At 62.2% G+C, this 57261-nt stretch carries 55 protein-coding genes, 1 tRNA gene and 2 pseudogenes (2 of these 58 cut by a window edge); 23 read left to right on the top strand and 35 right to left on the bottom strand.

The features are described from left to right. The 4 genes in view from MLB1_RS17835 to MLB1_RS17850 are tightly spaced (at most 1 nt apart) and all read right to left on the bottom strand, a layout consistent with a single transcriptional unit that may run on beyond the window. Positions 1-100, bottom strand: partial view of an MlaD family protein gene (locus tag MLB1_RS17835; protein ID WP_180751164.1) — the 5' end (the start) only. It extends 959 nt beyond the left edge of the window; 100 of the gene's 1059 nt are visible here — the first part of the coding sequence; it begins with the start codon at positions 98-100; its stop codon lies off the left edge, out of view. After that, a complete protein-coding gene (locus MLB1_RS17840; protein WP_180751165.1) occupies positions 97-1662 on the bottom strand; it encodes an MCE family protein in 1566 nt (521 codons plus the stop codon). The genes MLB1_RS17835 and MLB1_RS17840 overlap by 4 nt, the downstream gene beginning before the upstream one ends. Beyond that, positions 1662-2519, bottom strand: coding sequence for an ABC transporter permease (locus MLB1_RS17845; protein ID WP_180751166.1), 858 nt, complete (start codon positions 2517-2519; stop codon positions 1662-1664). Before MLB1_RS17845 ends, MLB1_RS17840 begins: the two co-directional genes overlap by 1 nt. Before the next feature lies 1 nt (position 2520). Then, positions 2521-3378: an ABC transporter permease gene (locus MLB1_RS17850; RefSeq protein ID WP_180751167.1), complete on the bottom strand. Its 858-nt coding sequence runs from the start codon at positions 3376-3378 to the stop codon at positions 2521-2523. A gap of 432 nt (positions 3379-3810) precedes the next feature. On the opposite strand from MLB1_RS17850, the gene MLB1_RS17855 reads away from it, so the two are divergent. Next, positions 3811-6192: a hypothetical protein gene (locus tag MLB1_RS17855; protein ID WP_180751280.1), complete on the top strand. Its 2382-nt coding sequence runs from the start codon at positions 3811-3813 to the stop codon at positions 6190-6192. Positions 6193-6219: 27 nt separating this feature from the next. Here the strand turns inward: MLB1_RS17855 and MLB1_RS17860 are convergent, their stop codons facing one another. From MLB1_RS17860 to MLB1_RS17885, 6 genes are read right to left on the bottom strand one after another with little or no spacing between them, the layout of a single operon-like run. After that, positions 6220-7371 carry a glycosyltransferase gene (locus MLB1_RS17860; RefSeq protein WP_180751168.1) on the bottom strand — a complete coding sequence of 384 codons (1152 nt, stop codon included), beginning with the start codon at positions 7369-7371 and terminating at the stop codon, positions 6220-6222. 10 nt (positions 7372-7381) lie between these two features. Then, entirely contained in the window at positions 7382-7993 is a 612-nt protein-coding gene (locus MLB1_RS17865; RefSeq protein ID WP_180751169.1) for a YdcF family protein, read from the bottom strand. Then, positions 7980-8984, bottom strand: a complete 1005-nt coding sequence (locus MLB1_RS17870; RefSeq protein ID WP_180751170.1) for a glycosyltransferase — start codon at positions 8982-8984, stop codon at positions 7980-7982. Before MLB1_RS17870 ends, MLB1_RS17865 begins: the two co-directional genes overlap by 14 nt. Beyond that, positions 8981-10279 (bottom strand): oligosaccharide flippase family protein, encoded by a 1299-nt coding sequence (locus MLB1_RS17875; RefSeq protein WP_180751171.1) that lies wholly within the window; start codon positions 10277-10279, stop codon positions 8981-8983. The genes MLB1_RS17870 and MLB1_RS17875 overlap by 4 nt, the downstream gene beginning before the upstream one ends. Then, positions 10272-11456 carry a glycosyltransferase family 4 protein gene (locus MLB1_RS17880; RefSeq protein WP_180751172.1) on the bottom strand — a complete coding sequence of 395 codons (1185 nt, stop codon included), beginning with the start codon at positions 11454-11456 and terminating at the stop codon, positions 10272-10274. Before MLB1_RS17880 ends, MLB1_RS17875 begins: the two co-directional genes overlap by 8 nt. Then, complete coding sequence (locus tag MLB1_RS17885; protein ID WP_180751281.1) at positions 11453-12523, bottom strand: glycosyltransferase family 4 protein; 1071 nt, start codon at positions 12521-12523, stop codon at positions 11453-11455. The genes MLB1_RS17880 and MLB1_RS17885 overlap by 4 nt, the downstream gene beginning before the upstream one ends. 794 nt (positions 12524-13317) lie before the next feature. Between MLB1_RS17885 and MLB1_RS17890 the strand changes: the two genes are divergently transcribed. After that, positions 13318-14784, top strand: a complete 1467-nt coding sequence (locus MLB1_RS17890) for a sugar transferase (protein ID WP_180751173.1) — start codon at positions 13318-13320, stop codon at positions 14782-14784. A 12-nt stretch (positions 14785-14796) separates the two neighbouring features. On the opposite strand, the gene MLB1_RS17895 is transcribed toward MLB1_RS17890, so the two are convergent. The 3 genes from MLB1_RS17895 to MLB1_RS24135 all read right to left on the bottom strand — a co-directional run bounded on the left by MLB1_RS17895 (position 14797) and on the right by MLB1_RS24135 (position 16608). After that, on the bottom strand, positions 14797-15879 hold the full coding sequence (locus tag MLB1_RS17895) for a GGDEF domain-containing protein (protein ID WP_180751174.1): 1083 nt from the start codon (positions 15877-15879) through the stop codon (positions 14797-14799). 99 nt (positions 15880-15978) lie between these two features. Next, positions 15979-16051: transfer RNA gene (locus MLB1_RS17900), tRNA-Arg, on the bottom strand. Between the two features lie 188 nt (positions 16052-16239). Continuing rightward, a complete protein-coding gene (locus MLB1_RS24135) occupies positions 16240-16608 on the bottom strand; it encodes a hypothetical protein (RefSeq protein WP_255485996.1) in 369 nt (122 codons plus the stop codon). A 300-nt stretch (positions 16609-16908) separates the two neighbouring features. On the opposite strand from MLB1_RS24135, the gene MLB1_RS17910 reads away from it, so the two are divergent. The 6 genes and pseudogenes from MLB1_RS17910 (at position 16909) to MLB1_RS17930 (ending at position 20714) form a co-directional block, all read left to right on the top strand. After that, positions 16909-17082: a hypothetical protein gene (locus tag MLB1_RS17910; RefSeq protein ID WP_180751175.1), complete on the top strand. Its 174-nt coding sequence runs from the start codon at positions 16909-16911 to the stop codon at positions 17080-17082. Then, positions 17079-17282 (top strand): annotated as a pseudogene (locus MLB1_RS24300) (helix-turn-helix domain-containing protein); the annotation flags it as partial. The gene MLB1_RS17910 and the pseudogene MLB1_RS24300, both read left to right, overlap by 4 nt. Positions 17283-17396: 114 nt before the next feature. Further along, entirely contained in the window at positions 17397-17681 is a 285-nt protein-coding gene (locus tag MLB1_RS24140; RefSeq protein WP_255485997.1) for a hypothetical protein, read from the top strand. Positions 17682-17726: 45 nt separating this feature from the next. Next, on the top strand, positions 17727-18092 hold the full coding sequence (locus tag MLB1_RS17920) for a hypothetical protein (protein WP_219603244.1): 366 nt from the start codon (positions 17727-17729) through the stop codon (positions 18090-18092). A gap of 61 nt (positions 18093-18153) precedes the next feature. Continuing rightward, on the top strand, positions 18154-19101 hold the full coding sequence (locus MLB1_RS17925) for an FRG domain-containing protein (RefSeq protein WP_180751178.1): 948 nt from the start codon (positions 18154-18156) through the stop codon (positions 19099-19101). Positions 19102-19373: 272 nt separating this feature from the next. Then, positions 19374-20714 (top strand): hypothetical protein, encoded by a 1341-nt coding sequence (locus MLB1_RS17930; protein ID WP_180751179.1) that lies wholly within the window; start codon positions 19374-19376, stop codon positions 20712-20714. Between the two features lie 99 nt (positions 20715-20813). Here MLB1_RS17930 and MLB1_RS17935 read toward each other — a convergent pair whose 3' ends face one another. Then, the gene (locus MLB1_RS17935) at positions 20814-22493 is read right to left on the bottom strand and encodes a hypothetical protein (RefSeq protein WP_180751180.1); all 1680 of its coding nucleotides are present in this window, start codon (positions 22491-22493) and stop codon (positions 20814-20816) included. A gap of 376 nt (positions 22494-22869) precedes the next feature. On the opposite strand from MLB1_RS17935, the gene MLB1_RS17940 reads away from it, so the two are divergent. Beyond that, positions 22870-24675 (top strand): ATP-dependent endonuclease, encoded by a 1806-nt coding sequence (locus tag MLB1_RS17940; RefSeq protein ID WP_371750648.1) that lies wholly within the window; start codon positions 22870-22872, stop codon positions 24673-24675. 287 nt (positions 24676-24962) lie between these two features. On the opposite strand, the gene MLB1_RS17945 is transcribed toward MLB1_RS17940, so the two are convergent. Next, the gene (locus tag MLB1_RS17945; protein WP_180751182.1) at positions 24963-27197 is read right to left on the bottom strand and encodes a tetratricopeptide repeat protein; all 2235 of its coding nucleotides are present in this window, start codon (positions 27195-27197) and stop codon (positions 24963-24965) included. Positions 27198-28102: 905 nt separating this feature from the next. Here MLB1_RS17945 and MLB1_RS17950 point away from each other — a divergent pair. Next, entirely contained in the window at positions 28103-29383 is a 1281-nt protein-coding gene (locus MLB1_RS17950) for a hypothetical protein (RefSeq protein ID WP_180751183.1), read from the top strand. A gap of 111 nt (positions 29384-29494) precedes the next feature. Here the strand turns inward: MLB1_RS17950 and MLB1_RS17955 are convergent, their stop codons facing one another. Further along, positions 29495-30766: an MFS transporter gene (locus tag MLB1_RS17955; protein WP_180751184.1), complete on the bottom strand. Its 1272-nt coding sequence runs from the start codon at positions 30764-30766 to the stop codon at positions 29495-29497. A gap of 490 nt (positions 30767-31256) precedes the next feature. On the opposite strand from MLB1_RS17955, the gene MLB1_RS17960 reads away from it, so the two are divergent. Continuing rightward, positions 31257-31649 (top strand): hypothetical protein, encoded by a 393-nt coding sequence (locus MLB1_RS17960; RefSeq protein WP_180751185.1) that lies wholly within the window; start codon positions 31257-31259, stop codon positions 31647-31649. Between the two features lie 109 nt (positions 31650-31758). Here MLB1_RS17960 and MLB1_RS17965 read toward each other — a convergent pair whose 3' ends face one another. Next, positions 31759-32859 (bottom strand): oxygenase MpaB family protein, encoded by a 1101-nt coding sequence (locus MLB1_RS17965; protein ID WP_180751186.1) that lies wholly within the window; start codon positions 32857-32859, stop codon positions 31759-31761. Positions 32860-32946: 87 nt separating this feature from the next. Here MLB1_RS17965 and MLB1_RS17970 point away from each other — a divergent pair, with 87 nt between their 5' ends. Both MLB1_RS17970 and MLB1_RS17975 read left to right on the top strand, forming a co-directional pair. Further along, entirely contained in the window at positions 32947-33549 is a 603-nt protein-coding gene (locus MLB1_RS17970; RefSeq protein WP_180751187.1) for a TetR/AcrR family transcriptional regulator, read from the top strand. Positions 33550-33767: 218 nt separating this feature from the next. Beyond that, complete coding sequence (locus tag MLB1_RS17975) at positions 33768-34679, top strand: hypothetical protein (RefSeq protein ID WP_180751188.1); 912 nt, start codon at positions 33768-33770, stop codon at positions 34677-34679. 52 nt (positions 34680-34731) lie between these two features. Here MLB1_RS17975 and MLB1_RS17980 read toward each other — a convergent pair whose 3' ends face one another. From MLB1_RS17980 to MLB1_RS17995, 5 genes and pseudogenes are all read right to left on the bottom strand, one after another. After that, entirely contained in the window at positions 34732-35685 is a 954-nt protein-coding gene (locus MLB1_RS17980; protein ID WP_180751189.1) for an MPT63 family protein, read from the bottom strand. Positions 35686-36614: 929 nt separating this feature from the next. Continuing rightward, positions 36615-36854: pseudogene (locus MLB1_RS24305) on the bottom strand (hypothetical protein); the annotation flags it as partial. Further along, on the bottom strand, positions 36809-37249 hold the full coding sequence (gene cynS, locus MLB1_RS17990; protein WP_180751191.1) for a cyanase: 441 nt from the start codon (positions 37247-37249) through the stop codon (positions 36809-36811). The gene cynS and the pseudogene MLB1_RS24305, both read right to left, overlap by 46 nt. Positions 37250-37285: 36 nt before the next feature. Beyond that, positions 37286-37414: a hypothetical protein gene (locus MLB1_RS24145; protein WP_255485999.1), complete on the bottom strand. Its 129-nt coding sequence runs from the start codon at positions 37412-37414 to the stop codon at positions 37286-37288. 112 nt (positions 37415-37526) lie between these two features. After that, positions 37527-38021: a MarR family transcriptional regulator gene (locus MLB1_RS17995; protein WP_180751192.1), complete on the bottom strand. Its 495-nt coding sequence runs from the start codon at positions 38019-38021 to the stop codon at positions 37527-37529. Between the two features lie 54 nt (positions 38022-38075). On the opposite strand from MLB1_RS17995, the gene MLB1_RS18000 reads away from it, so the two are divergent. Next, positions 38076-38486, top strand: a complete 411-nt coding sequence (locus tag MLB1_RS18000; protein WP_180751193.1) for a DUF5313 domain-containing protein — start codon at positions 38076-38078, stop codon at positions 38484-38486. A gap of 70 nt (positions 38487-38556) precedes the next feature. Here MLB1_RS18000 and MLB1_RS18005 read toward each other — a convergent pair whose 3' ends face one another. The 3 genes from MLB1_RS18005 to MLB1_RS18015 form a co-directional block, all read right to left on the bottom strand. After that, the gene (locus MLB1_RS18005) at positions 38557-38748 is read right to left on the bottom strand and encodes a hypothetical protein (protein WP_255486019.1); all 192 of its coding nucleotides are present in this window, start codon (positions 38746-38748) and stop codon (positions 38557-38559) included. Positions 38749-38825: 77 nt separating this feature from the next. Beyond that, positions 38826-40055, bottom strand: a complete 1230-nt coding sequence (locus MLB1_RS18010) for an Nramp family divalent metal transporter (protein ID WP_180751195.1) — start codon at positions 40053-40055, stop codon at positions 38826-38828. A 123-nt stretch (positions 40056-40178) separates the two neighbouring features. After that, positions 40179-40988 (bottom strand): Ku protein, encoded by an 810-nt coding sequence (locus tag MLB1_RS18015; protein WP_180751196.1) that lies wholly within the window; start codon positions 40986-40988, stop codon positions 40179-40181. Between MLB1_RS18015 and MLB1_RS18020 the strand changes: the two genes are divergently transcribed. After that, positions 40978-43338 carry an ATP-dependent DNA ligase gene (locus MLB1_RS18020; protein ID WP_180751197.1) on the top strand — a complete coding sequence of 787 codons (2361 nt, stop codon included), beginning with the start codon at positions 40978-40980 and terminating at the stop codon, positions 43336-43338. The genes MLB1_RS18015 and MLB1_RS18020 overlap by 11 nt on opposite strands. Here MLB1_RS18020 and MLB1_RS18025 read toward each other — a convergent pair. Next, positions 43306-43611 carry a DUF4873 domain-containing protein gene (locus MLB1_RS18025; RefSeq protein WP_180751198.1) on the bottom strand — a complete coding sequence of 102 codons (306 nt, stop codon included), beginning with the start codon at positions 43609-43611 and terminating at the stop codon, positions 43306-43308. The two genes, MLB1_RS18020 and MLB1_RS18025, sit on opposite strands and share 33 nt — an antisense overlap. Continuing rightward, on the bottom strand, positions 43611-44525 hold the full coding sequence (locus MLB1_RS18030; RefSeq protein ID WP_180751199.1) for a diiron oxygenase: 915 nt from the start codon (positions 44523-44525) through the stop codon (positions 43611-43613). Before MLB1_RS18030 ends, MLB1_RS18025 begins: the two co-directional genes overlap by 1 nt. 109 nt (positions 44526-44634) lie before the next feature. Between MLB1_RS18030 and MLB1_RS18035 the strand changes: the two genes are divergently transcribed. The 6 genes from MLB1_RS18035 (at position 44635) to MLB1_RS18060 (ending at position 49198) form a co-directional block, all read left to right on the top strand. Further along, positions 44635-45288, top strand: coding sequence for a TetR/AcrR family transcriptional regulator (locus MLB1_RS18035; RefSeq protein WP_180751200.1), 654 nt, complete (start codon positions 44635-44637; stop codon positions 45286-45288). Positions 45289-45294: 6 nt separating this feature from the next. After that, positions 45295-46044: a precorrin-6A synthase (deacetylating) gene (cobF, locus tag MLB1_RS18040; protein ID WP_180751201.1), complete on the top strand. Its 750-nt coding sequence runs from the start codon at positions 45295-45297 to the stop codon at positions 46042-46044. A 15-nt stretch (positions 46045-46059) separates the two neighbouring features. Next, complete coding sequence (locus MLB1_RS18045; RefSeq protein WP_180751202.1) at positions 46060-46923, top strand: Fpg/Nei family DNA glycosylase; 864 nt, start codon at positions 46060-46062, stop codon at positions 46921-46923. A 9-nt stretch (positions 46924-46932) separates the two neighbouring features. Beyond that, the gene (locus MLB1_RS18050) at positions 46933-47682 is read left to right on the top strand and encodes an SDR family oxidoreductase (RefSeq protein WP_180751203.1); all 750 of its coding nucleotides are present in this window, start codon (positions 46933-46935) and stop codon (positions 47680-47682) included. 54 nt (positions 47683-47736) lie between these two features. After that, on the top strand, positions 47737-48645 hold the full coding sequence (ppk2, locus tag MLB1_RS18055; RefSeq protein WP_180751204.1) for a polyphosphate kinase 2: 909 nt from the start codon (positions 47737-47739) through the stop codon (positions 48643-48645). 118 nt (positions 48646-48763) lie between these two features. After that, a complete protein-coding gene (locus tag MLB1_RS18060; protein ID WP_180751205.1) occupies positions 48764-49198 on the top strand; it encodes a pyridoxamine 5'-phosphate oxidase family protein in 435 nt (144 codons plus the stop codon). Here MLB1_RS18060 and ctaD read toward each other — a convergent pair. From ctaD to MLB1_RS18075, 3 genes are all read right to left on the bottom strand, one after another. Beyond that, positions 49195-50877 carry a cytochrome c oxidase subunit I gene (gene ctaD / locus MLB1_RS18065; protein WP_180751206.1) on the bottom strand — a complete coding sequence of 561 codons (1683 nt, stop codon included), beginning with the start codon at positions 50875-50877 and terminating at the stop codon, positions 49195-49197. The two genes, MLB1_RS18060 and ctaD, sit on opposite strands and share 4 nt — an antisense overlap. Before the next feature lie 72 nt (positions 50878-50949). Next, positions 50950-51822, bottom strand: coding sequence for an NAD(P)-dependent oxidoreductase (locus MLB1_RS18070; protein WP_180751207.1), 873 nt, complete (start codon positions 51820-51822; stop codon positions 50950-50952). After that, positions 51819-52313, bottom strand: a complete 495-nt coding sequence (locus MLB1_RS18075) for a VOC family protein (RefSeq protein WP_180751208.1) — start codon at positions 52311-52313, stop codon at positions 51819-51821. The genes MLB1_RS18070 and MLB1_RS18075 overlap by 4 nt, the downstream gene beginning before the upstream one ends. A gap of 81 nt (positions 52314-52394) precedes the next feature. On the opposite strand from MLB1_RS18075, the gene MLB1_RS18080 reads away from it, so the two are divergent. Beyond that, complete coding sequence (locus tag MLB1_RS18080) at positions 52395-52952, top strand: ABATE domain-containing protein (protein ID WP_180751209.1); 558 nt, start codon at positions 52395-52397, stop codon at positions 52950-52952. Here the strand turns inward: MLB1_RS18080 and MLB1_RS18085 are convergent. Genes MLB1_RS18085 through MLB1_RS18095 form a run of 3 tightly spaced genes read right to left on the bottom strand, consistent with a single transcriptional unit; the run spans position 52949 to position 55789 of the window. Further along, a complete protein-coding gene (locus MLB1_RS18085) occupies positions 52949-54055 on the bottom strand; it encodes a GTP-binding protein (protein WP_371750649.1) in 1107 nt (368 codons plus the stop codon). The two genes, MLB1_RS18080 and MLB1_RS18085, sit on opposite strands and share 4 nt — an antisense overlap. A gap of 58 nt (positions 54056-54113) precedes the next feature. Continuing rightward, a complete protein-coding gene (locus MLB1_RS18090) occupies positions 54114-55001 on the bottom strand; it encodes a dihydrodipicolinate synthase family protein (protein WP_180751211.1) in 888 nt (295 codons plus the stop codon). Continuing rightward, positions 54998-55789, bottom strand: a complete 792-nt coding sequence (locus tag MLB1_RS18095) for an aldolase (RefSeq protein ID WP_180751212.1) — start codon at positions 55787-55789, stop codon at positions 54998-55000. Before MLB1_RS18095 ends, MLB1_RS18090 begins: the two co-directional genes overlap by 4 nt. A gap of 126 nt (positions 55790-55915) precedes the next feature. On the opposite strand from MLB1_RS18095, the gene MLB1_RS18100 reads away from it, so the two are divergent. Continuing rightward, entirely contained in the window at positions 55916-56425 is a 510-nt protein-coding gene (locus MLB1_RS18100; protein WP_180751213.1) for an XRE family transcriptional regulator, read from the top strand. Positions 56426-56428: 3 nt separating this feature from the next. Here the strand turns inward: MLB1_RS18100 and msrB are convergent, their stop codons facing one another. Both msrB and pgi read right to left on the bottom strand, forming a co-directional pair. Continuing rightward, positions 56429-56959: a peptide-methionine (R)-S-oxide reductase MsrB gene (gene msrB, locus MLB1_RS18105; protein ID WP_180751214.1), complete on the bottom strand. Its 531-nt coding sequence runs from the start codon at positions 56957-56959 to the stop codon at positions 56429-56431. Positions 56960-57004: 45 nt separating this feature from the next. Then, positions 57005-57261: the 3' portion of a glucose-6-phosphate isomerase gene (gene pgi / locus MLB1_RS18110; RefSeq protein WP_180751215.1), read on the bottom strand. 1381 nt of this gene lie beyond the right edge of the window; only the last 257 of its 1638 coding nucleotides appear in the window; its start codon lies beyond the right edge, outside the window — the gene reads right to left on this strand; the stop codon is at positions 57005-57007.

The raw sequence follows: 57261 nt of genomic DNA on the forward strand, positions 1-57261 counted from the left end.
CCGCGACATCGCGACGCAACGTGGCATACACCAGCCACGTCAACGCCAACGCAACCGCCATAAAGACGGTCAACGCGATCAACGGACCACGGAACTTCATTGGGAACCTTCCTTCGCAAGCGACACCGTGGTGCCGCGTACGACCGGGCCGAGCAGCAGTTGTGTGGAGGACGTGGCCGGTTTGGTCGTGATCATGCTGAGCTGACCACGCTCGACGTTGCTGCCGATGGGGCCGACATTCCCGCCGAACGACGCGGGCGCGATTGGTGCACCTCCGCCGTCACGTGCGCCGGGTGCGACCGGTGCGGCCGGGATCGGAGGCGAGTGCGGTGGCGGTCCTTCGTCCTCGGGGTCGGCGGTGCCGGGAACGCGGGGTGATGGGTAGGGCTGCCACGGCGGCAGCGGCGGGTTCGGGTCGGTCAGGTTGGGGCCTCCCGGCGGCACGACCAACGGCGGGCCCACCGCGACCAGATTTCCGTTGGGGCCCACCACGGTTCCGCGCGGCGGCGCCACGTCCGCCGGCACCTTGTAGTTCTGTGGCAGCAGCTCGTCGGGCATATCGGGCCGCACCACGAGCTCGGGTGCGGTGTAGCAGCTCGGTCCCTTGAGCTCGCCGTACCGGGGGCAGTCCGCCCGCGTGTAGCTGTATCCGGGGGTCAAGGACAGGTTCACCCGCATGTTGCCGGTGTCCACATCGGACAGCCAAGGATTCTCAAACCACTTCTGGCTCATCTGAGTCAGCTTCTGGAAGATCATCTGGAACTTGGGCGCGTTGTTGGCGAAGGTGCCGAGGACGGGCGTCAGGTCGGTTGTCACACCGATCAGCTGATCGGTGTGATTGTCGAATGCCTGCCGGGTGGTGGTCACTGTATTAAGACCACCGTGCACCAGGGCCGTCAGCTGCTCGCGCTTCTCGACGAAGGTCTGCATCGGTTTCACGGCGTTGTGTAGCGAGTCGAGCAGCTCTGGTGCGGTCTGCTTGAGGCCTTCGGTCGCGTTCAGCAGGGCGTTGACGGTGGATGGGCCGGTGTCGGTGGCGACGATTTCGTTGAGCTGGGCGATGAGCCGGTTGAGCTGGGCACCGCCGGTGAGCAGTTTGACGCGGCGGTTGTCGGTGGCGGCTCCGAGGGCCGCCAGGATGCCGGTGGAGTTGTCGTCGCGACCGCGGCCGGTGGCGGCGAGGACGTCGCGCAGCTTGCTCACCGTGGTCTGGAACAGAACTGTGGGCAGCTGGGTGTCCTCGGCGATGTGCGCGCCTTCGCGAATGGGGGCGCCGGGCCCGCGATCGACCAGCTGCACGGAGGACACCGCGAACACGTTGCTGGGAACCACCCGAGCAGTGGTGGTGTTGGGGATGGACTTGGCGTATTCGGGCCTGAGGTTGATGTGCACGAGGTTGGGCTGGCCGTTGGCGGCCGGTGTGACGTTGTCGACCTCGCCGACTAGCACGCCGTGGTACTTCACATCAGATTTCTGCGGCAGGCCGTCACCGACGTTGACGAGGTCGGCAACCACGCGGATGTAATCGTTGAGACGTCCCGTGGACTTCAACAGCATGAGACCGGTGACCAGGGCGGCCACCAGGATCATGGCGAGGCCGGTCCCCAGCAGGAGCTTCTCGGAGGGCCCACGGCCGTCCGTTTCAAAGGAATTCCCGGCCATTAGCCACCCAACCTCGCACCGGCGTCGACGCTCCAGAGCGCCATGGTGAGCAGCATGTTGATGATGATCACCAGGGTGATGGCGGCGCGCATGGCGTGTCCGGCGGCTACGCCCACACCCTCGGGACCGCCGCTGGCGTAGAAGCCGTAATAGCACTGGACGGTCGAGGCGACCCACACGAAGATGACGGCCTTGATGATGGAGTAGACGATGTCGATACCGCTCACGCCGATACCGAAGTAGTGCAGGTACGAGCCGATGGAGCCGCCGCTCATGATGCCCACCATGATCTGGCAGGAAAGGTAGCTGACGGCGAGACAGGCGACATACAGCGGAATGGTGACGACCGTGGCTGCCATCAGCCGGGCGGTCACCAGGTAGGGGATGGGCCGGATCGCGATGGAGTCCATGGCGTCGATCTCTTCGGAGATGCGCATGGCACCGAGCTGTGCGGTGAAACGGCAGCCGGCCTGTACGGCGAACGCGATGGCAGCCATGATCGGGGCGAGCTCGCGGGTGTTCACCAGTGACGAGATGATGCCGGTCGCCGGCCCCAGCCCGAGCAGGTCCAGGAAGTTATAGCCCTCGATGGCCACCAGCCCGCCGGCAATGATGCCCAGGACAATCATGACGCCGGCGGTACCACCACCGACCACGAGAGAGCCGTTGCCCCAGGCGACATCGGACAGGTGTCGCAGGAACTCTTTGCGGTAGTGGCGCAGCACGATCGGGACGCCGGCAATCGCGCGGAAGAAGAAGGCCACCATGTGACCCAGCCGAGTGATCGGCTTCTGGGCCTTGTTGTAGATACCGACGAAGGGCCGTGCAATCGGGGGTACATAAGTTGATGCGGTCATGTCACAGCCCCGTCCGCGGGAACATCATGATGTAGAGCTGGCTGATGGCGAGGTTGACGGTCATCAGCAGCAGGATCGACTCGACGACGGCGGCATTCACCGAGTTGGCCACACCGATCGGGCCGCCCTTGGTGGACAGACCCTTCTGGCAGGCCACCACCGCCACAATGGCGCCGTAGATGATCGCCTTCAAGACGGCCAGGATCATGTCGCCGGGGGTGGCGAAGGCCGAGAACGTCGAGACGAAGCTGCCGGGTGCGCCGTTTTGCCAGTAGACGTTGAATAGGTAGGCGCCCAGGAACCCCACAAAGCAGACGACACCCGTCAGCGCGACACCGATCATGATGGCGGCGGCGAACCGCGGGACGACAAGCCTGCGGATGACGGAGACGCCCATGACTTCCATCGCGTCGGTCTCCTCGCGCATGGTGCGGGAGCCCAGGTCGGCGGTGATGGCCGAGCCAACGGCCGCGGACATCAGGAGTGCGGCGACGAGCGAGGCGGCCTGCCGGATGATGGCGATGCCACTGGCGGCGCCGGCGAGCGAGGTCGCACCCACCTGGCCCGCCAGCAGGGCGAACTGGATCGACAGTGTGACACCGATGGGCAGGGTCACCAGGATGACGGGCACCACGGCGGTGCCGGCTTGGAAGGCGCCTTGCCTGACGAACTCCTGCCACTGGAACTGGCCGGTGAACAAGTCGACGAAGAACCACTGGATGGTGCGCACGCCCAGCATGAACTGCTCGCCGACCGTCTTGAGTGATTCAAGAGGGTGACGCTTGACGTATCCGGTCGTCCAATCCTGGATCGCCGCGACGCCATCAGTGGTGGCGCGGTGCTCGTCCTGTGTGGTCATCGCAGGTGGCCCGCACAAACGCAGCTCAGAGCGGTGGCGGATACGGCGATCAATACGGCTCCCTGTGTGACCTGAGACACAAATCCCAGCAATCTACGAGTACGTCTCGGACATCATGGGCTATTCAGTTCCTGGATGCACACGAAACGGCAAAATAGATTCAGTGTTGAACGTAAATTGACGGTCGTCTACTGGGGTTGTAGTACCCCGGCGTCGCCGCGGTTTCCGTGTTTGCCACCAGCGTCTAATTGCTCGCCGTAAACGCTTGTTGACGCTTCTAGCTAACTTTCGTCAACCACTTTGCGTGAGTTGGACCGCCTGCACACGCGATCCGCAGCGACCGGGGAGAGTCTGGGGCATTGCTGTAATCAGAACAATCTCGGGTCGACACGTTCCTGGAATCGCGGCTATGAGGTGGATCACACGCTTACAGTGCTGCTCACGTTCTGGGTTTCCTCAAAGGAGAGGGTTGCGGTCTTGTCTAAGCGACATCGGAAGTCATCAAAAAAGGTCGTTGTCCAACGCACCGTGACCGCGGCGGGGGCAGTCGCCGCGACCGCGAGCTTGGCTTTCGTCGGGCCCACCGCGCAGGCTGCTGCTGCCGCGCCGGACTATAAGGGCGCGGTCACAGACTCTAGGGACGCGCTCAATAACTACTTAGCGGGAACCAATGCGATCGGATCGGCGGCCGGAGGCGTCTGGAATCCCATCGCCGGCCAGACCGGCGGGTTGCTCCCGACGTTCGGGACGACGCTCACGCACTCGAATCTGACCAGGATCGCCGATCTTCCCAATGTTCTGCGCAATCTCGCGAGCACGCCGCTGCCGACGGGGGTGCCCGGAGTCATTCCGAGTATCAAGATCCCCGGCCAAGGGTTTGTCGACCTTCCGCTTCCGACGACCATTCCGGGCGCGAATCTGATCAACGGTCTGGCCGACGTCCTCGATGGCTTGAACCACGCGCCGATCATCGGGCCGATCGTCAACGAGCTTCCACCGTTGAGTGACATCGTCGACGGACTGATCGCAGAACAGGACAAGTTCACGGCCGGTTATAACTGGCCGCTGCTTCAGGTCAGTGGTCTGACCACCCTTACCAATACGTTCATCCAGACACCCAGCGGGCTCAACATCAAGATTCCGGCCGCTCTTGATCCTTTGGGCGTGCTCCCGGATTCGGTCCGGGTCCTTCCGGACGGCTCACTTCCGAACGTCACGGCCTGGGTTCCGATGGGTGCGGGGAACTATAAGTTCCCTCTCGGGATGGAGACCGGCTGGTGGGCCACTGCGCCCACGCTGGTCGTCGACGGTGGCCCGCTGAACTTTCAGCAGGTCCTTTCCGTACCCATGTGGGCCAATGGCATCACGGCTCCCCTCGGTCTGGGGCAGGCCGGTCAGTTCAATGCGCACGTGCTTATCCCGACGGAAAACGGCATCTATTCGCCGATCGGTACGACGTTGTCGAACTTCTCGATTCCGATGCTGGGCCTCGGCATGACGAATCTGAATGTGACGACCGGTAATTACATCGGCACCAATGGATTCAATATCAACAACGGACAGAACGTCATGGTGTTGCAGATGCCGTTCACCGGGGCGCTGCCGATACCGATCGTCTACTCACTCGGCGGATTCAACATGGGTACCGAGGGCATGGGATTCACCCTGCCGTCGCTCTTCGGCGTGGGCCTCATGCCGACCTTCCAGCTGGGCACGGCGCCCGGAGCCAATACGCCTCTCGGAATCATCCCGCCGAACCTGATTCCGACGGGCGCTATCGTGCCGACCCAGCTCATCACGGTCACCGGCCTGCTGAGCACGGCGCTGGGAATTCCGGATCCGACGGTCGAACTCGCGAAGGCCCTTACTCCTCTATATAAGGGGTTGGTCACACCGTTGATGACGCCGATCTCGGATCTGCTCACGCAGCAGTACGGGAATCTCTTCAACGGGGCGGCGTCGAACACCCTGCAGGCGTCGAAGTTCTACAAGGACGTGATGACGCAGCTCGGCAGCCTGATCGGTGCCGCCCCGACGACTCTCTCGTCCCCGGCGCCCAACGCCTTGGCGGCCGCGGCGACGTCCGCACCGGCGGCGAAACAAGCTGAGACCCCTGCTGCTGCGTCGAAAGAGCTGGGCACTCCGGCGCCCGAGGTCAAGCAGCTTGAGGCTCCGAAGTTGGATCTCGGATCGAGCCTTGTCGCGGTCAAGGACAAGGTCGCCGAGAAGGTCACGTCCGCACCGGCTTCATCATCGGTGCCCACGGCTTCGGAGTTGAGTGCCGCACCGGTCGGCGAGCCCGCGGTCCGACCGGCTGCCGAACCGTCGAAAGAAGAAGCCAAGGACGTCGCCAAAGACGATGCCAAAGTCGACGCGAAGGACAGCGCGAAGGACAAGGCCAAACCTGCCAAGCCGGTGGTGAAGGAGAAGCTGCAGGACAAGGTCGACAAGGCCAATCAGTCGCTGAAGAAGCAGGTTACCGACACCATCAAGAACACCGGAGGTGTCGTCACCGCCACCGTCACCAACACCGTTGAGTCCGTCAACGGTATCGACGGTGAAGGTGCGAAGTCCTCGACGACCAACGACTCAAGCGCCGCCAAGGAATCCAAGGCCAAGCAGGACAACGACTCCGGTAAACACCACGATGACGGTGCGACCGGGAACTCCAACAAGGTCAAGGTCAAGACGCCCAGCGAGTCGGGCGGCAAGCACCGCGCATCCGACGCATCGGGCGGCGGTTCCAACGGATCGAATGCCGGCGGCGGCTCAGACGGCTCCGGCTCCCACGGCGGATCGGGCTCCAAGAGCTAGCGTCCTCGACACGACGCTCTCGGGACACTAGGCGCGCGCGGCGGCGAGCACGGTGTCGGCGATCCGGGTGCGGAACGCCTCGGGAGAAAATTCGCACGCTCGCGCCCGGATGGCGTCGGTGTCGTAGTCGGCGGGGTTGAAGTCACGCATCAGCGCGGCCAGCTGCTCCACCACGACATCATCCGGGCCTGCCTGCACGTGCTCTCCCGTCACACCAGGAGTCACCGTATCCAAGGCTCCGCCCTCACCCAACGCCAGAACCGGTGTCCCGCACGCCATTGCCTCGACGGGGACGATTCCGAAGTCTTCCAGGCCTGGCATCAGCAGGGCGCGACACCGTCGATACGTATCGAGGAGAACCTCGTCGGATGCGGCACCCAGAAAGGTGGTTTCGGGTCCGGCGATGGCCTCAAGGCGATCGCGGAATCGTCCGTCTCCCAACACCACCAGCCGGCAATTGGCACGTTGGGCGGCCCGGATGGCCAGGTCCGCGCGCTTGTACGGGACCAACCTTCCGGCGCACAGGTAGAAGTCCTCGCGGGGAATCGACCGATCGGGTGAGAACCGGTCGATGCGCACCGGCGGGCTGATCACGGTTGACGGTAACCCCCACCAATCGCGGATCCTGTCGGCGACGGCGTGCGAATTGGCGATGACGTGCGATAAGCGAGGTGCCGCTCGTAGTTCCCCTCGCCGTGCGAGCTTCCCCAACGCGGACAGGGCCATTCGTCCCGATCGACTGGCGATCTCGTGATCGCGAAATGTGCGGTCCCACGCCCAGCGGGCCGGGCTGTGCACGTACGCGACGATGGGGGCTTCGGTGGCGAACGCCGCGGAAGTCGCGAACGAGTGATGGCTGATCAGCACCGCATCGACATCATCGCCGAGCGACAGTTTCCTCAGGGTGCCGGGCACCAAGGGAAGCAGTGGAGCATGCGACCTGCGCCCGGTAAAGGCATATGCGCCGTCCAACCAGGTTCCGGAAATGGACCCGTGCGATGCACCGTCGGTACGGCCCGCCGCCTGCATCACCTGTTGGCGGCATTGAGGTTCGGTGATGGGCGCGAAGACCTTGGCGTCCGGCCAGGTCTTCATGAACTCGGCGACCACCAGTTCCGAACCGCCGAATTCGGTGAAGCGTTCGTGGACAATCGCGATACGCGGCCCGGTTCCATTCATGAGTTACTCCTCAACATCCGGGGGTTAAAAAGGCCTTCACGTAACTGCCTGACTGCCGGATGAACATCCATGACCAGAAGGCAGCCCCCGAGGGTGCGGGGCTGGCGACCATGGTGAGCTCCCCGTCGAAGCACTTTCCGATGATGTAGCGGGCGCGCGAAACATGCGGCGTGAAGGTTATGACGATGATGTGATGCCAGCCGAGTTCTTTTGCCTTGGCACGTATTTCCTGGGCTTCGCCTTCTGTGGTCCAGGGATCGGGGATAAAGCAGCTGACCGTAAACGTGAAGTGGCCATCGCAGTATTTGTCCATCTTGCGGTCGTTCTCGCCGGTCGACCGGGAGATCAGCAAGTAGGGTGCGTAGCCCCGCTTCGCCAGGTCCAGCCCGACGTCGAAACGCTCGTAGGGGGTCCCACCCAGTACGACGATGGCATCGGCCTGCCGTAGCGGGTCGGTCTGCGGGTTCATGTACACGCGCCACCCGATTGTTATCAGGCCCGCGATGAGCGCGGTGATCGTGATACAGGCCAGGGGGATTCGCCTGCGCCACCACGGTCTGCGGACCGGGGGCGGGGCTGGAGTGTTGTCGATGGGTAGTTCCTTCGCGTCACTGAAGTTCATCGATGATCTCCCTGGCACGGTCGACGTATCGGTGCGGTTCCTGCGTCACGCGAAGATGGCCTGCCTCGGCGATTTTGGCGGCGTGTGCGGGATGACAGGCGCACCAATGCAGTATTTCGCGCAGCTCGGCCTCGTTGGAGAAGAGTAGGCATTGGGTGCCCTCGTTGAGCAGCTCGGCGTGCTCGTCGGTGCGTTCACCGACGAATAGCCCTCCGCACGCTGGTATTTCGAAGGTCCGGCAGGTGTGGGTGTCGCGGTTTTCGGAGTTCAGCAGGACCAGGTTCGCGGTGACCGATGCGACGGTAGTCGCGAAATGATCGCCGTAGACGGCGCCACCAATCGTGGCTCCGGTGGCCTGCAGCGAGGGCATACGCCGCCAGCCCGGCCCTCGAACAAGCAGATTCTTGCCGTGCTCGGTGCCGAGTCGGGCGATCAGATCGGATCGGTCCGGACGCCTGGCGCCGATGAATCCCACGAGGTACTGCTGTGCAACGCGTTTGGCGCAGGGGCGATGCCACGCGGGATCGTAGGCACTGCGTACGAAGGTCACCTGACGTGCGCCGCGGGCCTGCAACTCGGGCACATTGTGGCGTTTGGTGGTGACCACGAGATCCCACCCGCTTTCGTGCGCCAGGTAATCAGCCGTTGTGTTGTAAGGATTCCCGACGTCGTCCGGGCTGTAGTGCACGCGCACTGCAGCCGGGACCTGGAGTAGGCGCGCCTGGTCCAGATGGATCGACTTGAACCCGAACAGCATGTCGGGGGTGAAATCTCTTGCAATGCGCTCGATCTGATCGTGCGCGGCGTTCTGCAGCCACGGTGCGCGTTGGCGCATCCCCTTCGAGTACAACCACGCCGGTGACAACCTGGCGGGCAAGGTGACCGATGTGGTGTCGACGACCACTACCTCGTGCCCGGCCTGCTGGAATCCGTCTGCCATCGACCGCGCGTTGCTGCCCACCCAGTCATCGCCGACAAAGAGGATCTTCATCGCGGAGCACCTTCCTTCGCCCTGTCGGACTCGGCGACCGCACTCTGCTCCCGTCCTGCCAGATGCCGTACCCGGGCCAGATACCACAGAGCCACACAGAATTCGGCGCCGATGACACCGCCTATCAGGGCCCACACGGAGTGGCTCCAGGAGGCGGCGATCAGCCCTGCCGCCGATGCCGTTGTCCCCACCACCGACGCGATGAGCACGCCGCGGGTGTCCTGGCGTACGGGCAGAAGCGCGGTACTGATGTACGAACTGATGGTGCTGGCCGGAAGAATGAGAAGTTCGGCGCGCAACAAGCCGACAGCTCCGAGGAACTCGCTTCCGAAGATGAGGTGAACAATCGGCGCGGCCAGTATCCACAAGAGGGTGGCGGCGATGACGGCGACCGCGACCGCGCCGCGTAATCCCAGAAGACCGCTGCGCCAGAAGTGCTGGTGTCCACTGCGCTTGGCCATCCGGGGCAGCAGGACCAACCCGATCATGTCCAGAAGCGACTGCACTGCCCTGACCAGGCGGTCGCTCGCCGAGAACAGGCCCAGCGACGCGGCGTCGAGCATGGCGGAGTAGATGGCTGGTGCCCCTTGCCCATACCCAGTGGTGAGAAGTCGTGAGGTCGCGATCGGCCAGCTCGCGCGGAGGATGTGGCCGGGTGTGTACGGACGACATAGGCCACCGAAGGTCCGCAAGCTGTCCCACCAGGTGCCCGCGACCGTCAAGACCGACGAGCCCAGCAGACACAGGATGGCAGTGGACGCGTGGGGGGAGTGCGGCAGCAGCACGATGAGGAGAACGAGATAGGCGATGCGCCCCGAACCCTGGTAAATCGCCGACGCGACGAATCGCCCCTGCCCGATGAGCAGCCAATCGTCGGAGGTGGCCCAGAGCCCACCAGCGAAGAGCCCCAACAGAATCATGTGGACGTACGGAGGCGCCCCGGCGATCCAGCCGGCGCCGAATGCGGCACCTAGCACGGCCAGGGTCATCAATCTCAAGGCCAAGTAGTCGGTACGGACCTGCTGGAGTTCGGCAGGAGTGTTGCGCAGTGCGGGCACGCGCGCGGCGAGAAATGGCGTCATGCCCAAGTCGACGAGAATCGAGCCGAAGAAGTATGCGGCCATCCCGACCGCCAACAATCCCATTCCCGCCGGCCCCAATACCCGGGCGAGCAGCGGCACGGTCGCGAAGGTGACTAGGTACTGCCCGTACTTGCCGAAGACAACGGCCCCGAAATCTCTGGCCAGTCGCAGCGCGCGGGGGAGTGCTGTACCGCTTCGAAATCCTTTAGACACTGTGCTTTTCCACCGCTGTCGTGCGTCGGCGGGTAACGACGTCCGAGAGGAAAGACGCGACGGTGTGCGCCGAGTCGGCGATATCGAACCTCCGGGCCCGCGACCGTCCCGCGTCTGCCAATCGGATACGTAGATCGCGATCCGCGATCAGACGGTCGAGGGCATCGGTCAGCTGATCTATGTCGCCGGCGTCGACCAGCAGACCGTGTACACCCGATTCAATTGTCTCGGCGGGACCACCGGGGCGGGTGGCGATGACCGCGCAGCCCGCACGCAGCCCCTCGACGACGACCTGCCCGAACGGCTCGGCGATAACAGAGCAGTGCACCAGGATGTCGGCCATCGACAGGATGTCGGTGGGGTCGTCGATGTGTCCGGTGAATGTCACGGGCAGCTGCAGTTCGCTTGCCAGGTCTTCTAATTCGGTTCGAAAGGCTTCCTCACCGAAGAATGTGCCACCCACCAGGTAGATGCGAAGGGGCCGAACCTGGGTTCTGGCCAGCGCCCGAAGGAAGACGTCTTGCCCCTTCCATTGCGTCAGCCGGCCGACAACGGCGATGACGGATTCCGCGGCGGGCCGTTGCGGCGCGTGCTCGGTATCCGCCGTCTGCTGAAAATCGAGTCCCGGGTATGCCACCACGCCCCGTTGGCGTCGTGGTCGAAGTGAGTCTTCGGTGGACCGGCTGTTGGCGATGTACCCGTCGGTGACCATCTTGCCCAGTGTCCGGATCGCGAATGCCAGTGCGGTACCGAAGTATTCGGCTGAGATTCGGTCGTGTACATGCCAAATCAACGGGACTCGCGCGCGTTTGGCCGCGATGGCACACATGATGAGGGCTTTCGTGCTTCCCGCGACCAGCACATCGGCTCCCCGCTCTCGTACGGTGGCGCCGAGATCCCACCCCACGCGAATCAGCGCCGCAGTGCCGGTCAGCCGTCGCAACCATCCGGAACCGTTGATGGTCACGCTGCGGCTGTCGAAAGTGTTGGCCAACACCGAAGTCGGTATGCCACGGGACCTCATCGTGTCCACCATGGGGCCGTCTTCGGTGTAGATCATCGACGGTTCGACCGCGCTGTCGGTGGGTACGGCACGTAGCGCTGACAGCAGCCGTGAGGTCGCCAGTTCCGCACCCGAGGGTGCCGCGGTGTGAGCGACGAACAGCGCGTTGATCATGCACTCAGCTCCGAATACACGGCGTGGTGACGTTGTGCGGCAGTGGCCCAGGAGAACGATTCGGCATGTCGGCGGCATTGCTCCGGTGTGGGGAGAGTGCCATCGAGCGCCGAGATAAGGCGTGCCGCAAGCGCTTCAGCATTGTCGGCGGACACGATCAAGGAGGAGTCCAGGCCGCGTACCGCGTCGGGGAGCCCGCCGCAATCGGTGACAACGGCCGGCCGGCCGGTGGCGAGGGACTCGAGTGCGATTAACCCGAAACCCTCAAGAGCCACCGATGGCACGACCGTGAAATCTGCGAGTGTGTAGAGCTGCGTGAGGGTGAGGTCGTCGACACGACCGGTGAACTGGATGCTGTCCTCCAGGCCCGCGGACGTGACCTGAGCTCGTAGGTCTTTCTCTGCGGTACCGGTGCCCACGATCATCAGGCAGGCATCCGGATGTGCGGTGATGACCGCCGGCCACGATTCGATGAGACGGTGGATTCCCATGCGGTGTTCGAGCCTGCGCACACAGAGCACCGTCCGACGGCCAGTGGGTGCTTCCAGCCGTGGCAGCAGGCCGAACCTCTCGAGGTCGACGCCGGGCGGAATGACCTCGATGCGGTCCGCGCGGATCCGGTAGTCCTCGATGAGGACGTCCCGGAATTGATCCGACAGGACGATCAGCCGCTCGGCTCCGGCGTAGCGGAGACGCTCCACGACGTATTTGGCTCGTGATCTGAGTGCACCTGCGCCGGCGAATCTGCTCTCGGCGGCCCACGGTCCATGAAAATGCACAACCAGCGGGCTGCGGTTGCGCCATCTGGTCGCTGAGGGGCCGTACAGGCAGAAGTGACGATCGAGAATGGCGGGTCGTCGGAGGGCGGATCGGTCGTTGAACGCGGCGAGGACTCGCTTTCGGGTGGATCCACCGGTGGCACCCCACGAGCGTCCACCGTCGGACGGCACTCCGAATGCGGCGGCCGAGAGCTCGATGTCGTCTTGCCGTTGTAGGGCGACGAACAGGTCGGTGAAGTAGCGATTGAGCCCACCGGGCGCGGACGAGAACCACTCCGAACCGGTCATATGAACTTTGATGGATGCCACGTCAGGCTCCTGCCCGGTCGCTGGCGTCTTTAACTGATATCGGCATATGTCACACCGTTCCGACGTTGAGCGTCAACCGTCGCCGCGCGTGCGTTGTGCCGCGGCACGCGTTCTGGTCCGGGGTCTCGACCCCACGTCTCATGTCTGTTCACTATTCAACCTACGCAGACCCTGTGAGTGCCCGAGGGGCTTGCAGCGGCCGTTGCGTACTCATAGTGCCAAAGTGGGCCATATTTTCATATTTCGAGTAGCGCAATTCTACTCGCAGGCGAACTTCAGCATGCCGTACTGTTTGACGCACGCCGACTCGTGTCGCCTGCAAGTCGACCCATGCTCAGGGTGCAACACGCGCTAGGCATCCGCAACTTGAGGTGACAAGTTTCCAATTGTTAAGAAATGAATTTCGATCTATCCGTCTTTTGCCCGCAACGCGGAGGGGGGTGCGTGCGGGATGACGCTACGATTGACGTGCACGGGAGCGTAAGGCATTGCTGATACATGGCTTTACCTGGCAATGTTACCAAGGTGTTATTTGCTAGTGAGCGATACGTGATTGGTGTCCTGATTAGCACTACGCGAGGCGCGGCGATGTTTGTTAGATGATTCTTATTTACCTCCAATGAAACCTTCACCATTCCTTCCATTGAACGTGATCCCCGTCACGTAGCACGATGTGAATCGCTATGGAAACGTAAGCACGTAAATAGTCGGGTTTCTATTGCCGAAGTCGTCCATACGAATGACCGATATGAACGAACAGGTGAAGTGCACTTATGGTTATCAAGAGCGTCTTCAACGACAGAATTCACGAGACGGTGGGGGCACGCCCCGGCGGGCTGTTCTACCTGCATCGACGATGGGCCCCGGTCGCTGACTTGGTGGCGATCGCGCTCACGTCGTTCGTCTCATACAAGCTTGCGCATCACTTCCTGTCCGGTAGGCAGGACCTGGGTGGTTGGTATGTGGCGACAGATGTCGTGATCGCCGCAGTGTGGTTTGGCGCGCTGGCGTTGCACACTGTTGGCCCAGGTAAGGCGCTCCGTACCGTCCTGCACGAATGGCAGACGGTATCCAGCGTTACCTTCCAGCTGTTCACGATCGTGCTGCTCACGTATCTGATCTCGCGCATCGAGCTGATCGACATTTGGCAGGTTCTCATCGAGATACCGCTGGGTCTGTTCGGAATTCTCGTAGCCCGCCATCTGCTGCGCCGCATGTGGGGTTCGGAGAGTCGCACCTCCGTGCTGTTGGCGGGTGATCACGATGCCGTCCGCGAGATGGCTGCTGCGTTCCATCGTCATCGGGACAGTGGGTTCGAAGTGGTTGGTGCGTGCACCCCGCCCGCCGTCGCACGGTTCGACGTACCGGCGATCGAGGTAGGCGATCATCACGTTCCGGTCGTCGGTGACGATCGGAACGTGGTCGAGGCCGCGCAGCGGACATCGGCGCAGATCGTCGCCGTGGCAATGGCGAATGATCTGCGGCGTAAACAGCTTCCTGGCCTGGCCTCCGATCTCGGGGACCTGGGTATCGAGCTGGCCGTCTCGCCGGGAGATGTCGACGAATCCGCCATGACGACTGACGATCGGGGCCTTGAGCGGGTCCACATGTTGGAGATGCTGGCCCCGGGTCATCGTCGCGCACGATCGATGTCCAAGGAGGCGTTCGACATGGCGTTCGCGGCGGCCGCCATCTTGGCCACCGCGCCGGTGATGATCGCGATCGCGATCGCCATCAAGCTCTCCAGCGCTGGACCGGTGTTCTACATATCCGAGCGAATCGGCTTGAACGGGATGCCTTTTCGGATGATCAAGTTCCGCAGCATGTTCACGGGCGCCGACCGTGAAACGGCAGCGATGATCGACTCGGCGGGGAGCACTCCCGTCTTCTTCAAGGCGAAAGAAGATGCGCGGATCACCCCGGTGGGGGCGTTCATCCGGAAGTACAGCCTCGACGAGCTGCCCCAGTTCTTCAATGTGCTGTTCGGGGATATGAGCGTCGTCGGTCCGCGACCGCAGGTGCAGCGGGAGGTGGACGCCTACGACGACACCATGCGGCGGCGGCTCCTGGTCAAGCCCGGTGTCACGGGGCAATGGCAGGTCAGCGGCCGCAATGACCTCTCGGTCGACGAGTCGATTCGCCACGACATCTCCTACGTCGACAACTGGTCCATGGGCCTGGATATACGGATCATTTCGCGGACGGTCGGCGCGGTGGTGCGCAGCGAGGGCGCGTACTGAGTACGGTCGCTGTTATGTCAGGCTGCCGGCGCGAGATGAGCGGGCACGCTTTGCCTCGTACAACCTGAAATCCGCTTGTCGGGTGAGGGATTCGAAGTTGAAGTCCGCCGTATCGGTGGACGACCAGGCGACTCCGATGCTGATAGACACATTCGGTGAATCGGTTGCAGGCTGTGCGTGGCGGATCCGCTGGATGATGCCGTCGATGTCCTCGGCGCGGTCAACCAGCGCGACGACCATGAACTCGTCTCCGCCAATCCGCGCAGCGATATCACCGTCGCGGATGTTTGTGGACAACATTTCTGCGGTGGTCCTCAATGTCGCATCCCCGGCCTCATGACCGTAGGTGTCGTTGAGGTCCTTGAAATAGTCGATATCGATGACCGCTACAGAAACGAGCACGGGGGCTTTCCGTGCGCGCACTGCCAGCTCGATGGCGGTCAGCACGCCCCTCCGGTTCAGCAGACCGGTCAGTGGATCGCGATTCGCGGCGGAAGCGGTGGCCCGTGCCGATCTCCAGGCTGCTTCGATCACGGCCTGGATAAGAATCGGCAGGAGGACCATGGTGGTAAGCGCGGCCGCGTTATAGAAGAACTGATCGAGGAACGTCGCCGCACCGGTGTGGATGTTCCAGACGGTGATGGACGCGAACACCGCGGAAGCGAAGACACAGTGTGCGGCCAATATGCGCCACCCAAGCAGGAACGCGGCGAATACGCCGATCAGTCCCATGTACATGGCCGCGGACAACCGCATCGTGGCTCCGGCGTAGGTCCAGGGCGAGATCGCCATCGCAAGGTCCGCCCACACGACGAAGACGATCGCCATTCGGCGGCTCGGCCACGGGCGGACGATCCAGCACACACCGACCAGGAACGACGATGCTGTCAGCAATTCGTGGATCATCCGCCCCGTGCCCTGAGGCCCCAGCGGATGCATCTCGACGATGGTTCCCAGGGCCAGCATCGACATGCACAGCAATCCAATGGCTACCTTCAGATGCTTCAGGCTCCGGCGACCGAGGGCACGCGTGATGAATCGGTACTGGCCGGGAGAGCCGCTTAGTCCGGCTACGGATTTCCGATTGCTTGGCATGGCTAGTTGTCACCATATGTCGACGGTGAACCTGCCGCTATCGAGCGGCCCAGGAGGGTCTGACCGCCAGGTGCTGCCTGAGGCGATACAGGCGTGTTGTGCCCTCGGCAGGATTCGAACCTGCGACACCGGCTTTAGGAGAGCCGTGCTCTATCCCCTGAGCTACGAGGGCGGGGGACCGGATGGAATCGTGGATGAAAACCCATGACGATATCGGTTTGGGCGTTCGTCGGTTGATTTTGTGTAGTCCGCTGATCGTTTTGCGCACCCTACAGGGGAGAGGGCGCCCGGAGACAGCTTAGCGGCCCGAGGGGGTTAGAGCGGTGAGTGGGACAGCGAGACGATGGATTGTCGGCCCGGTTAAGTGTCGGATGAGGTTTGTTGTTGACGTAGCCATCGAGCCAGGCTGTTGCGACCGATAGCGAACCCGAGCATGACCAGATACTGGCGAGCCGCCGAGTAAGCGATCATGCGTCGGTTGTGCAGGGTCTGCTGGATGAGGTTGTTGATCGATTCGGCGTCTTCTCTCCAGCCGTAGCACCGGCGGTAGATGCCGTCTGCGCCGTTTTTGACGTATTGGCGCAGGTGCTCGGTGCGGTTGTAGTGGCGTTTGGCGTCTTCGTCGGTGATGTCCATGCGTTGGGTGTGGACGGTGCCGCAGGCTAGAGCGATCTCGATGTACTCACGGAAGGTGCCGTCGGCGTTGCGGCGAAAGAATCTTTTGGCCACGGGGCTGGGGATGTCGGTGGTTTCGCTGGTGTCGAGGATGTGGTGTTCGCAGATTTCGCCGCGTTTTGTCCACAGTTCATGGGTGTCACCGCAACTGCAGACGACGGTGGCTGTGGGAGTGGCTTTGGTGCCGCGGTGGGCGGGGCAGAATACGGTGAGGCCGCGTTTGATGAGTCGGTTTAGGTGTATTCCTCGGAGCGCGCCGTCGTAGCAGACTCCGTGCAGCCCAGTGGTTTTAGTGGATAAAATTTCCAGGGCTGCGGTGGCGATTGCGGCTTCGCCGCCATCGCATTTGGCGATGTGCCGGATGTCGAGAATGATTTGGTCGTTGCGTCGGTCATCGGCACGGACGGCGGCGAGCCAGAACTTGGCACCGAATACCGGTTCGGGGTCGCCGCCTTGGGTGTGGCGGTCGGCGTTGAGGTGACGGCCTTGTCCTCGCCATTTGTGTGCTGTTTTCTCGGAAACTGGTGAGGGAGCGACTTTTCCGTCGGCAGCTACGAAATTGGCGCGGTGCGGATTGCTGGTTGAACGTCCGCATACGCGCAGGCCTGAGCCAGCGCCAGCTCGCGCGGCGTCTCGGTGCTCCCCAGACCGCTGTCTCGAATTGGGAGCGAGGCAAAGTCTCCTTACCGCCCGATCGGCATGCCCCGTACTCAGCGGCGCTTGAGGTTTCGCTTGATCTCATAAGGTCGGCTGCCGCCGCTAGCGCCAGAGTCGATCTGCCGGCGCAGGAAAACAGCGAAGAGTCGTCGGCTGCACGAAGAGATAAACGGAAAGTTGCCAAGGTGACCCCCACTGCCAAGGAGATGGCAGGACGCAAACTGGGTTCGGCGCATATCGTGGCTGTTGCCGAGATGACATTCAACAACGATCAGTTGGTGGACAATCCGATTGTTAGTGTCTACTCGCCCCAAGGTGTTGACGAGAAGAAGTCACCTAGCGAAGATTTGGACGACATATTCGATCGGGTCGTTGAAAAGCTCGTTCGGTATGGTTTCAGGAAATGGTGCGTTCATCATGAGGCTCGGGTGATTATTGATGGCAAAGCGATGTATGCCGTACGTCATTAGAAGGGCGACGCAGACGAAGATCGGTGGGATGAGTCTCAGAATTTGATGGGTATCTTGACTCCGCAATTCTATCCCATCGGCCATCCCGATACTGTTGAGACCCTTTCAAAGAAATCCGAATTACGGCGAGAACTTCATGATCAACTTCCGGGTTCTGATGATCAGGAGCGCCTTTTTGTCATTGCCAGACTGACAGATACGGTCGGCTGGTTGGAAGATCAGGTCTTGTCATATTGCCCATACACGGTTGTCGTCATAGGGGGATCGAAATGGGACTATATTCCGGTGCTCTACGACCATACTGAAACTCGGGTGGCCCAGAGGAGTGTCACGTTTGAGGCGTTAGGTGTGAAGCGGAGTACAACAATGCAAGAGCTACTACGCAAGATGTCAGTAGCTGATTTTTCGTAGCTGAATACTATTCATCTGCTACCCGTGGACAGATATCTACTATCACTTATATGATTTCATCATGGCCGATTCACTAATGATGGTTCCTGCCGACCTCACATACATCGATCCGGGGCCTCTTCGTAGAGGGGATGCGTTTGCCCATTGGATCGATGTCATCAGTTCGCTCGCCCTTCGGTACGAGGAGGGGGCTTGGGATAGCTACCACCCCAGAACATACTGGCGGGGACAATCTCGCGCCTGGCAGATGGCACCCGGTTTACATCGACGAATACGGGTAAGGCATCAAGGGGACTTGTCTAATGACTCTGTTGCTTGGTTGTCCAGCGACTTAGTGGCAGGAGCACGTGCAATCGGATTGTTCCCGCATATGGTTCCCGCCCTGGGTGATATGCAGCTATTGGCATATCTTCAGCACCAAGGGGCGGCAACAGCCCTTCTCGATTTTTCCTCAGATTTCCTCACCGCCCTCGCAATGATTTGTTTCGACACCTCCGCATATGATGACGACGGAGTATTGATCTGTTACCGCTATCAGCCGTACAACGCCGCATATGTCCGTGCTTTCACCCGCGCAACACCAGAAACCGCTTTCGGAGGCGTGTCTAACAACCAGGTAAATCTGTTTCATGCACCGTACCTCACAGCCCGGCAGCATATTCAACGCGGCGTATTCTTTTTCTCCAATGTTATTGAAAGCAACAATAATTCGACAATGGCTATAGTCATCGAAAATCACACGGACTCGATCGAATCTTACTATCGAGAGCATCGAGTGAATGGCCCTTTGATGAGCAGGACGCATCCGATCGAATCAAACAAGTGCGCGGCAATTATCGTGCCCAAGGAACATAAGGAAGTGATGCGAGAATGGCTTCGAGTGCAGCACCAGCTTGATAATAACTATGTATATCCCGAAGCGCTGTCGCTCGATATTCACCGTCAATATATTCAAGAAAATTCTTCCGGCTCACCGTTGGGGTCCAATATGGGGCAGAAGCTTTTCTAGCTGGCCGCTGATCTCGAAGCAACAGACCGGTAGTGTTGATCGAATGTGACGTGTATGCAGAGACCCGGATGCTGCCGTGATACGCAGCCTTGAAGTGATGAAGGAACTGCGCCACCGGATCGAACTGGTCATCACCGCCGGAGACTTCTTGTGCTGGGATCTGCGCCCCATCGCGCAAACCGGTACCGATAATGTGCGCTGCCAGAAGGTGTGGAATAGGCGACGGCGGTGGGGGTCGTGCCCTGTCACCCGGCTGAAGCAGAATCGACCATATGGAAAGACGCGAGCCGACCCAGGAGGACATAGCACGTCAGCGGAAGCATTCGATCGGGCTGCGCAGTACACAGATCAACCGGGCCGTGCTGACTCAGGGAGTCTACGTGTTTGACGCCACTGTGACGGACAAGGGCGACGATCTCAGCACAGTTGTCAGCATCATCCCTGAGAAGGCCTCGTTCGCCACGCCGTTCGCCATCTACCACGCCGAAAGCGCCATTGCGGCAGATGCTTTCGGTAAGGCGCTGGGCGCCCATCGAATCCCGGCCAACTTCAAACATGACAGCTTCGAATTTCCGCTACACCGCAAGGTCAGTACATCCTGCAACTTCTCGCTGAGTGGCAAGAAACTCACCATCACTATGCACGGAACACCCCGGCGCACTGTGATGCGCGGACTGAAACTGGACTCCAGAGTCGTCTACTTTCTGAGGCTCACTGAGACTCTCGGCATCGAGATCCGACATGGCGACCAGACCTGCTATTTCGGAACTATCGTCCAGGAGGGTAGCGGGATTAGCAGGCCCGCCCTGGCCGCGCATCGCGGCACGGTCAACGCCGGTATCCGCGAGAAATCGAAAGACTGGGAGAGAGTGAACCCCTTCTATGAAAGCGTGTTCGTGGGCGGCGACGATTCCGGCGACGACCACACCTATGTCGGATATGCAACCCGTGACCGCGAACAATTTCCTCGCGGCGCCACCCGATCCACGTGCATGCACTGCGCCGCCGCCACGTCACTGACTATCGAACATTGCACCCCGAAATGGCTCGCCGATCGCCTCGCGGTAACCCCGGTGACGGCAAAAATTCTTTGCGAACCGTGCAATAAGACATTCGGTGCCGAACTTGAGGATCCAATCGCTGAGCTTTACGACACCAAGATGCTCACCGACCCCGCTCACCGAATCCTGGTCTCGCGCTGGGCTGTGAAGACAGCGATTATGCTCTCGGCGGTATCGAACGTGTCAATCCGGCAAGAACTGTTTGACTTCGTAGAAGGCCGCGAGACCGACTCGTCGGTTTCGGTGTACTGGTGTGACAACGCCCGATCGCTGCTCGACAGCGGATATCACTACGTGGTGACTAAATTTCGGCCCGAGTTGGCCGCCGACTCATTCCTGTTCGCAATGAGTTTCGGCGCAACGTCCTTTGTCGTTGCGCGCACACCCACCGAACTCGGCACGCTGCCGCTCATCGACCGGTGGGCGCCTAGCTTCTTGCCCGGTCAGGCCAGTGGCGAGGACATCAAGATTCACGACTGGATCATGCGGAACAAGTTCGGTGTCGATCTGTACTACGGAGGCTATCGAGACCGGCCCGCCCAGAAGCGCTGAGGTGCTCCATCATGTGAACTCGTGGAGGCGAGCCTGCTGCACTTTCCTGGTCACACAAGAGCCCGTTTAGGCCAACATGATTGGTGTTGACATCCGTGATTAGTAGCAGTCGCGGAACATTTTGCGGCGCCAGAGTCGCCGGTCTTTCGGCGCTTTCGTGTCGAGCGCAACCTCGGTTTCCACTTGCCAGGTCAGCACTCCAACGATTGTTACTTCGTCTGGTTTACGTTGGGCGTATTGCTGTTTAATGTCGGCTAGTCTTCTGTCGCGGAAGCCGAGGTCGGAGTTGAAGTAGGGCAGCGCAATATCGCATTCCTCCATGCTAAAAGCCTCTATCTTGCGGAATTCTTCCCGGAATTCCAGATATCGGCGGAGGTCATCGATTCCGTCGAGGCCGTGCAGGACGAGCAGCCAGGCGTGAAGGTCGGCCACTGCGATTCGTGTGGTATCCGCTTGCCCTGTCACGCGTTTGAGCATCCGGGGGTCACCCAGGGAGCTGTTGTAGGCGTGCAGAACCACACCGAGACCCAATGCGTTGGTGCCGTGGTATTCGGTGTCGTCGTTCCCGACGAGCGGGACGCCGTTGTCCAAGGCGGTCAGCCGCAGATGGAGCTGCTCGTAGACCTTCTTGAGTTCTTCCTCGTAGGTGCTGGCTGCGCTGCTGCCGGGGTTGGGTGTCTCGTATGCCTTGGCCTCACCGAGCAGTTGGACGGTGTTGCCGATCAGGGCGATATCGACGTCGGTCGGATCTTCGCCAGGCTTGACCTTGATCTTGTGCCCGTGGGGAATCGGCCGGCATTCGTGGCCGATGGCTTCGGTAATGAGGGCATGCACGGCCCGTTCGTAGAGCTCGCCCTTGGTGAGCTTGCCGGCGACTTTCTTGGCCGGTGGGTTCTCGTCCTTGCGTCGTTTCAGGAGGGTTTCGACGGCGGCGAGCAGGGGACGCTCCAGCGCGAACAGGATCTGCCCCGCGGGGCAGGGCAGCAGGCCGTCGTCGTAGCGCACGAACGGCTTGGTCTCCATCTGGTAATCCTCAGCGGCCTGCTCAAACGAGAGGTATTTGAGGGAGCCCTCGCCCTGTGCCATCAGCTCGGCCAGCTCGATGCCGCTGTCGACGGGGTCGATCGGCGGGTCGCCGTCGCGATACCGGCAGACGGTCGCGAAGATCCGGTCGAGGCTTCCGTACGTGAATTCACGGAGCCTGGAGGCGAATTCGGGGTCGGCGTGGATCTCGCGCAGAATTTGAGTCGCGATTTTCCGGCACGCCCAGTGGTAGCGGATGGCCATGGAGCTGGTGCGCGCCATGAACAAGCGGCCGGGCATGGCGTCGACCGCGAGCGCCAGGTCGGGATCGTCGGTGTCGTCGGGACGGTACACGTCGGCCAGCCATTTGAGCGGCCACCAGTGGGCTGCGCGGGTGTAGTAGTCGTTGATCAGGGCCGGGTCGAGTGAGTCCCCGGTGGCGGTGACTGCCAGTACCCATCGGGCGCGGTTGAGGAACCCTGTTGTGGTGAGCGCACCGCGGATGCGGGGGTCGATGTCCAGGGGGATCGCGGCCCGAGGGGACAGGGCTTTGAGGAGTTGATCGCATTCGGGTGTCAGTGCGGCGAGGGCTTCGAGGAGTTCGCCGTGCTGGAGCGGCAGACCGGGCGGCATGGGTGGCGGCTGCTGGCCGCGTGCCCTGGCCGCCCACACCTTTTTCACGTATTCGATGAAACCTTCGTGGCGGCGGCGGATCTCGGGCGGTAGGAACGGCAAGATCGCGTCCATATTGCTCACGCCATCGTCGCTGTGGTTTTTTCCAATCATTTCCGCCCCTGCTGATGTGTGATGTGGCACGGCCCCGTCGAGTTCGTGCGATTCCCTCTTGATTTGAGGTTTGCACGCCGATATGTAGGTGTCCACTGAATTCGCAGCCGGTGTGGCGGGTTTACCCGATGAGATACCGCCTGGTGACGTGGTTAGGTCTCGGGAGACGCTCCGTCTCGGATACGGCATCACGACACGTACACAAAGCCGCTGAGCCCGGAGACAGCTCCTTTTGTTGGCCACGTTAGTAACACGGGTGGCCGGACGAGTCCCGGAACGGATTGAGAGAACACGACACTGTTCGTGCCGCCCCGCAAGTAGGTTGAGCGGCGTGCATATCGATCGTGTGGACGTCGAGCGGTTCCTGGGGTTTGAGAGGCTGAGTATCGAAGTCGACCCCCAGCTGCAGCTCATCGCAGGTCCGAACAACGCCGGCAAGTCCTCACTTCTCCGTGTGCTTGAGGCGTTCTTCGCGGACCCGTCAAGAGCGGATCTCCAGCGGCTGAAACCCTTACACGATTACTACATTCAGGGCGGCCCGCGCATGATGTCGAGCATTCAGGTGCAGTTCGCTGGTCTGACCCCGGAGGAAATGGAGGCCTTTTCCGACACGGTGGTGAGGAGGAGCGGAACCTTCTGGGTCAAGATCTCTTGCACTCGCGGCGGGACGATCAGCTACCACACGAGCCGCAATTCATCACGCGCCAGCGACATCTATCAACGGGTGCTAGAAACCTTCAGCTTCGTCAAGATCCCATCTGTCCGTGTGAGCGAAACAGACCGAGGCGAGAACGACCAGTCGTTGCTTCGTCTGCACGAGACCCTCGAAGGCGTCCTGGTCCGCTCGGGCGGTTCGCGGAAGACGCAGCTGCAGAAGGAATTCGAGAATGCGATCGCTCCGGTCGAAGAACTCGTACACAGAGTGCTGAGCGAGTCGATCGAGGCAGTCGCCTCCGAATTGCCGTTCCGAGAGCGCGATCTCGGCATCAAGCTGCCAGACTCCCGGCACGCACTGCGCGGAATGCTCAACGAAGCCGTCATCACGAGCAAGGGCGAGATCGAGATCTCCATCGCTGAGCGCGGCACGGGGTTCCAGTCCGCGATGGTGCTCGGCATCCTCAGGTACGTCGCCTCTCGGAGTAACCAGACGGCAGGCAAAGTCGTGTTCGTGATCGAGGAGCCCGAGGCGTTCCTCCATCCACAGACTCAGCGTGCGATGGCGAAAATCCTCCGGGACATCTCCAGCGACGCACAACTCCTCGTGACGACCCACAGCCCGGTCCTCGTGGACTCCTTCTCCGTCCGCCGCATCGTCCGACTGCCACTGAGCCCGTCCGGAACGAACTACCAGGCGAGGCGACAAGAACTGTCGGAAGCCGAAGAAGGGCGACTGTCGAGAGACTGCGACGCGACCAACAGCGAATTGGTATTCGCGAACGCAGTGATCCTCGTCGAGGGGCACGGTGACAAACTGCTCATCGACTACCTACTGGAGAGGATCACAGGCGGGGCGGGCGGGCACTACGCCATCGGCATCACCGTGATTGAAGCGTCGAGCATCGACAACATCCCGCGTCTGCTCCGGCTCGCACAGCTCTTCGGAGTGCGGGCCTACTGCATCACCGACAAGGACGGGATGCACAAAGCTGGCGACGGCAAGCGCAAGTTGCTGGGGATCCTGAAGGCGAAGGATTCTCAGCCGTCGCAAGGCGAGCTCTCACGGCTGTGCGTCCTGGCAGACAGGCACGTGTCCAACCGGACGGCGGCGCTAGAGCATCAGGAAGAGCTGAACGCCAAGCTGAGTGCCTGGGACGTGTTCGTGCTTGCATCTGATTTAGAGGGCCTTCTGCTCGACACCGTCGGGCAGAAGCGCCTTGCCGAGAAGCTCGGTCCAGGCGGTGTGAATCAGCTCGACAGCGCGACCGCGACACGTTTCGCAGAAGGTGTCCAGGGCAAGGAGGAAATGACTTCTTGGCTTGGTTCTAAGGGCTGGAACTCCACGAACAGAAAGACCGGCAAGGCGAAACCGCATCTGCCGTCGGCGCTACTCAGGGAACACTTGAGCAAACGCACATCCGCGCCCCGTGCCATCCGTCCGCTGGAAGAATGGCTCCGAGGCATTGTCTCGGAGCATGAGCGATCACCGCTCTGAGTCACCGCGGTATGTACTGCACCGCGGTGACTCAGAGGTTCGTGCCGACACGAGCGTCGTCGCGCTAGGGCTGCGGGGTGACGGTTAAGGGAGCCAACGAGTTTGTTGAGTGTGTCGGCCGAGATGTGCAGTGGAGCTGGGGTCTTTTGGATGTACCGCCACAACGGTAAACGTTTATCTGGGGACTGCCGGGGACTGACGCTATCTCCACGATGCGGTGCCGCGGGTGCGGCGCTGCCCGAGGACGGAGGGTCGGACAAGATCCACGTGGGTGGCACGACATCAGTTCAATGAATGCCGGCGGCTTGCCGCGCTTGACTCTGGTGCCACCGTGTTCGATTGGCCTGATCGACTTGACCAGTCTGATCGAAGTACTTCAACGCCTCATCGAAAAGAGCGATGCCCCGCTCGAACTCTCGCAGTGAGCAGAGAGCGACAGCAAGATTGTTCGCAGCATCCGCGCAACCCTTCGCATCCAGCAGTGAGTTGCTGATTTTTCGAGCTTCGGTCAATGCGGTAACTGCCTTCACGGCGATCCTGGCGTCACGAGCACTCTCCGATAACGCAATGTAGGCGGCACCGAGGTTGCGTAGAGCCGTCGCTAAACCTGAACGATCATCAAGCTTGCGGCACAGGACAACAGCTTTCAGGAGCTCCGTGACTCCCTCGCCTGGTCGACCGGCCAGGGTGAGAACCGCACCAAGGTTGGTTAGAGTGCCTGCTGCGGGGTATGGGTGCGTCTCAGGCGGGCACTGCTGCAAGTCTTTGCGATAGATTGCAATCGCCACGTCCAATTGACCTTGTTCCTGGAGCAGGTTGCCAATGTTGCTTCGTGCTCCGCTTGCTCGATCAAAGTCGCCGAGCGACTCGTACATCGCGACAGCTTCCTCGAGGACCTTTTGACATTCTTGGTACTTGCGTTGCATGCGAAGCGACGTGCCGAAGTTGCTCAGCGCACTCGCCGCGATGAGCTGAGGCGGAACGCGGGTCGCGATGGATGCTGTGGTAGCAGCGACGCTGTAGAAGTCGTCACGCCAGTGAGCCTGCCTTCTCAGTAGATCGCCAAGGACAACGCCGAACTCCAGGGAAATGCCCTGGTAGCCATCACGTTCGGCGATGGTGGTGATGATCGAAATTGCCGTTGCTCGTTCAGCTTCGAACCATTTTGCGGCGTGAGTGGGGGTTTCGAAAACCTTGCGAGTAGTCTCCGAAGCCACAGCGGTGAGCCATTCAAACGCCGCAACAATGCCAACGCCATAGCGTTCAACCACGTTCTTGAGCGCACGGTTCGCGTCTTCTGGATCTCGCGAGGCCATTTCGGTGGCGAAGATTCGCACGAGGTCATGCATGCTCCATCGATTCGCAACATGTTGCTGTACAAGATGCGAACGTACCAAGGCCATCAGCTGCGGACGAACGGCCGCCACATCCGCATCAACCAGCCAACGGGCAGCATCGATGCCGACATCCCCTCCAGGAACCTGCGACAACAATCTGAATAGTCGCTGCAAATTGTCTGGTAATCGCTTATACGACAATGCAAGTGCGGCTCGCACAGAAAGTTGATCATCGTAATGTAGTGAGTCCAAACGATGCTCTTCGGCTCGGAGTTCTGATTCAAATTCGCGTATCGGCCGCGATGGTTCATCGACAATTAATGAGGCAATGATCTGTAGCGCCAACGGTAGACGGTCGCACAGTTCCGCCAATCGCTCGCTGGCTTCGCCATCCGACTCGACGCGCGTATCGCCATCTATCTGGATCTCTTGCTTCAGGAGATCCACCGCGTCCCGGATCGGAAGTACATCGAGTTCGACGGAGAGGCGATTCCTCTTGTGTGGGAAGGTATCACGGGTAGTCACCACCGTCCGATGCTGCGGACTGGTGGGGATCAGCCCCTCGATCTGCGAGCGGTCACTGACATTGTCTAACCAGATCAGGACTGCTTGTCCGGCAGCTGCACGACCGTCGAGAACCTCGTGATACAACTTCGCACGTTCCGTCACCGATTCGGGTATCTGCTGGCCAGAAAGCCCCAACGCTTGAAGCAAAGGCCCGTACATCTCCGCAGGTTGAACGTGGTCCGCTGCCGCATCGTCGTATCCATGCATATCTGCGAAAAGAGCTTCATGGAAAGGGTTTTGATCGATAGAACTAAGTGCCACCTGCCGCACAAGTGCTGTTTTCCCAACGCCGGGCGCACCAACGACGACTGCGACCGAGGGTCCACCAAGAGTGGGCTCATCGAGGAGGAAACCTGACAGAGCCGCCAGCTGCTCCTGGCGGCCGACGAATGTTGCAGTGGCAGACTGCAGCGCCACAATCGGCAGAACTGACGTTGTGGCCTTCGGCGTCTGTGGCAGAAAGACATTCAGGCTGCCCACGCCGCCTATCGCAACTGCGCCGGCATCCGCGATATTGAGTTGCCCCACTCTACCGATGGCGGTGGAGTTGTTGTCCGCCTTGATCTCTATTTGAGCCCCGGGATTGCTCCGGGTTCCGCTATCTGCGCCGGTGCTCATCTTTTATCGGTCTTCGTCCGAGCACGAATGGCTCTCAACATCCTCCGGTTGGGAAGAGCCGCCTACATTGACTATCCCGTTCACATTCCATGCGGCGAACGAGTCTTTCGTCGCAGATATCGACACTCCGCTGTTAGTGATTGAGGTGTCACCGCTTTGCGCTGACGACACGGCGTTGTTCGAATTACCGCCGTCGACCCCTCTACTTGCCGTATCGGCTTGGTCAGACTCAACCGGCTTGGAGTGATGCCTTTCGATCCACAACTTCCAGGCACCGGAAGCCACCAAGGCAGCAGCGGAGCCTGCCGCTAACGCCCACCACCACAGCGATGGCTTATCTCCAGTCAGCTTGTTGATTGCGTACCCGCCAGCAAGAACCGCCAGTGCATCGATACTTAGTGGTACAAGGAACCGCCGGATGCGTGTCGATCTGGTCACTCTCGATGCCCCACTCTAGTTGTCGCTATCCAGAGGTCCTGGTGCGTTCCGGGCCTCACGATAAGTATGGCCACCACAACCGACAGCGCCGGTATTTAGGGAGATGCGGCATAAACGCGCGTTCGCATCTGCTGCAGCGCCGTGCGGGCCCCGTCACCTTGCCACGCGTTCCGAAATCAGCTCTCCCGCGTTCCAGAGCTTCGAATCTAGTGGGACGTCACCTGCATCAATGAGGTTTTCATCCGGTCCCCGAGGGCGGGGGACCTGTGTGAATAGGTGTCTAAAACTCTAGCGGGTCGGCGGGGATGCTTCGGACGTGGTTGGCAGTGAGTCGAGTGGCGTTGTCGGTGGTGCGCAGGGGACCGCCTGTTTTGCGGACCGCTAGGCTGCCCGAAGCTGTCTAACCACATTCCCGTGTCTACTGCTGGGGTCAAGGCACACAGCCAGCCCTCGGGGAGGGAAACGCAATGAAATCGCAATCGTCGCCCATGAAACATGGGAAGCTCGCTGCGGCAGGCAGATTCATTTCACGCTGCGACAGATCTTTGCATTCGCCAGAGCCGCTGGCCGTCTCATCCGGCTGGCTTTACGTTGCGTCAGCAATTTTCACCGGGCTAGCGGTGGTGGGCAAGGCGCCGCTCATCGGGGAAATCGTTCCCGTGCGCCTCGGCATCATTTACGTTTTCTGTGGCGTCAGCTGCCTGATGCCGTTGCTGTACAAGAAGTTTCTGAAGGTGTCGCACTTCTTGGTGGTCCCGATCCTGGCGGCGGTGTGGCTGACCGCAGTTGTCGTGCAATCCCGCCTTCTCAGCCACCTCCATAGCCAGGGGCGCGGCACCGATCAGGGCGACTGCATCACCGTGGGTGTAGGACGACTCCTTCATCGATCATGGCCGTACGACCGCGATCTAATGTGGAGTCACAACCCCATGAGCTGCGGTCCGGGATGGTTGGTGACTCATGCGCCTACGGTCTTCATCGGGTATCCGGCAACGATGGCCATGCTGTTCACCTGTGCCGTAGTGGTCGTGTATCTGGTACACGGATTTAAGAGTGCAGCCAACTTCGTTGTCTTGCTGGCAATTACCCCCGGATTCTGGCTGGCATATGCCAATGGAAACGACTTCGTCACATTCGGAGTTTGCGTCGCCGCGGTGTCAGCGCTTGCAACGGCCAACGGGCGCATGCAACGTTGGTTGGCCGCTGTCGGCGCTATCGCTCTCTCGCAGTTCCGCTTGCCCTTTGTACTGCTACCCGCGGCGATTCCACTCGATACGCCCCGCTTGCGTGAATATCGGAGTTTTACAAGACCACTTGCCGCTTTTGCGTGTCTTATGAGCATCGGCCTTTATGGGGTCTTCGCATGGTGGAGACCCGAGTTGATGTTGAGCGAGGGCCCATTTCACGTGCTGGAAAAATCAATGACCCTTGTCGGATTCCCCGGTGGCCGAATCGCGGTGATCGTCGCTTTCATGATCCTTACGGTCGTCATCGCGACCATTGCGCGCCGATTCCATGCGCGCTACTCCGCACTCGCGTACATCACGTTGACTCTCGTTCCGCTGTCGGTCGCTAGCTTGATCAACACGATCCAGACTCAGCGCAGTGTTATCGACGTCCTTGGGCACTGGGAAGGCGTGTCCTGGTTGACCGCTGTGGTCGCGGTTGCTGCCGGACTGGTGGGCTGTGGTCGTACGCCGGAACACACCGACCGAGACGAACACCTCGACGCCGTCAACTCCAGCTAGTGACTGTCATCGAGCCGTTAATGCCGTCGGCTGCCACTTCTACGACCTCGAGCGCCCACAGCTCAGAAGTGTTGCTGTCGCCGGTGGTTGCGCGCCAGTTGCGCGGCGGCATCACCCGTCTTGAGGGATAAACCTCTCAGGCCGAACGGTTTCGGTGGCCTCCCTGATGACGCAGATTGCGACGAGGCTTGCCGCACAGAACATCGCGCCAGCCAGCATGGGCATACGGGGGCCGCCGCCATCAATGGCGATTCCGCCGAACAGGGCGCCGACGGCGATTGCGCAGTTGAACACCAGGACGTAGAGAGATGTCGTTGCTTCGCCGCTCCGCTTGTCGCTGACCCGTAGCACGAGGGTTTGCAGCGCGACGGGCAATGCCGAATAGGCCGCTCCCCATACGGCCATCCCGAGCGCTATCACTAAAAGCGAATATGTGGGGATCATCATCAGCAGTACGCCGGCGGTCATTACCACGGTGAGCCCCGCCAGGACGGGCCGAATCGTGCGAAACCTGTTGAGCAGTGCGGCTGATGCGAAGTTTCCGGCGACGCCGGCGATGCCGTAGGACAGCAGGAGTGCTCCGATCAGCCCGTCATTGATCCCGCGTGCTCCGCTCAGAAACGGGGCGATGTAGGTATAGGCGCTGTAGTTGCCGATGACGACGCCGGCGGTGACGATCAGCGCTCTGCGAACGGACTTGGACTTCAACAATGGCACGAGGTCGGAGAAGGCAAAGGATCGTTGAGACGGGAGGGCTGGAAGCAGTAAACGTACGAGAACGAACGTGAGGGCGCACAGTGCCGACAGGAGCGCGAATGCCCAGCGCCATCCCAGGATGCTGCCCAGAAATGCGCTGCAGGGGACGCCGAGTACAAGCGCCAGGGAGATCCCGGAGAAGACGACCGCGGTGGCTCGCACTGCATCGCGATCGGCGACGAGGCGGATCGCCACGCCGGCGACGATGGCCCACATGAGTCCGTGGATCAGGCCGCAGGTGAACCGCGAGACCATGAACAGGGCGTAGTTGTGAGAGGCGGCGGACAGCGCATTGCCGACGGCGAACACTGCCAGGATCGTGAGAAGTAGTGTCCGGCGATCGATGCGGCCGGTGAGAACAGTGGTGGCGGGGGCCAGGAGCCCGGCGAGGACGCCGTACAGGGTGACGCTGAGCCCGGCCTGACCTTCGGAGACGTGCAGGTCGCCCGCGATGGAGGGCAGCAGCCCCATCGGTGTCATTTCCGTTGTGGTGACGGCGAATACCGCCACTCCTACTGTGGCGACCGCCATCCATTTGCGCGGCGTTGTCTTGGCTGTGGCCGCTGGTGTGTGATCGGCCGTCTGGGTAGGGGCGACCTGCGATAGGCCGCGAGGCCCGGCGGTCATGATGTGATCGCCAGGGCAGTGATGAACATGAGTGTTTTGGACGAAGACTGCCTCGCCGCTAGATAATGCACTGATCGCAGGATCGGGTACCTCCCGTACACGCAGTCATCCGAGTTAGCTTGCCCTCGTTGGGATGGGCCTGGCCTCGCGCGTGTAGGCGCATCCCACTGGCGGATCAATCCGATCGCCAGCGGCGACCTCCTCGGCGAGCTTATCCCCTCTGGCTTGTGCCTCGTCATGCTGCTGATCGAGCGAAAGCGAGCCGAGTCCCGCCCCGCATTCTCAGATCTGGGGTGACGCGTTCTGGCGCACTTGGCCGGACCCGCGTCGACCAACCGATCCCCGAGTGCGAAAAAGGTATGTCTAACAAGGTATTTGTAGTGGTGCGCTCTGGGCTTCCGCCTAGTTTGGGCACGATCGTGTGTCAGACCTGTCTCAAGTCGGTGTTTAGCGCACGTAACGATTGTGTTCTTTGATTCGATGTCTGATTGTGAAGATTCTCGTAGGTATTGCAGCATCAGCAGCGATTGCTGCTAGCGGTTTGGGTCTTGCGGCCTCCGCTAACGCAGCCCCTGCCCCGGCCATCCCGGCGCCGAGCTATCACTGGTGCCCTGGCGAGTTCTGGAACCCGTTCTGGGGCTTCAACTGGTTTGACCGCGAATGTCACGATGACAACTGGCGCGATAGCGGTTGGGATCGTAACGGTTTTGACCGTGACGGCCGAGACCGTGACGGCTGGGATCGAAACGGCTGGGGGCGCGACGGCCGTCAGCGGGATTGGCGGGACGGTGACCGTCATGATGACCGCGGTGACCACCGGGACGATCGCGGCAACCACCGAGACGATCGCGGTAATCACCGGGACGACGACTGGCGGCGTTAACACCGCACACCAACACGGCCGCACGGCGGTCCGGAAAATGCGATCGAGGCCCGGACCCGAGGACTGGGGAGCAGCGCAGGAGTCTATGGGGCCGCGGTGTCGACGACCCTCAGCCGAACGGGCAGGTTCCAGTGGGGCGTTCCGGAGCGGCGAAGGTGTCAAGGCGATGGCTGTGGTAAAAGTCCGCCAGCTGCTCGTTTCGCCGTGTCAACGACCGCTCAAGTTTGTCGAATTTGCGCTGTGCCGCAGGCGAACCGTCGAGCTGTGAGCGCGCCGTGTCGATGCGAATGTTGTTGTACAGCACGGGTTCTACCAGCAACCGGTCGGGCGTCACCCGCCATACCAACTGCAACAGTCGCGTATACAGCGCGAACTCGACGTTGTGGTGAGATTTGAGCTCGAATCCGATCATCTGGCGCAGCGCCGGATGCATGGCCTTAGCCGAGCACACTTGAATCATGCGGCCAGCAATGGGGCGAATCGCGAACCAGAGCGGCATCAGGGCTGGGCGTAGCGCGCCGGGGAGCAGCAGCGTCGGCAGCGGCAGTCGCATCAAACCGGTGAACTGTTCGCGGAGAAAGCCGTTGGACTGCGATTTGTTTTCCACCATGTCGTCGTAGTAGTCGACAAAGGTGGCATACGTCGCCGGGAGCTTGCCATTGGCGCTCGGCAATTCGAGGTCAATGAGCAGATGCCGCTGATACTGGTACGCGGCCTCCTTCTCCACGGGAGTCATCGCATAACCCGTGCAGTGCGGGAATGACTCCAGGATGGCGTTCATGGCGCTGGCCGCTATCCATATCCATAGCTCCGGATCTAATGCGCTGTAACGGACCCCCTCGTACTCGCCGACGCCGGTGCCCCGCACTGCGCGGTGCTGCTCCTTGAGCCACCGTGCGGTGTCGGCGCGCTGTTGTCGATTGCCGCTAATCAGGGTCAGAGCGCTCAGCCCGCTGCGGATGCCGCGGTCGGTGAAGTTCTGGCGGAATCGGCCCGTACGGTCGACGGACGCGGCTATCGGTATCACGGCCACCTCGTCGAACAGCACACCGCCGAAGACGCCGACCAGGGGACTGCCGAGGTGCTTGCGGAATTCGGCCATGACGCGGGGGCGAACCCCGTCCGCGCGCAGGAGGGCCAGCCCGTCTTCCTGGAGGTGTGGATCCGAATCGCGGGCGGAATCGGTGTCGTGCGGCAGTACCTGCGTCATTGCAGCCTCCGTGGATGTTAGTAACTGAGGTAAACCGTAACATCACAACATCGGGTTGGGAAGTACCTGCGCGTGAGAGACTGAGCTGTGTCTGTAGATCCGGACCCGACCGGCGAGCGCATCCTGGAGGCCGCGCTGCAGACCCTGCTCAGCTTCGGTATCCGCCGTGCGACAGTCGACGAGATCGCAAGGCGCGCGGGCGTATCGCATATGACGGTGTACCGTCGCTGGCCCAACAAGACCGAGCTCGTGCTCGCGGTCCTCATGCGGGAGGCGCAGACGATGTTCTCCGCCATAGATCGCGAAATCGCCGCGTTGGACAGCCCCGAAGACAAGCTCGTGGCGGGCTTCACCGGGATCTATTGGTATGTGCACACACATCCGCTGATGCATCGAGCGGTGGAGACCGATCCGGAGTCGGTGCTGCCGGTGCTGACAAGTGGGGCGGGCCCAGCCCTGGATATGGCGACGACATACCTGGCCGGCCATGTGAGCCGAAGTGCCGGTGATCTCGTCGATGACTCCTACGGTGTCGCGGAAGTATTTGTGCGCCTGACGCATTCGCTCATACTCGCGCCCAGCGCCCGGCGGGAGCTTGCCACCAGGGAAGACACCGAGCGGTACGCCCGTCAGTACATCCTGCCTATCGCACGGGCGTTGGTGCCGGAGCCGAGCAAGGCAGTCCGGTAGCGACTGGCGATATCCGCCGCGAGTGAATGACGGCATGTGCCAACATGTCGGCTGTGACCGATAGCGCGCGCCACGCGCTGGAGCTTGCCTTGGCTGGAACTGAGAGACCCACGATGCGTGCTTTCGGCCGGTGGGCAGCGGGGCCGACTAGTCTTTGTGCATTGACCACGCGGTTGATACACGGGGAATACGGCGACCACACTCATTGGGGGTAGCGGATGGATATCGGAGCGGGCTCATCGGCGGCCGAGGACTCGTCTGACGCTGCGGACACCGCGCCGCTGCCGGTCCTCAACGCACTTCCCGGGATGACCTCCGACTCCGGGCCGTTCGCGCCGACGGAGCAGGACTTCGATCTGCCTCCGTTCATCGAGCAGCCGGTATCGACGGACTCGTATGCGGGCGGCCTCGGTACGTCGCCGTCCGCGCCGTATATGCAGTGGCCGAGCCACGAGCTCTTCGGTGACACCACGCCTACCGCATCTGGGCAGGCCTCACAACCCGTGAAGTCTTCGAGCCCGGTCGATTTCTCATCGTGGGAAGAGAAGCCCGAAAGAAGCAAGCGGCCGTTGATGATTGGCGGCGCGGTGCTCGCGGCCGTGGTGGTTGTCGGAGGTATCGTCGCTATATTCATGGGCCGAGGCACCGACGACGTCGCCGGGGACGCCACCGCTGCCCCGTCGACGCCGGTATCCAGCCGGAATTCCGGTGCGGAGAGTCGTTTGATCTCGATGCTCCCGGCGGGATATTCGGCGTCGGCGTGCAAGGCCGTCGAACCCGCCAATGAGGCAGTGGCACAAATCAAGTGCGGCCCTAGTGATGATCCGGACGGGCCAACCGAGGCCAGCTATTCATTGGTGCGCGACAAGTCCGCGCTTGCGTCCGGACTGAGCCGCCTGATGAAGCGCAGCGCTGTGGTGGTGTGCCCGGGAAAGATCCAGTCGCCGGGGGCGTGGCATCGCAACACGGCACCGGATCAGGTGAGCGGCACGGTGTTCTGTGGCTCGGCGCAAGGGCGTCCCATGGTCGGCTGGACCGATGAGGAGCGGCTTCTGCTCAGCGAGACGCGTTCGGGTGCAACCGGCCCGACGCTCGACCAGCTGTTCTCTTGGTGGTCTTTGCACTCATAACAAAAACCGCCGGCCGCATGATGCGGCCGGCGGTCGTTGACGAGCTGCTGAACTATCCCTCGGTGGGTGTGCCCTGGCTGCCTGCCGAGCGCTGTCCGTGTGGGGCGCTGTCGGACGCCGGAACGGCGGGAATCGCGGGCACGCCGGCCGCAGGCGGGTTGGCGATCTGCGGAGCGCCCTCGGCCCCGGGAGCTGCGGGTGCCGCAGGCGCCGGGGTGGCAGTGGCGTTCAGCGGCGTGCCTTCGGCGGCAGGTGCCGGGGCGCCGGGTGCCGGGGTGGCGGTGGCGCTCAGGGGGGTGCCCTCAGCACCGGGAGCCGGGGTAGCAGGTGTCGGAGCCGGCGTCGCGGTCACCGGTGCCACCGTCGGGGTGGGAGTCGCAGCGGGCTGCTGCCCGTCCACCGGAGTGCCCTGGCTTCCGGCGGGCAGCGGGGTGCCCTGGCTTCCGGCCGGAACGGCGGCAGGCGCCGGCGTGGCTGTGGTGCTGGTGGCCGGTGCGGGGGCGGTGCCATGTGACTGGCTCGAACCACCCGAACGCGGTGCCGCGGCGGGAGCAGCCTTCCAGGTGAGCAGATCCTCGTCACTGGAGGTGTAGGTCACCGTTTCAGGGGCGGCACCGGTCACATCGAAATAGATCTTGCCGGTGGTCTTTTCACCCTGCGACAGAGTCCCCGGGTTCACGCCCTGGTCGGTGGCCACCCCGTAGAGCACGCGGTAGGTCTCCCCGTCCTTGGCCTTCGCGTTGAAGTTGGCGACAATCGGGATAACGCTGCCCTCGATCGCCTCGTCGGTGGCGGTGGCTTCCCACAGAGTGCCCTTGGCCTGGTACGGCAGCTGGTCCGAGCTGACCTTGAGGTCGCTGATGGTCCATGCCTGTACGACATCGCCGTTGGTCAGGCGACCCTGCTGGCCCAGCGCGGTATCGGCTCCGGCGGTCGGCATCAGGGCTAGTCCGGTGGCCGCTACGGCGGCCGCCGCCGCGGCAATAATGGGCAGATTGATCTTCACGATGGTGCTCTCCTTGACGTCCAATGTGCTCCCCCCAGCGGGGACGGTCTGTGGGTAAAACTAACAGGTCTGGGTGCACCATCGTCGCCCGAAGTATGGGATTGCCATACGGTTAAGAACATGACGGTTGATACCACCGGTCACCAGGGGGCCGCGCCGGAGCCAGACGACTGGCCGCCCGACGCGCGCATGTTCACGATCCGTGCGGCAGCGGACGATGCCGCACCTGGCCTGGCCGCCGAACTACCCATTACCGCAACAGAACTCGGCATGCTGGACGGGGATGTCAACCACCCGGTGCAGTTCTGCAGCGTGCTGCTGGAACCGCCCGTCAAGCACCGCTTCGACGTATCAAATGCTGCCAGGTACGAGATGGAGTATTGCGACCGGGACGACGATGGCGAGTTCTTCATGGTGCATGTGGCGCTGCTGGGCCCCCGACGCCCCGAAGACGCCCTGACACCCGGAGCCCGCGGGGTGCTTGTCGATATCGCGTATGTCGTCGATCTGTCGCTGGAAGAAGACGGCGTGCTCAATCCCGCCAAGGTCGACTGGGCGGGAGGGGTACTCGTCGATGTCGCTGGAGAGGCACCCGCCGACCAACCGGCCGACGCTGCCGAGGGACAGGCAGATAAGCAGCCGGCTCCCGTGCCCGCGACCGGTCCGGTAGCGGCATCGGCCGAGCCGGGGAGCCCGGGGAGCTCGGAGTGGATCCGCGAGCAGCTCGACGTGCGTATCGCGGTGCTGAGCCGCCTCGCGGGGGAGGTGGCCATCTCCGAGGTGCCGGTGCCGACCGAGCTGGCCAAGGGCGAGCGTCACTCCAACACCGCGCCGCAGTATGTGCTTGATGGCGCCCAGTTCTGGTACCACACGCGTGATCCGAAGAAGGGTTTCCTCTGGAAGACCACGAACAACCCGAACGAGCTCATCTATTGGTGCATCGACGATGTCGCCAGGGGACTGGCGTGGCGGTGGACGCAGCAGGCGGCCACATACAAGACGATGCCTCCGGCCACGGCACAACGCACGCTGTGGGCGCCGTACTGGCAGCTGCTCATGAACGCACTCGACACCAAATGGGGTGCCATCACAGGCCGCAACATCCGCGGCCTGCTGTGAGCGGTTACCAGCGGTAGTCGAGAAACTTCCCGTCGAAGGTGAGCACTACCCGGTCGCCATCGGGATCCGGACGACGTGCGATATCGACCTTGAAGTTGATGGCGCTCATGATGCCGTCGCCGAACTCCTCATGGATGGCCTCCTTGATCGCCGGGCCGTAGACGCTCAACGCCTCGTAGAGCCGGTAGATCGTCGGGTCGGAGGGCGCCACGCCGTCCAGCGTGCCGCGGTACGGCTGAGCGCGCAGTGCCGTGATGACCTGCGGCCCCAGCTCCAGAAGCTCGGCCACCTTGGTGGCCTTGGCCTCGGGGACCGGATGTTGGCCCAATAGTGCGGCGATCGTCCAAATCAGCGGTGAATCAATCGCTTCCGCGATCTGCTGCCATGTCAGGTTCTTCTCGACGCGGCGGGCGGTGATCAGTTCTGCGGCTTCGTCCTTGGTCATGACGTCAGACAAACAGACGCCGGGTGGGGACGCAAACTAGTGCTGCCACATGCCTTTCTGCGCATCGCGTTCGTAGTAGTTCATCGAGTGCTCCCCGTTCGCCGTCCAGAGCGCTGCGATGATCACGATCAGCGGAACGATGAACACCATTGATTCTGTCCACATGATGGCCTCCTTGGTACATCGATCGGTCTACCTTCGATTCCAGCATGTAGACCGATCGGTGTATAGGAAATGTGGCAGATGCCACAAAGCGGTTGGACCAGGCGGGGTTGGATTACTCCGCGTCCAAGGCGCCTGCGGCAATTGCGGCGGTGTTGATCCTGGTCAGCACCTCATGCAGGTGTTCGAGTTCGCGGAGGTTGACACCCAGGCGCTCCACCACGGCGCCCGGAACCTTGAGCGCCTTCCGACGCAGCGCGGCGCCATCCTTGGTCAGGGTGACGTTCGTGGTGCGCTCGTCGACGGCGCTGCGCGGACGGGTAATGAGCCCCAACGTTTCGAGTCGCTTAAGCATGGGGGAGATGGTGGCCGAATCTGTCTGCAGCAGGGCGGCTATCTCCTTGACGGACGGGGCTTCTCGGGCCGGTTCTTGGCCCTCCTTGGCGTGATCCCAGAGCGCGAGCATCACCAGATACTGGGGGTGTGTCAGGCCCAGCGGTGCGAGCAGCGGTCGGTATATCGCGAGCACTGCGCGGTTGGTGACGGCCAGCGCGAAGCACACTTGCCGTTCCAGGGCTAGGGGGTCTACATCCGGCGAGACTGCGGTCATTCGCACCATCCTAGCTGTTAGTTAGTGCACTAACTATTAGTCTACAATCTAGTTATGGCCGCCGACCGTCCGAATCTTCTCCAGTACATCGCCTACTGCTACGGGCGACGTCTGCCTGACTCGATGAAAAACTGGGTTGCCTATGACCTGGCGGGCAAGGGTGCCGTGCGGCGGCACATCTTCCGATGTGCGATTCCGCCGCTGTTCATCCTCGCGCCGTTTTGGCTGCTACCCGCCTCGCTCTACGTGCATCTTGAAATGACGGTGCCCATCTACGCCTGGGTGCTGATCATGGCGCATGCCCTCAACAAGGTGTGGCGCCGACACCGGCTGGTTCAGCACGATCTGGATCCGGGTCTGGTCGATGTGCTCAAGCGTCAGAAAGACGCGCATATCCACGAGGACTATGCGCGGCGTTTCGGGCCGCGTTCCGGTGACGGATACTCCAGCAGCGGCCCCATCTAAAGGCGCCGCGGGGAACTAGTACTACGCCCCGCGGTGATGCTGCGGGGTAAGGGGTAGGGGACCGTCTAGGTCAGTCCCAGTCGCCGTGCTTCCAGTGGCCCTTGCCCCAGCCGTTGCCGTGTCCACCACGCCAGCCGCGATCCCAACCACGGTCCCAGCCACCGTCAGCACACACGGTGACCCGCGGGTAGGTGTCTACGGAACCGCAAATGTCAGGATCGGCCTTTGCTGGGGCTGCAGAGGCGATACCTCCAACGAACAAACCACTAGCAACGACTCCAATTGCCAAGGCTGAGGGCAGGATTCGTTTCATGTCTCACAGCGTACTCCCAGAGAAAACTAGTTCGCAAGGGTAAGGAAGATGAGGACGACGTTGAGCGCCGAGATGAGCGCGGCGATGATCCAGCCGAGCGCCGTCGTGATGCGGTGGTTCACATCGGCGCCCATCAGCCGACGGTCGCTGGTCAGCCGGATCAAGGGGATGAGTGCAAAGGGGATGCCGAAGGACAGCACCACCTGGGATACCACCAGCGCACGGGTGGGGTCGATACCCGTCGCGAGGATTGCCAAGGCGGGCAGCAGTGTCACGAGCCGCCGCGTCACGATGGGGATTGACCGGCGCAAGAGACCCTGCATGATCATTGCTCCCGCATAGGCGCCCACCGAGGATGACGCCAGCCCCGATGCCAGTAGGCCAATCGCGAAGAGCAAGGCCACCGTTGGGCCGAGGCTGTCGCGAACCGCGGCATGCGCGCCCTCGATGGTGTCGACTCCGTCGCGGCCCTGCAGATTTGTCGCGGCGACCAGCAGCATCGCCATGTTGACGGCCCCGGCGAACACCATCGCGAGGCTCACGTCCCAGCGGGTAATGCGCAGCAGCCTGCGGCGCGGCTCGCCGGCCGCAGGGTGTCCATGACGGTCTCGGGCCAGGCCAGAGTGCAGATACACCGCGTGTGGCATGACCGTTGCGCCCAGCATGGCTGTGGCCAACAGCAGGCTCTCGGCGCCCTGGAAGCGGGGGATGAGACCCGCGGCGGTCTCGGCGAGCGGCGGCGGTTGCACCACCACACTGGCGAGGAACCCGACCGCGATGATCGCCAGTAGCGCCGAGATCACGTACTCGAAGGTCCGCTGCCCGCGCCGATCCTGTACGGCTAGCAGCACCATCGAGACCACGCCGGTGATAACACCGCCAATCAGCAGCGGCAGATCGAACAGGAGATAGAGCGCGATTGCCCCGCCGACAACTTCGGCCAGATCCGTTGCCATGGCGACCAATTCGGCCTGTATCCAATAGGCGATCCGAGTGCGGCGCGACATGCGGTCACCGACCGCCTCGGGTAGTGACTGCCCGGTGACGAGGCCGAGCTTCGCCGAGAGGTACTGCACCAATCCCGCCATCGCATTGGCGGTGACGATCACCCACACCAGTAGGAAGCCGAACTTCGCGCCTGCGCTGACGTTCGACGCGACGTTTCCGGGATCGACATAGGCGATGGATGCGACGAATGCGGGCCCCAGTAGATATAGCCCGCGCGACGAGCTCGTCTGCTTGGGCCGCTCCAGCATCACGTCTCCTTGTTTCAGTTACCCGAATAGAAAAGTTAGAGTACCCGAAACTTTGCGCCGCGGCGAGTCCGAGCCCAGCGTGGGAATTCGTCGCGAAATTCGCGTGAGCCCCGCGCTCGGTGATTAGTTGGTGCTGGCCTTTTCTGCCTGCCGCTTCTTGACGCTGGCTTCCAGCGCGGCCAATAGATCCGAGACATCGGTGGCGTCGAGTTCGGTGGGCGCATCCTCCTTGGTGAACGCCTCGCCACCTTCGAGTTTGGCCTCCACCATCTCCAGCAGCTGCGACTGATAGGTGTCGTTGTATCGGCTCGGGTCGAAATCGTCGGCCATCGACTCCACCACCTGCCCGGCCATCGACAGTTCGGCCGGTTTGATGGTGACTTCGTTGTCCAACACCGGGAAGTCGGGCTCGCGAATCTCGTCCGGCCACAGCAGGGTGTGGATGATCATCACCTGACGTTTACCAAAGTCCTTGACCCGCAATGCCGCCAGCCGAGTCTTGTTACGCAGCGCGAAATGCACGATCGCTACCCGTTCGGTCTGCGCCAGCGTCTGTGCCAGCAGCACATAGGATTTCGATGACTTGCTGTCGGGCTCCAGGTAATAGCTCTTGTCGTACATCAGCGGATCCAGCTCGGCCAGGGGCACGAACTCCAGCACCTCGATCTCGCGGCTCGACTCGGCGGGCAGGCTCGCCATATCCTCGTCGGTGATGATGACCGTGCGGCCGTCCTCGGCCTCGTAGGCCTTGTTGATATCCCGGAACTCGACGACCTCGCCGCATTCTTCGCAGGTGCGTTTGTAGCGGATCCGACCGTTGTCCTTGTTGTGGACCTGATGGAACTTGAGGTCATGGTCCTCGGTCGCGCTGTATACCTTGACAGGGACGTTCACCAGCCCGAAGGCGAGGGAGCCCTTCCAGATGGAACGCATACCCCAAGTATGGCCCACCAGGCCCGATTCTCTTCGCGCAAGCGGCTCATCGGCGCCAGATTCGGGCCCCTCTGTGCGTCTCACCAATGCGGAAAAGGTGCTGTACCCGGAAACCGGGACCACTGCGGCCGTTACCAAGGCGGATGTCTTCGGCTACTACACCGCGATCGCATCGTTCATGCTGCCGCATGTCGCCGGGCGTCCGGTCACCCGCAAACGGTGGCCCAATGGGGTTGACCAGCCGTCATTCTTCGAGAAGGACCTGGCTTCATCGGCGCCCGATTGGCTGCCGCGGCGGCGCATCGAGCACAAGTCCCGGTACGTCGCCTATCCGTTGATCGATACCTCGGTTGCGCTGGCGTGGATCGCTCAGCAGGCGGCACTGGAGGTGCACGTGCCGCAGTGGCGTTTCGTCGGCGAAAATCCTGGTCCTGCTTCTCGATTGGTCTTCGATCTGGACCCCGGCGAGGGAGTGAGCATGCCGCAGCTGGCGAAAGTCGCCCGTGCGGTGCGTGATGTGCTCGACGATATCGGCCTGACGACCTACCCGTTGACCAGTGGGAGCAAGGGCATTCACCTGTATGTGCCGCTGGCGCAACCGGTCAGCTCATCCGGTGCGGTGGCTGTCGCGAAGAAGGTCGCGGTTCAGCTGGAACAGGAGATGCCGGACCTGGTGACCGCGACCATGACACGTCAACTGCGTGCGGGCAAGGTTTTCGTGGACTGGAGTCAGAACAGCGGTTCCAAAACGACGGTGGCCCCGTACTCGCTGCGTGGCCGCGAGACGCCGACCGTTGCCGCGCCGCGCACCTGGGAGGAGTTGGACGATCCGGATCTGCGCCAGTTGCGGTTCGACGAGGTGCTGGCACGTGCCGAGCGCGACGGTGACTTGTTGGCCGGGCTCGACGACGTCGAGATCATCGAGGACAGGCTGTCCGCCTACCGCAGCATGCGCGACCCCGCGCGCACCCCCGAGCCCATTCCTGCCTTCAAACCCGAAGCAAGTCAGAATAATTCGTTTGTCATTCAGGAGCATCACGCCACGGCGCTGCACTACGATTTCCGGTTGGAGCGCGACGGTGTGCTGGTCTCGTGGGCCGTTCCCAAGAATCTGCCCATGGAACCGTCGGTCAATCATCTGGCGGTGCATACCGAGGACCACCCGCTGGAATACGGCACCTTCGAGGGCGTCATTCCGAAGGGGGAGTACGGGGCCGGCGAAGTGACCATTTGGGACTCGGGCACCTACGACACTGAGAAGTTCATCGATCCCCGCGACGACGCAGGCGCCGACGGCATGTCCAAGGGGGAGGTCATCGTCACCCTGCACGGTAAGCGAATCTCTGGGCGGTACGCACTGATCCGAACCAACGGCAAGCAATGGCTGGCCCACCGGATGAAGGATCAGCGATCACCGACCACGATGCCGGTGGGCCTCGCGCCCATGCTGCCGAGCACCGGATCCGTCGCGGGCCTGGCTGCCGATGAGTGGGCCTTCGAGGGCAAGTGGGACGGCTACCGGCTCATCCTCGAATGTGACCACGGGCAGCTGCGGGCACTCGCGCGCAGCGGGCGTGATGTCACCGCGGAGTTCCCGGCATTGCAGCGGCTAGCCCTCGAATTGGCCGAACACCGTGTGGTTCTGGATGGGGAGGTTGTTGTGCTGGACCCGAAAGGGCTGCCAAGCTTCTCGCTGCTGCAGCACCGGACGTCGGGCACGCAGACGGAGTTCTGGGCCTTCGATTTGCTGTATCTGGACGGAAAATCCTTGCTGCGCACCAAGTATCATGACCGGCGTCGACTGCTCGACGTGTTGGGTGCCGGTACCGAGTCGATGACCGTTCCGGAGAAACTGAACGGCGACGGCAGCGGGGCACTTGCGCATTCACACGCCCAGGGATGGGAGGGCGTTGTCGCGAAGAGGCTGGATTCCACCTACGCTCCTGGCCGCACCCAGTCGTGGATCAAGGCGAAGAACTGGAGCAGCCAGGAGATCGTCATCGGTGGCTGGCGCACGGGGCAAGGCGGACGCAGCAGCGGGATCGGAGCCCTGCTCATGGGGATACCGGACGAGAGCGGACTGCGTTATGCAGGCCGGGTGGGCACCGGGTTCACCGAGAAGGAACTGGCTTCTCTCAAGGAGCGGTTAGAACCGTTGCACCGCGATGAATCGCCTTTCAGCGCATCGCTTTCCGCGGTCGAGGCCAAGAACGTGCAGTTCGTCGAGCCGGTCCTGGTGGCCGAGGTCCGCTACGGGGACCGCACGCCGGGAGGGATTCTGAAGCATTCCAGCTGGCGTGGCCTGCGTACCGACAAATCAGTTGGCGACGTCGAGCTCGATCTCGGCTAGCGGATACGGCGGTGCGCCGACTCCTGCCACCGAGAAGTGGCCCCACGGGGTCTGCTCGGTGATCCGTCCCTGGGCGCTGGTCGCACCGATGGCGATGACCACCTGCGTCCCGCCCCTGAGCTCGCCACCCTCGGGCTTGGCATAAATCGTTCCCTGCCAATGGAACTTGCCGTCCAGTGGGTTGAAGAAACTCATCAGCCGGACCCGGGACTCCACGGTGAACTCCCCGGCGGTGATCGTTGCGGTGCCGTCGAAGACCTCGTCGTCTTCCATCAGGCGACGAACTTCGCTTTGCGCCACAGCCAGCGTGAAGTTCCGCCCATCAGCCCGATATCAGTGAGGAACTTGTACAGCGGTGCGAAGCCGAGCTGTTGTGTCGCGCGGAAGCTCTCGTTGCGGAACGCGATCTTCTGGGTTTGATATCCGGGTAACCCGACATTGCGGTACATCCTCGGATTCGTGAACAGGTACATGAAGATGGGGCCGCCGAAGCCGTTGACATGCCGGACGATGAAGCGCGCGTACCGCGGCAGTTTGTCAATACGCTGGCGTAGGCCGTCGCGGGCGAACTGGATGTGCCGAGCTTCCTCGGTGACGTGAATTCGCATGAGCCGCGCGACCATTGGTTGCAGTTCTGGATCGTCCATCATCTCGCGCTGGATGGCGTCGAAGATCTCCTCGCCGATCAGCGCGGCCACCCACAGCATGGGACCCTTGAGGACCAGCGGCAGGGCGTTGGCCAGCCACCGCTGGTAGAGCGGCAGTCGGTAGGGCTCAATCCCGGCTTGCGATATCGCCTTGCCGAACATCGTCATGTGCCGGGTCTCGTCACCGATCTCGGTCAGCGAGTAAAAAGTCTCGTTGCTGCTCGGGTTGGCATGCATGAGAGCGCGCAGCAGGCTCTGATTGAGAATGTTCTCGAACCAGATGCCGACAGACAGGACGTTGGCCATCTCGTGCTTAGACAGCTCAATCTGTTCGGCGCGAGACATGTTGTTCCAGATGTCGGTGCCGTAGAGCGAAATTGCCTTCGGGGGAAGGAAGTATTTGTCGGGATCTAACGGTGCGTCCCAGTCCAGGTCGACCATTGGCTGGTAAGACCGGCGTACCGAGCCTTTGAGCAACCGGTCGGAGTATTCCTCCCGGTTTGGGGTCCGAGCTGACCCGTTATTAAGGGTGGCAGTCACCGTCGACCGTCCTTTCCGTTAAGATGTCAAACGTAAACGTTGCAGGTTGAGGCGTCAAGTGAGACGCGAAGTACCACGTAAATGGCGTGGCGCATGAAGGAAGGCACCGATGAAAGTGAGCCGATCGAGCCATCGCGGCCGTACCCGCGACCACGGCGAGATTCGCCGCCGCATCCTCGATGCCGCTGAAGAATGCTTGCTGGAACATGGGTACGAAGCCCGTTTGCATGCACTGATCGCCAAGAAGGCCGGTCTGTCGAGGCCCACCGTCTATAAGCATGTGGGGGACCAGGCCGCGATCATCGAGGCACTATTCCACCGCGAGTTTCTTCGGTTTGGGGAAATACTGGAGCCCGTCTTCGCGACCGCCAAGAGTCCTCGTACCGGGTTCATCGACGCCATCGTGCGCATCGTCCAGCATGGTCGCCACCACCCGTTGCTGCAGAAGGGCCTGAAGGAGAACCCCGAGCAGGTGTTGCCGTACCTGACGGTGAAGGCCCGCCCGTTCATCGACCAGACCGCCGTGTTGCTGGCTCCGTACTTCCGCAAGCTACTCACCGAGGAACAGCTCGCCGTCATCAACGTCAAGGCCGCCGCCGAATGGAGCTTCCGGATCGCGGCCTCGCTGCTGGTGACCCCCGGTGTCGTGGAGACGCAGAGCGACGAGCAGTTGGGCGCTTTCATCGGCGATCTGCTCACCGTCTCAGTCATTACCGATCAGGAGATCTCACCGGTGTTGGCCTCCAAGTCGGCTGCTTCCTAGGTCTGAATGCGACGGATTCGCGTCATCGGGATCGGCGCAGGCCATCCCGAGTACCTGACCGTGCAGGCAATCGCGGCGCTCAATGAGGTCGACGTCTTCTTTGTCGCCGACAAGGGCGACACCAAGGGCGATCTGGTCGAACTGCGCCGCCACATCTGTGAACGGTACGTCGCCGACCCTGACTATCGTTTCGTTGAGCTGGCCGATCCGGTGCGCGGTAGGGGCGAGTACCGCGGTGTGGTGCGGCAGTGGCACACCGAGCGGGCTGTCTTGTGGGGCAAGGCAATTGCTTCTGAACTGGCCGAAGGTGGTACCGGAGCGTTTCTCGCGTGGGGTGATCCGTCCCTCTACGACAGCACGCTGAGGATTCTCGACGCGATCCTGGCTGACGATCCGAACGCATTCGAATACGACGTGCTGCCGGGTATCACGGCGATTTCCGCGCTGACCGCCCGGCACAGGATTGTGCTGAACGGCATCGGAGAACCGGTGCTCATCACGACGGGGCGGCGGCTGCTGGACGAATGGCCCCGCGCAGGAACCGTGGTGGTGATGCTCGACGGAGATTGTGCGTTCCGGCAGCTGGATCCGTCCACGCAGATCTGGTGGGGCGCCTACCTGGGCACCGAGCACGAACTGCTGGTATCTGGGACGGTCGGGAAGGTGGGCGCCCGGATCGCCGAAGTTCGTGCCGCGGCTCGGGCCGAACACGGCTGGATCATGGACACCTACCTGCTGCGGAGTGTCGGCGAGTAGGGGCAGACTGACCCCATGCCCGAACTACCGGAGGTCGAGGCGCTCGCCGATCACCTGCGTCGCCGCGCCACCGGGGCCACTATCGGCCGCATCGACGTCTCGGCGTTCTCGGTACTCAAGACATTCGATCCGCCGATCACCGCCCTGTATGGCCTGACGGTGACGGGTGCGACGCGCTGGGGCAAGTACCTGGGCCTGCAGGCCGGAAACCTGTACCTCATCACGCATCTGTCGCGGGCCGGCTGGCTGCGCTGGTCCGACAAGCTGGCTGCGGCGCCGCTGAAACCGGGTAAGGGTCCGATAGCGCTACGGGTACACCTCGGAACACCAGGTGATGCAGCGGGATTCGATCTCACCGAAGCCGGTACCCAGAAGCGGCTGGCGGTATGGATTGTTGACGACCCGTCCGAGGTTCCGCAGATCGCCTCATTGGGGCCCGACGCCCTCTCGCTGACCGCCGACGGATTGGCCGACATCCTGTCCGGTACCAGCGCGCGCCTGAAGAATGTGATCACCGACCAACGGGTGATCGCCGGGATCGGAAACGCCTACAGCGACGAGATCCTGCACGTGGCTAAGCTGTCCCCTTTCGCTAGCGGAAAGGCGCTCACGGAGGGCCAACTGACGGCGTTGTATGAGGCGATGCAGTCGGTCCTGGCCGACGCGGTGCAGCGCAGTGTGGGGCAACAGGCGGCGACTCTCAAGGGGGAGAAGCGATCTGGTTTGCGGGTGCATGCCCGAACAGGGATGCCCTGCCCGGTATGCGGTGACGTGGTGCGCGAGGTGTCGTTCGCCGACAAATCGTTCCAGTACTGCCCGACGTGTCAGACCGGCGGCAAAGTGCTGGCCGACCGTCGTCTCTCGCGGCTCCTCAAATAAGGTGACCACGTGACGCGACAGAAGATACTCATCACCGGGGCGAGTTCCGGCCTGGGCGCCGAGATGGCCCGTCAGTTCGCCGCGAAGGGACGCGATCTGGCCCTGTGCGCCCGCCGCGCCGAGGCACTGGAAGAACTCAAGGCGGAGCTGCTGGCGGCCAACCCGGGAATCAAGGTCGCCGTGCGGACGCTGGACGTCACCGACCACGACGCTGTGCCGGTGGTCTTCGGCGAGCTGCGCGATGAGCTCGGTGGCCTGGACCGCGTGGTGGTGAACGCCGGTATCGCCAAGGGCTGGCATCTGGGAGGTGGCAAGTCATGGGCCAATATCCAGACCATCGAAACCAATCTCATTGGTGCACTGGTGCAGATCGAGGCGGCGCTGGCACTGTTCAAGGAACAGAATGCAGGGCACCTTGTTCTCATCTCATCGGTGACGGCCGCCAAGGGGCTGCCCGGTACCAAGGCCGCCTACGCGGCCAGCAAGGCTGGACTTTCCTCGTTGGGGGAGTCGCTGCGCGCCGAATATGCCACCGGCCCAATCAAAGTAAGCACCATCGAGCCCGGTTACATTCAGACCGATCTGAGCGCCAAGTCGCCCACCACGCCGATGATGGTCGACACGCTGACCGGCGTGACGGCGATGGTGGATGCCATTGAAAGGGAGCCCGGCCGTGCCGCGGTGCCGCGCTGGCCGTGGGCACCGGTGACGTTGATCATGCGCCTGATTCCGCCCCGTTTGGCGGGCCGCTTAGCCTAACTGGCGTCAGGGTTTCCCAAGTGGGACTTTGTGCCCACGTGGGATGCTTCATCCATGGGTGATGAAGACAAGCACAACGCTTCGGTCACGGTGGACTACGCCGCAGAACTCGATGAGCTGGCAAGCCTGCGTGGCGGGATCAAACGCGACAAAGAGGCCAAGGATGCCTGGAAGCAGGGCTATCCCTACGACGAAAAGCTCAGCCGCAAGGAGTACGAGAAGGCCAAACGCAAGCTGCAGATCGAGCTGCTCAAGCTGCAGTTGTGGGTGAAGGAACGCGGCGAGAAGATTTGCATCGTCTTCGAGGGCCGAGACGCCGCCGGTAAGGGTGGATCGATCAAGAGGTTCACCGAACACCTCAATCCCCGCGGTGCCCGCGTGGTGGCGCTGGAGAAGCCGACCTCGGTGGAGCAGACGCAGTGGTACTTCCAGCGCTACACCGCGCACCTGCCCAGCGGCGGGGAGATCGTGTTGATGGACCGCTCCTGGTACAACCGGGCGGGCGTCGAGCGTGTCATGGGTTACTGCACTCCCGCGCAGTGTGCCGAATTTTTGCGTGAGGCTCCGGAATATGAACGGATGCTGGTGAATTCGGGGACACATCTGATCAAGCTGTGGTTCTCAGTCAGTAGGGACGAGCAGCTCGCGCGGTTTGCGGCCAGACGTACAGATCCTGTTCGCCATTGGAAGCTCTCGCCCACCGACCTCGCGTCCCTCGATAAGTGGGACGCCTACACCGAGGCCAAGGAAGCGATGTTCTTCTACACCGACACCGAATTCGCACCGTGGACGGTGGTCAAGAGCAATGACAAGAAGCGTGCCCGGCTAGAGGCGATGCGCCACGTCTTGTCGCAGTTCGACTACGACAACAAGGACGCGAAGGTCCTGGGTGCGCCGGATCCACTGATCGTGGGACCCGCGTCTGCGGTCTTCGAGGAGGGCGAGAAGGCCGGCTCGCGCTAGCGGCACATCGCACCAGGAGCATAAGGACGCTGCCTGACAACAGGTTTCGTCGCTTAGTCATCTCGATCGGTGACATTCGGATCTATTCTCGGGCGTCATGACTGGCGATCATCCAGTCATGACGCCCGAATCCAAGTCGATGACCCTGCTCGACAAGTATGAAAGCTGGACCCTGCTGTCGAGTGTTGCGCTGGGCAGGCTGGTGGTTGTGATCGACGACAGACCCGAGATCTTCCCGATCAACTTCGTTACCCAGCGCGGCACTGTGTTGTTCCGAACCGCAGAGGGCACCAAGCTCTTCGGCTCCGTGGTGAGCGATCAGGTGCTGTTCGAGGCGGACGATCACAACGACATCGGAGGCTGGAGCGTTGTCGTGCGTGGCGCCGCACAGGTACTCAACACCTCTGTGGACATCGACGAGGCGGACCGCGCCGGCCTGTACCCGTGGATACCCACCGTGAAGCTGCATTATGTTCGGATCATCCCGTCGCAGATCAACGGCCGGCGCTTCGTGTTCGGGCGTGAACCCGAGGGCGGTCACGTACCGGGCTAGTGCCCGACGTGCGACTCGGCGCGCATGCGTTCGGACATGTGCGGATAGTGCAGCTCGAATGCGGGCCGCTCCGAACGTATTTGGGGCAGCTCGGTGAAGTTGTGCCGCGGCGGCGGGCAGCTGGTGGCCCACTCCAGGGAGTTGCCGTAACCCCACGGGTCGTCGACCGTCACGACCTCGCCGTACCGGTAGCTCTTGAACACGTTCCATACGAACGGCAGCATCGAGGCGCCCAGCAGCAGCGCGCCAACGGTGGAGACAATGTTCAACTCCGTGAAACCGTCGGACGGTAGGTAGTCGGCGTAGCGACGTGGCATGCCTTGGTTCCCCAGCCAGTGCTGCACCAGGAACGTGGCGTGGAACCCGATGAAGGTCAACCAGAAGTGGAACTTGCCTAAGCGTTCGTCGAGCAGGCGACCCGTCATCTTCGGGAACCAGAAGTAGACACCGGCGTAGGTCGCGAACACGATGGTGCCGAACAACGTGTAGTGGAAATGGGCCACCACGAAGTACGAGTCTGTCACGTGGAAGTCTATGGGCGGAGCCGCAAGGAGGACGCCGGTCAGGCCGCCGAACAGGAAGGTGACCAGGAAGCCGATCGAGAACAGCATCGGCGTCTCGAAGGTCAACTGCCCCTTCCACATGGTCCCGATCCAGTTGAAGAACTTGATACCGGTCGGAACCGCGATCAGGAACGTCATGAAGGAGAAGAACGGCAGGAGTACAGCTCCCGTCGCATACATGTGGTGCGCCCACACCGCGATGGACAGTGCTCCGATGCCCAATGTGGCATACACAAGAGTGGTGTAGCCGAAGATCGGCTTGCGGCTGAACACCGGGAAGATCTCGGACACCACACCGAAGAATGGCAGTGCGAGCACATACACCTCGGGGTGCCCAAAGAACCAGAAAAGATGCTGCCACAACAGGACACCACCGTTGGCAGGGTCGTACAGGTGCGCACCCAGCCTGCGGTCCGCCTCCAATCCGATGGCGGCGGCCGCCAACAAAGGAAACACCAGTAGCACTAACACGCTGACTACCAGGATGTTCCAGGTGAAAATCGGCATCCGGAACATCACCATGCCAGGTGCTCGCATACACACCACCGTGGTGATCATGTTGACAGCGCCGAGGATCGTGCCCAGACCGCCTACCGCGACGCCCAAGATCCATAGATCAGAACCGGCTCCCGGTGAGTGGATGGCGTCGGAGAGGGGTGTGTAGGCGGTCCAGCCGAAGTCTGCCGCACCACCGGGAGTGATGAATCCCGCCATCGCGATGAGCGCGCCGAAAAGGAAGAGCCAGAACGACAACGCGTTCAATCTCGGGAAGGCGACATCGGGTGCGCCGATCTGCAGCGGCAGCACTACGTTCGCGAAGCCGAACACGATGGGCGTCGCGTAGAACAGCAGCATCGCCGTGCCGTGCATCGTGAACAGTTGGTTGTACTGCTCATTGGACAGGAATGCCAGACCCGGGGTGGTCAGCTCTGCGCGGATGAGCAGCGCCATCAGCCCGCCCACCATGAAGAACACGAAACATGTGACCAGATACATGATTCCGATCAACTTGTGATCGGTGGTGGACACAAGTCGGTAGATCAAAGAGCCTTTCGGCCCTAGACGGGCGGGGAACGGACGCCGCGCCGACAGTGTTGGGGATGCATCGATAGCCACAGGGAACCTCCGTATGAACGAGCGTTAGTCGCCTGTGTACGTGAGGCTTTCCCTGCCGACATCATGCCATAGTCACGTCGCGTCGCGCGCCCGCTGTAGATCGGCGATGGACGACCAGTCCAGCTCGGCCTGTCCGTTGGCCAGCGCCTCATCGAGAACCGCTCGCAGTACCTCGCCGATCGGCAGTCGCAGGCCGGTGTCCGCCGCAACATCGAGTGCCAGCCCGACATCCTTGCGGCCCAGGGTAGTTGTGAACCCGGCGGGTTGGTAGGTGGAGGTGGCGATGAGCTTGCCGTAGCTGCTGTACGCCGGTCCCTGAAACAGGGTGCTGGTCAGCAAGTCCACCAGCAGTTCGGAGTTCACTCCGGAACGTTCGGCCATGCTGACGGCCTCGCTCAACGACTGGATGGCCGATGCGATGAGGAAGTTCCCGATGATCTTGACGACGTTGGCTTGTCGCGGCGCATCGCCCAGTCGCCAGGTACGCGCCCCGATGACATCGAAAAATGTTTGTGCCCTGTCGATGTGGTCACCGGTACCTGCCGCCAGCACCTGCAGCTGCCCGGCCTGCGCGACGGCGACCCGCCCGAACACCGGAGCGGCGACGTATCCGACACCGTGCTCGGCGTGAAATGCCGCCGCACGGTCGGCCAGCTGTGTGCTGACCGTGGCCAGGTTGACGTGCAGGGCTCCCCGCGCCGCGGCGAGAACCTCTGATTCGAGGAAGGTTTCGGCGACGGCGTGGTCATCGGCCAGCATCGACAACACCACCCCGGACTCGAATGCCTGCGCGACCGACCCGAGCGGGCGGGCGCCTGCGGCGGTGAGTTCTTGGACGGGTTGGGGAGATCGATTCCATACCGAGACCTCGTGGCCCGCAGCAACAAGATTGTGGGCCATGGCCTTTCCCATGGCTCCTAGTCCAATAACGGCGATTGTGCTCATTGCTGTGCTCCTGTTTCAGTGGGCCAGTTGGCGAAGATCTCGGTGTAGTCGTGGCTCATCAATTCGATGACGGTGCCCCATGGATCGGTGAGATATGACATCGTCCAGGGTCTGCCGGTGAGGACCGGTCGCGGTGCGGTGATCACCCTTCCGCCGCTCCGGGCGACGGCGCGTGTCTGCTCCGCCACATCGGGAACCGTCAGACAGAGGTGCCAGGTGCCACGCCGGGTGTACTCGACGGGTCTATCCGGTGGTGGGTCCGTCACGGGATCGATGAACTCGAAGAGCTCGACGCCCACTCCGTTTCCGGTCTGCAGACCGGCCATTCGCGCCTTGGTGAAACGGGTGTCCAGTCCAGGCGGGTGCTCGCCATCCGGTCCGGGTTCGAGTGCTCGTGGGCCCATGATGCATTCGAATCCGAACACCTCGCGGTACCAGTCGATTGCCGCTGCGATATCGGGAACGGTGATCCCGATGTGATTGACGGACATCTCTCCTCCAAGCGAACCGGTTTAGGTGGTTCCACCGTAGATCAACTCCTCTGATCTGTCGAACCGGTTAGACTGGTTCGCATGACTCAGGGTGCCTCGCTGGATATTCGGACGATTTTCCGGCTGGACAACGCGGTGCTCGCATTCCGGTTCACCGCGACCATCTTCGATCGTGCAGGTGCCGCAATCGAGCGGCTCACCGACCCGGGACGCCTGCGGTTGTGGTTGCACGCCAGCGGGCTGGACTTCTCCGATGAGGTGACGGCCGAGGACCTCACTGCGGCTAAGGCGTTGCGGGAATGCATTCATCGTGCGGGGGCGGCCGTCGCGGATGGCGGGCAGATTGTGGCCGCCGATGTTCGGGCGTTGAATGCGCTGTCCCGAAACGGAAATCCATACCGCGTGTTGGAGAAGGGCGAGGTGCGGTGGCGGGGTGCGAGTACCGCCGATGCCCTGTCCGTGATCGCCGCCGACGCCATCTATACCTTGGGCGGCCCCGATCGTGACCGGGTGAAGGCATGTTCCGATGAGCACTGCCACGGCCTCTATGTCGATACGACCCGCGCGAACAACCGACGGTGGTGCAACATGAATACCTGCGGGAACCGTGCCAAGAAGGCGGCCCTTGCCCGCCGCTAGTGGGCGTGCATAACACCCCAGCTCGGTAGGGGGTCGGTGTACTCCCGCCAAGTCTCCACACCGGCGGCGAGCTCGTCGTCGGTGAGTACTGCCGACTCCAGAAGGTGCTGCACGCGGGGCCGGTCCAGTCGCACGCCGATGAAGACGATCTCCTGTCCCGGGGCGATCTCGGTGCCCTGCCAGAATTGGGCGGGTTCGATGGTCAGGTTCGGCCCGGCTTGCGACCAGATCGCGGCGATATCGGGGCGGCTGGCGATCCAGCAGAATCCCTTGCTGCGCAACAGTCCCTGCAGATTCTCCAGCGCGGCATTGAGCCGTTGCGGATGGAACGGGCGGTCGGATCGGAAGGTCATACTGCTGATGCCGTATTCCTCGGTTTCCGGGGCGTGCCCGGCGGCGATCTCCTCATCCCAGCCCGGTGTCTGGGCGGCCAGATCGGGATCGAACAATCCGGTCTGCAGCACGAGGTCGAGGTCGACGATGCCGCCGGTGGACCGCACGATCGTCGCTGTCGGATTGAGGCGGCGCAGCAGCGTCTCCACCATCCCGAGGGTGCGTTCGTTCACCAGATCCACCTTGTTGAGGATCAATACGTCGGCGAACTCGACCTGATCGGTGAGCAGCTCGGCGATGGAGCGGCCGTCTCCGTCTGCCGCGGCCATATCGCGGTCGGCCAGTGCCTCACCGCGCGCCAATTCGGGTAGGAAAGTGGCGGCGTCGACGACCGTGACCATGGTGTCCAGCCGGGCGACCCGGCCCAGGCTGGATCCGTCCTCGAACTCCCAGCTGAACGACGCCGCGACCGGCATGGGTTCGGAGATGCCGGTCGATTCGATGACCAGCTGGTCAAATCGATTCTGCCGGGCCAGGTTTCCGACGGCTTCGATTAAGTCCTCGCGCAACGTGCAGCAGATACAGCCGTTGGTGAGTTCGACGAGCCGCTCCTCGGTGCGGTCCAGATATCCGGTGCCCGCAACGAGGGCGGCGTCGATATTCACCTCGCTCATATCGTTGACGATCACCGCGACCCGGCGTCCCTCGGTGTTGGCCAGGATGTGGTTGAGCAGGGTGGTTTTGCCTGCTCCGAGGAATCCGGAGAGCACGGTTACGGGCAGGAGTGAAGATTCGGCTGAGGTCACATGATAATGATAACCATTACCATTAAGATATCGACGCGAGGATACCCCGTAGCGTCTCGCGGCCCTCGGAATCCAGGGGGAGTAGCGGGCGCCTCGGGTCGCCGACGGCCCGCCCCTGCAGTTCGAGACCGGCCTTGACGGTGGTGGGCAGCCCACCCGCAACGATGAACTGCAGCAGCGGCTTGAGCCCCTCGTAGATGGCCTTAGCCTCGTCGTCGCGGCCGTCGCGCACGGCGCTGTAGAGATCCAGGCACGGCTGGGGAGCCAAACACGGTGCGGCAGTGCACCACCCGGATGCACCCGCGTTGAGTGCGTCGAGCACCAGCGGGTTGCTGCCGTTGTAGAAGGGGAGCTGTGCGTCGCTCAGTCGTTGGATGTCGAGCATCCGGCTCAGGTCGCCCGTCGACTCCTTGACCATGGTGAAGTTGTCGATATCGCGGAACATCGAGACGAGGAGCTCGGGTTTCATGTCCACGCCGCTGGTGGCGGGGTTGTTGTAGGCCATCACCGGGATGTCGATGGCTGCCGCGACGGATGCGTAGTGCTGTGCGATCTCGCGATCACTGAGCTTCCAATACGACACCGGCAGCACCATCACCGCGTCGGCCCCGGCCTGCTCGGCGTGGCGTGCTCGGCGAATGGTGTTCGCGGTGGTGAGGTCCGAGGCTCCGACGATCACGGGCAGCCGCTTGTTCACCGCTGCCACCGTGGTGTCCACGACGGCGTCGAACTCGCGTTCCTCAAGGTAGGCGGCCTCCCCGGTGCTGCCCAATGGTGCGATCGCGTGGGCTCCGTCCTCGGCGAGCCGGGAGACCAGCTCGGCAAGCCGGTCGGTGTCCACGGTGTCATCGAGAAGGAAGGGGGTGATGGGGTACGCGATGATTCCGTGAAACTGGGGTGTGGACGTCATTTGGTATTCCTCAGGGTCTCAGGGTGATTGGCGAACGCGGTACGGGCGTAGTAGCCGAAGTTGGCGATGCTGCGTTTGGGGGTCAGCGTCCAGTCGTGAGCCTCACGGGCCAGTCGGTCGGGAAGGGGGGCGATGGTGCCCGCTGCCATGGCGGCCAGCTGCAGCTTGGCGCCACGTTCGATCAATACCGCCAACGAGCAGGATTCTTCAACGGAGGCGCCGGCGACGACATGGCCGTGGTGGGCGAGCAATATCGCCTTTTTGTCTCCCAACGCGGCTGAGATGATTTCGCCCTCTTCGTTTCCGACGGGTACGCCGGGCCAGTCCGGGAGGAAGGCGCAGTCGTCATACAACGGTGCGATATCCATCTGGGACACGATCAGTGGGGTCTCCAGCATGGACAGCGCCGCAACGTGGAACGGGTGGGTGTGCACGATGCACTGCACATCTGGGCGTGCCCGATAGATCCAGCTGTGGAAGCGGTTGGCGGGGTTGGCCATTCCGGATCCCTCGAGAACGTTCAGGTCCTCGTCGACGAGAAGCAGGTTCTCCTCGGTGATCTCGTCGAACCCGAGTCCGAGCCGCTGCGTGTAGAAGGTGCCCGGTTTCTCGGCGCGTGCGGTGATTTGTCCGGCAAGGCCGGAGTCGTGCCCGCGGTCGAAGAGTGCTCGGCAGGTGAGCGCGACCTTCTGTCGTGTTGTCCATTCCGAGTCGGAGAAGTGAGTCTCCATGCTGCGTTCGGCGCGATCCATCAAGTCCGACTTGGTGTCGTGGAGTGTGCTCGCCATTTCCGTGCTCCTTTCGGGTCTCGGGTGTTCGACCACCACCATAGGACACAATGTGTCATATGGTCAACCATGTGTCTGCAGGTTGTCATCGGTTGTTAATAGGAACCCTCGTGTCACACTGGCCGGATGACATCGCTGGTTCGTGCGCTGCGCCGGGAACGTGGCCTGACGCTCGAGGAGCTGGGCGGTCGCACGGGTCTGACTAAGAGCTACCTATCGAAGGTCGAGCGGGAACACAGCACCCCGTCCGTGTCCGTCGCGATGCGCATTGCCCAGGCCCTCGATGTCGACGTCACTCGGCTCTTTACCAATGACGCCCACGAGTCCCGGGTAGTGGTGGACCGTGCCGCAGATGCCTGGGACGACAGCAAGTTTCACGCGCTGAGCACCGAGATGCTCGGCAAGATCATGACGCCGTTCCTGGCGAGCCCGTCGACGGAGTTCGCGGTGCATAAGCCCTCTCACGAAGGGCAGGAGTTTGTGTTCGTGCACCGCGGGTCGATCGAGCTGCAGTACGAGGATGTTAGCCATGTCCTGAACGAGGGGGACAGCGCGTACCTTGACGCCACCCGCACCCATCGGATTCGCCGTACGTCGAAGACGCCGGCGCTGGTGGTCATCATCGCCGCGACCTAGCGACTACGTGGCGCGGAAGCTCATCGCGGCGCCGTTTATGCAATAGCGCAACCCTGTGGGTTTGGGGCCGTCGTCGAAGACGTGGCCCAGATGTCCCGCGCACCGGCCGCAGAGCACTTCGGTGCGACTGATCCCCAAGCTGTTGTCGGGTCTTTCCGACACGGTGTGCGGCAGCGGCTGCCAGAAGCTCGGCCATCCCGTGCCGCTGTCGAATTTGGTCGCCGATGAGAACAAGTCCAAACCGCAACCGGCACAGCTGAAGACGCCAGCACGATGCTCGTTGTTGAGGGGGCTGCTGTACGGGGTCTCGGTGCCGGCCTGCCGGAGGATCCGGTACTGGTCGGGGGTCAGCAGCTGGCGCCACTCGGCGTCGGTGTGGGAGATCGCCGGATTCGGTGACGGCGGAGTCGTCGGATCGGCCACCGCGGGAGCGAGCGTGCCCCAGCCCGTAAGAGCGCACACTGCCGCCACACCGGCGAGCAGCTGCCGCCGGGTGAGGGCCGGGTCAGCGGCCGAAGGCAACCAGTGCCGCATAGAGTCAGAGTAGGCCGCCCACGACCCGCGTGAAAGCTCTCGCGGTTACTTGGCTCTTCCCCGTGCTCCGCGGTAGTAGCGCACCAGCGCATCGGTGGAGCTATCGGTCTGCCGTGCCGGCGAGGCGTCGTCGGTGATGACGGGCAGCAGGGCGACGGCCTGCTTCTTGCCCAGCTCCACTCCCCACTGGTCAAATGAGTCGATCCCCCAGACCGTGCCCGCGGTGAACACCTCGTGCTCGTAGAGCGCGATCAGCTGCCCGACCGCCGACGGTGTCAGCTTGGTGGCGAGAATTGTTGTGC

Source organism: Mycobacteroides sp. LB1 (genome assembly GCF_013449725.1).
Taxonomy (GTDB): Bacteria; Actinomycetota; Actinomycetes; order Mycobacteriales; family Mycobacteriaceae; genus Mycobacterium.

What these genes read in the sequence shown, in the direction of transcription:
- MLB1_RS17840 (WP_180751165.1), bottom strand. Translation starts at nt 1,662, where the DNA reads ATGGCCGGGAATTCCTTTGAAACGGACGGCCGTGGGCCCTCCGAGAAG.
- MLB1_RS17845 (WP_180751166.1), bottom strand. Translation starts at nt 2,519, where the DNA reads ATGACCGCATCAACTTATGTACCCCCGATTGCACGGCCCTTCGTCGGT.
- MLB1_RS17850 (WP_180751167.1), bottom strand. Translation starts at nt 3,378, where the DNA reads ATGACCACACAGGACGAGCACCGCGCCACCACTGATGGCGTCGCGGCG.
- MLB1_RS17860 (WP_180751168.1), bottom strand. Translation starts at nt 7,371, where the DNA reads ATGAATGGAACCGGGCCGCGTATCGCGATTGTCCACGAACGCTTCACC.
- MLB1_RS17865 (WP_180751169.1), bottom strand. Translation starts at nt 7,993, where the DNA reads ATGAACTTCAGTGACGCGAAGGAACTACCCATCGACAACACTCCAGCC.
- MLB1_RS17870 (WP_180751170.1), bottom strand. Translation starts at nt 8,984, where the DNA reads ATGAAGATCCTCTTTGTCGGCGATGACTGGGTGGGCAGCAACGCGCGG.
- MLB1_RS17880 (WP_180751172.1), bottom strand. Translation starts at nt 11,456, where the DNA reads ATGATCAACGCGCTGTTCGTCGCTCACACCGCGGCACCCTCGGGTGCG.
- MLB1_RS17885 (WP_180751281.1), bottom strand. Translation starts at nt 12,523, where the DNA reads ATGACCGGTTCGGAGTGGTTCTCGTCCGCGCCCGGTGGGCTCAATCGC.
- MLB1_RS17890 (WP_180751173.1), top strand. Translation starts at nt 13,318, where the DNA reads ATGGTTATCAAGAGCGTCTTCAACGACAGAATTCACGAGACGGTGGGG.
- MLB1_RS17895 (WP_180751174.1), bottom strand. Translation starts at nt 15,879, where the DNA reads ATGCCAAGCAATCGGAAATCCGTAGCCGGACTAAGCGGCTCTCCCGGC.
- MLB1_RS17920 (WP_219603244.1), top strand. Translation starts at nt 17,727, where the DNA reads ATGGGTATCTTGACTCCGCAATTCTATCCCATCGGCCATCCCGATACT.
- MLB1_RS17925 (WP_180751178.1), top strand. Translation starts at nt 18,154, where the DNA reads ATGGCCGATTCACTAATGATGGTTCCTGCCGACCTCACATACATCGAT.
- MLB1_RS17930 (WP_180751179.1), top strand. Translation starts at nt 19,374, where the DNA reads ATGGAAAGACGCGAGCCGACCCAGGAGGACATAGCACGTCAGCGGAAG.
- MLB1_RS17945 (WP_180751182.1), bottom strand. Translation starts at nt 27,197, where the DNA reads ATGAGCACCGGCGCAGATAGCGGAACCCGGAGCAATCCCGGGGCTCAA.
- MLB1_RS17950 (WP_180751183.1), top strand. Translation starts at nt 28,103, where the DNA reads ATGAAATCGCAATCGTCGCCCATGAAACATGGGAAGCTCGCTGCGGCA.
- MLB1_RS17955 (WP_180751184.1), bottom strand. Translation starts at nt 30,766, where the DNA reads ATGACCGCCGGGCCTCGCGGCCTATCGCAGGTCGCCCCTACCCAGACG.
- MLB1_RS17965 (WP_180751186.1), bottom strand. Translation starts at nt 32,859, where the DNA reads ATGACGCAGGTACTGCCGCACGACACCGATTCCGCCCGCGATTCGGAT.
- MLB1_RS17975 (WP_180751188.1), top strand. Translation starts at nt 33,768, where the DNA reads ATGGATATCGGAGCGGGCTCATCGGCGGCCGAGGACTCGTCTGACGCT.
- cynS (WP_180751191.1), bottom strand. Translation starts at nt 37,249, where the DNA reads ATGACCAAGGACGAAGCCGCAGAACTGATCACCGCCCGCCGCGTCGAG.
- MLB1_RS24145 (WP_255485999.1), bottom strand. Translation starts at nt 37,414, where the DNA reads ATGTGGACAGAATCAATGGTGTTCATCGTTCCGCTGATCGTGATCATC.
- MLB1_RS17995 (WP_180751192.1), bottom strand. Translation starts at nt 38,021, where the DNA reads ATGACCGCAGTCTCGCCGGATGTAGACCCCCTAGCCCTGGAACGGCAA.
- MLB1_RS18000 (WP_180751193.1), top strand. Translation starts at nt 38,076, where the DNA reads ATGGCCGCCGACCGTCCGAATCTTCTCCAGTACATCGCCTACTGCTAC.
- MLB1_RS18010 (WP_180751195.1), bottom strand. Translation starts at nt 40,055, where the DNA reads ATGCTGGAGCGGCCCAAGCAGACGAGCTCGTCGCGCGGGCTATATCTA.
- MLB1_RS18020 (WP_180751197.1), top strand. Translation starts at nt 40,978, where the DNA reads ATGGAACGCATACCCCAAGTATGGCCCACCAGGCCCGATTCTCTTCGC.
- MLB1_RS18015 (WP_180751196.1), bottom strand. Translation starts at nt 40,988, where the DNA reads ATGCGTTCCATCTGGAAGGGCTCCCTCGCCTTCGGGCTGGTGAACGTC.
- MLB1_RS18025 (WP_180751198.1), bottom strand. Translation starts at nt 43,611, where the DNA reads ATGGAAGACGACGAGGTCTTCGACGGCACCGCAACGATCACCGCCGGG.
- MLB1_RS18035 (WP_180751200.1), top strand. Translation starts at nt 44,635, where the DNA reads ATGAAAGTGAGCCGATCGAGCCATCGCGGCCGTACCCGCGACCACGGC.
- cobF (WP_180751201.1), top strand. Translation starts at nt 45,295, where the DNA reads ATGCGACGGATTCGCGTCATCGGGATCGGCGCAGGCCATCCCGAGTAC.
- MLB1_RS18045 (WP_180751202.1), top strand. Translation starts at nt 46,060, where the DNA reads ATGCCCGAACTACCGGAGGTCGAGGCGCTCGCCGATCACCTGCGTCGC.
- ppk2 (WP_180751204.1), top strand. Translation starts at nt 47,737, where the DNA reads ATGGGTGATGAAGACAAGCACAACGCTTCGGTCACGGTGGACTACGCC.
- MLB1_RS18060 (WP_180751205.1), top strand. Translation starts at nt 48,764, where the DNA reads ATGACGCCCGAATCCAAGTCGATGACCCTGCTCGACAAGTATGAAAGC.
- MLB1_RS18070 (WP_180751207.1), bottom strand. Translation starts at nt 51,822, where the DNA reads ATGAGCACAATCGCCGTTATTGGACTAGGAGCCATGGGAAAGGCCATG.
- MLB1_RS18075 (WP_180751208.1), bottom strand. Translation starts at nt 52,313, where the DNA reads ATGTCCGTCAATCACATCGGGATCACCGTTCCCGATATCGCAGCGGCA.
- MLB1_RS18080 (WP_180751209.1), top strand. Translation starts at nt 52,395, where the DNA reads ATGACTCAGGGTGCCTCGCTGGATATTCGGACGATTTTCCGGCTGGAC.
- MLB1_RS18090 (WP_180751211.1), bottom strand. Translation starts at nt 55,001, where the DNA reads ATGACGTCCACACCCCAGTTTCACGGAATCATCGCGTACCCCATCACC.
- MLB1_RS18095 (WP_180751212.1), bottom strand. Translation starts at nt 55,789, where the DNA reads ATGGCGAGCACACTCCACGACACCAAGTCGGACTTGATGGATCGCGCC.
- MLB1_RS18100 (WP_180751213.1), top strand. Translation starts at nt 55,916, where the DNA reads ATGACATCGCTGGTTCGTGCGCTGCGCCGGGAACGTGGCCTGACGCTC.
- msrB (WP_180751214.1), bottom strand. Translation starts at nt 56,959, where the DNA reads ATGCGGCACTGGTTGCCTTCGGCCGCTGACCCGGCCCTCACCCGGCGG.